This window comes from Nocardia transvalensis NBRC 15921 (assembly GCF_000308875.1).
Taxonomy (GTDB): domain Bacteria; phylum Actinomycetota; class Actinomycetes; order Mycobacteriales; family Mycobacteriaceae; genus Nocardia; species Nocardia transvalensis.
The window spans coordinates 55,394-103,994 of sequence record NZ_BAGL01000085.1 but is presented as its reverse complement, the minus strand read 5'-3'; the positions used below and the strand labels follow the sequence as shown (position 1 = coordinate 103,994).

At 68.7% G+C, this 48,601-nt stretch carries 48 protein-coding genes and 1 riboswitch (1 of these 49 only partly in view); of the genes, 27 read left to right on the top strand and 21 right to left on the bottom strand.

What is annotated here, in order from left to right:
• Window positions 1–874: 874 nt before the first annotated feature.
• Both ON41_RS29900 and ON41_RS29895 read left to right on the top strand, forming a co-directional pair.
• Window positions 875–1,336 (top strand): DUF3151 domain-containing protein, encoded by a 462-nt coding sequence (locus ON41_RS29900; protein WP_040751386.1) that lies wholly within the window; start codon window positions 875–877, stop codon window positions 1,334–1,336.
• Window positions 1,337–1,379: 43 nt separating this feature from the next.
• Entirely contained in the window at window positions 1,380–2,507 is a 1,128-nt protein-coding gene (locus ON41_RS29895; protein WP_051162776.1) for an FUSC family protein, read from the top strand.
• 512 nt (window positions 2,508–3,019) lie between these two features.
• Here the strand turns inward: ON41_RS29895 and ON41_RS29890 are convergent.
• Window positions 3,020–3,805, bottom strand: coding sequence for a site-2 protease family protein (locus ON41_RS29890; protein WP_051162767.1), 786 nt, complete (start codon window positions 3,803–3,805; stop codon window positions 3,020–3,022).
• 30 nt (window positions 3,806–3,835) lie between these two features.
• Window positions 3,836–4,459: a hypothetical protein gene (locus tag ON41_RS29885; RefSeq protein WP_040751384.1), complete on the bottom strand. Its 624-nt coding sequence runs from the start codon at window positions 4,457–4,459 to the stop codon at window positions 3,836–3,838.
• 561 nt (window positions 4,460–5,020) lie between these two features.
• Here ON41_RS29885 and ON41_RS29880 point away from each other — a divergent pair.
• The 3 genes from ON41_RS29880 (at window position 5,021) to ON41_RS29870 (ending at window position 8,522) form a co-directional block, all read left to right on the top strand.
• Window positions 5,021–6,310 carry an adenylosuccinate synthase gene (locus ON41_RS29880; RefSeq protein WP_040751383.1) on the top strand — a complete coding sequence of 430 codons (1,290 nt, stop codon included), beginning with the start codon at window positions 5,021–5,023 and terminating at the stop codon, window positions 6,308–6,310.
• A 104-nt stretch (window positions 6,311–6,414) separates the two neighbouring features.
• Window positions 6,415–7,002 carry a TetR/AcrR family transcriptional regulator gene (locus ON41_RS29875; protein ID WP_040751382.1) on the top strand — a complete coding sequence of 196 codons (588 nt, stop codon included), beginning with the start codon at window positions 6,415–6,417 and terminating at the stop codon, window positions 7,000–7,002.
• Window positions 6,999–8,522, top strand: a complete 1,524-nt coding sequence (locus ON41_RS29870) for an FAD-dependent monooxygenase (protein ID WP_040751381.1) — start codon at window positions 6,999–7,001, stop codon at window positions 8,520–8,522. Before ON41_RS29875 ends, ON41_RS29870 begins: the two co-directional genes overlap by 4 nt.
• On the opposite strand, the gene yczR is transcribed toward ON41_RS29870, so the two are convergent.
• Window positions 8,516–10,015, bottom strand: coding sequence for a MocR-like transcription factor YczR (yczR, locus tag ON41_RS29865; RefSeq protein WP_040751379.1), 1,500 nt, complete (start codon window positions 10,013–10,015; stop codon window positions 8,516–8,518). The two genes, ON41_RS29870 and yczR, sit on opposite strands and share 7 nt — an antisense overlap.
• A gap of 62 nt (window positions 10,016–10,077) precedes the next feature.
• On the opposite strand from yczR, the gene ON41_RS29860 reads away from it, so the two are divergent.
• From ON41_RS29860 to ON41_RS29850, 3 genes are read left to right on the top strand one after another with little or no spacing between them, the layout of a single operon-like run.
• Window positions 10,078–10,311, top strand: coding sequence for a porin family protein (locus ON41_RS29860; protein ID WP_040751377.1), 234 nt, complete (start codon window positions 10,078–10,080; stop codon window positions 10,309–10,311).
• 30 nt (window positions 10,312–10,341) lie between these two features.
• Window positions 10,342–10,569, top strand: coding sequence for a hypothetical protein (locus tag ON41_RS29855; protein WP_040751376.1), 228 nt, complete (start codon window positions 10,342–10,344; stop codon window positions 10,567–10,569).
• A gap of 53 nt (window positions 10,570–10,622) precedes the next feature.
• The gene (locus ON41_RS29850) at window positions 10,623–11,168 is read left to right on the top strand and encodes a methylated-DNA--[protein]-cysteine S-methyltransferase (RefSeq protein ID WP_040751375.1); all 546 of its coding nucleotides are present in this window, start codon (window positions 10,623–10,625) and stop codon (window positions 11,166–11,168) included.
• A gap of 14 nt (window positions 11,169–11,182) precedes the next feature.
• Here ON41_RS29850 and ON41_RS29845 read toward each other — a convergent pair whose 3' ends face one another.
• The 3 genes from ON41_RS29845 to ON41_RS29835 all read right to left on the bottom strand — a co-directional run bounded on the left by ON41_RS29845 (window position 11,183) and on the right by ON41_RS29835 (window position 15,710).
• Entirely contained in the window at window positions 11,183–11,515 is a 333-nt protein-coding gene (locus ON41_RS29845; RefSeq protein ID WP_157185660.1) for a hypothetical protein, read from the bottom strand.
• A gap of 331 nt (window positions 11,516–11,846) precedes the next feature.
• Window positions 11,847–14,462, bottom strand: a complete 2,616-nt coding sequence (locus ON41_RS29840) for a helix-turn-helix transcriptional regulator (protein WP_040751405.1) — start codon at window positions 14,460–14,462, stop codon at window positions 11,847–11,849.
• A gap of 147 nt (window positions 14,463–14,609) precedes the next feature.
• Window positions 14,610–15,710, bottom strand: coding sequence for a CaiB/BaiF CoA transferase family protein (locus ON41_RS29835; protein ID WP_040751373.1), 1,101 nt, complete (start codon window positions 15,708–15,710; stop codon window positions 14,610–14,612).
• A gap of 167 nt (window positions 15,711–15,877) precedes the next feature.
• Here ON41_RS29835 and ON41_RS29830 point away from each other — a divergent pair, with 167 nt between their 5' ends.
• Window positions 15,878–16,846 carry a purine-nucleoside phosphorylase gene (locus ON41_RS29830; RefSeq protein WP_040751372.1) on the top strand — a complete coding sequence of 323 codons (969 nt, stop codon included), beginning with the start codon at window positions 15,878–15,880 and terminating at the stop codon, window positions 16,844–16,846.
• Window positions 16,847–16,954: 108 nt separating this feature from the next.
• On the top strand, window positions 16,955–18,388 hold the full coding sequence (locus tag ON41_RS29825; protein WP_051162761.1) for a wax ester/triacylglycerol synthase family O-acyltransferase: 1,434 nt from the start codon (window positions 16,955–16,957) through the stop codon (window positions 18,386–18,388).
• Here ON41_RS29825 and ON41_RS29820 read toward each other — a convergent pair whose 3' ends face one another.
• The 3 genes from ON41_RS29820 to ON41_RS29810 all read right to left on the bottom strand — a co-directional run bounded on the left by ON41_RS29820 (window position 18,389) and on the right by ON41_RS29810 (window position 22,353).
• Window positions 18,389–19,399 (bottom strand): alpha/beta hydrolase, encoded by a 1,011-nt coding sequence (locus ON41_RS29820; protein ID WP_040751369.1) that lies wholly within the window; start codon window positions 19,397–19,399, stop codon window positions 18,389–18,391. It lies immediately after the preceding gene.
• Window positions 19,400–20,032: 633 nt separating this feature from the next.
• Entirely contained in the window at window positions 20,033–20,905 is an 873-nt protein-coding gene (locus tag ON41_RS29815) for an amidohydrolase family protein (protein WP_040751368.1), read from the bottom strand.
• A 62-nt stretch (window positions 20,906–20,967) separates the two neighbouring features.
• Window positions 20,968–22,353, bottom strand: coding sequence for an FAD-dependent oxidoreductase (locus tag ON41_RS29810; protein ID WP_040751366.1), 1,386 nt, complete (start codon window positions 22,351–22,353; stop codon window positions 20,968–20,970).
• A gap of 286 nt (window positions 22,354–22,639) precedes the next feature.
• On the opposite strand from ON41_RS29810, the gene ON41_RS29805 reads away from it, so the two are divergent.
• The 3 genes from ON41_RS29805 (at window position 22,640) to ON41_RS29795 (ending at window position 24,899) form a co-directional block, all read left to right on the top strand.
• Entirely contained in the window at window positions 22,640–23,077 is a 438-nt protein-coding gene (locus ON41_RS29805) for an Rv0361 family membrane protein (protein WP_040751365.1), read from the top strand.
• A 45-nt stretch (window positions 23,078–23,122) separates the two neighbouring features.
• A riboswitch (SAM riboswitch) is annotated at window positions 23,123–23,242 on the top strand.
• Window positions 23,243–23,259: 17 nt separating this feature from the next.
• Entirely contained in the window at window positions 23,260–23,682 is a 423-nt protein-coding gene (locus ON41_RS29800) for a rhodanese-like domain-containing protein (protein ID WP_040751364.1), read from the top strand.
• The gene (locus ON41_RS29795) at window positions 23,679–24,899 is read left to right on the top strand and encodes an O-succinylhomoserine sulfhydrylase (RefSeq protein ID WP_040751363.1); all 1,221 of its coding nucleotides are present in this window, start codon (window positions 23,679–23,681) and stop codon (window positions 24,897–24,899) included. The genes ON41_RS29800 and ON41_RS29795 overlap by 4 nt, the downstream gene beginning before the upstream one ends.
• Before the next feature lie 4 nt (window positions 24,900–24,903).
• Here the strand turns inward: ON41_RS29795 and nrdF are convergent, their stop codons facing one another.
• Window positions 24,904–25,869 (bottom strand): class 1b ribonucleoside-diphosphate reductase subunit beta, encoded by a 966-nt coding sequence (gene nrdF / locus ON41_RS29790; RefSeq protein ID WP_040751362.1) that lies wholly within the window; start codon window positions 25,867–25,869, stop codon window positions 24,904–24,906.
• Window positions 25,870–26,042: 173 nt separating this feature from the next.
• Between nrdF and ON41_RS29785 the strand changes: the two genes are divergently transcribed.
• Window positions 26,043–26,687, top strand: coding sequence for a type 1 glutamine amidotransferase family protein (locus tag ON41_RS29785; protein ID WP_218003577.1), 645 nt, complete (start codon window positions 26,043–26,045; stop codon window positions 26,685–26,687).
• 11 nt (window positions 26,688–26,698) lie between these two features.
• A complete protein-coding gene (locus ON41_RS29780) occupies window positions 26,699–27,142 on the top strand; it encodes a MarR family winged helix-turn-helix transcriptional regulator (protein WP_040751360.1) in 444 nt (147 codons plus the stop codon).
• 118 nt (window positions 27,143–27,260) lie between these two features.
• On the opposite strand, the gene ON41_RS29775 is transcribed toward ON41_RS29780, so the two are convergent.
• Window positions 27,261–28,019, bottom strand: coding sequence for an HAD-IIA family hydrolase (locus tag ON41_RS29775; RefSeq protein ID WP_051162773.1), 759 nt, complete (start codon window positions 28,017–28,019; stop codon window positions 27,261–27,263).
• 190 nt (window positions 28,020–28,209) lie between these two features.
• On the opposite strand from ON41_RS29775, the gene fgd reads away from it, so the two are divergent.
• Complete coding sequence (gene fgd, locus ON41_RS29770; RefSeq protein WP_040751358.1) at window positions 28,210–29,217, top strand: glucose-6-phosphate dehydrogenase (coenzyme-F420); 1,008 nt, start codon at window positions 28,210–28,212, stop codon at window positions 29,215–29,217.
• Window positions 29,218–29,452: 235 nt separating this feature from the next.
• Here the strand turns inward: fgd and ON41_RS29765 are convergent, their stop codons facing one another.
• Complete coding sequence (locus tag ON41_RS29765; RefSeq protein ID WP_040751356.1) at window positions 29,453–29,962, bottom strand: nitroreductase/quinone reductase family protein; 510 nt, start codon at window positions 29,960–29,962, stop codon at window positions 29,453–29,455.
• 132 nt (window positions 29,963–30,094) lie between these two features.
• Here ON41_RS29765 and ON41_RS29760 point away from each other — a divergent pair, with 132 nt between their 5' ends.
• Window positions 30,095–30,691 (top strand): DUF2867 domain-containing protein, encoded by a 597-nt coding sequence (locus tag ON41_RS29760; RefSeq protein WP_040751354.1) that lies wholly within the window; start codon window positions 30,095–30,097, stop codon window positions 30,689–30,691.
• Here the strand turns inward: ON41_RS29760 and ON41_RS29755 are convergent, their stop codons facing one another.
• The 3 genes from ON41_RS29755 to ON41_RS29745 are packed head-to-tail and all read right to left on the bottom strand — an operon-like array spanning window position 30,692 to window position 32,127.
• Complete coding sequence (locus ON41_RS29755; RefSeq protein WP_040751353.1) at window positions 30,692–31,027, bottom strand: YnfA family protein; 336 nt, start codon at window positions 31,025–31,027, stop codon at window positions 30,692–30,694.
• A 25-nt stretch (window positions 31,028–31,052) separates the two neighbouring features.
• On the bottom strand, window positions 31,053–31,661 hold the full coding sequence (locus tag ON41_RS29750; protein WP_040751352.1) for a hypothetical protein: 609 nt from the start codon (window positions 31,659–31,661) through the stop codon (window positions 31,053–31,055).
• Window positions 31,636–32,127 (bottom strand): DUF4254 domain-containing protein, encoded by a 492-nt coding sequence (locus ON41_RS29745; protein ID WP_051162759.1) that lies wholly within the window; start codon window positions 32,125–32,127, stop codon window positions 31,636–31,638. Before ON41_RS29745 ends, ON41_RS29750 begins: the two co-directional genes overlap by 26 nt.
• A 178-nt stretch (window positions 32,128–32,305) precedes the next feature.
• Here ON41_RS29745 and ON41_RS29740 point away from each other — a divergent pair, with 178 nt between their 5' ends.
• The 3 genes from ON41_RS29740 to ON41_RS40690 all read left to right on the top strand — a co-directional run bounded on the left by ON41_RS29740 (window position 32,306) and on the right by ON41_RS40690 (window position 34,335).
• Complete coding sequence (locus ON41_RS29740) at window positions 32,306–33,184, top strand: helix-turn-helix domain-containing protein (protein ID WP_040751351.1); 879 nt, start codon at window positions 32,306–32,308, stop codon at window positions 33,182–33,184.
• Between the two features lie 5 nt (window positions 33,185–33,189).
• Window positions 33,190–33,525 carry a DUF397 domain-containing protein gene (locus ON41_RS29735; protein ID WP_040751349.1) on the top strand — a complete coding sequence of 112 codons (336 nt, stop codon included), beginning with the start codon at window positions 33,190–33,192 and terminating at the stop codon, window positions 33,523–33,525.
• 144 nt (window positions 33,526–33,669) lie between these two features.
• Window positions 33,670–34,335 carry a hypothetical protein gene (locus ON41_RS40690; protein ID WP_174411376.1) on the top strand — a complete coding sequence of 222 codons (666 nt, stop codon included), beginning with the start codon at window positions 33,670–33,672 and terminating at the stop codon, window positions 34,333–34,335.
• Here ON41_RS40690 and ON41_RS29720 read toward each other — a convergent pair.
• Window positions 34,316–34,681: a hypothetical protein gene (locus ON41_RS29720; protein ID WP_246460968.1), complete on the bottom strand. Its 366-nt coding sequence runs from the start codon at window positions 34,679–34,681 to the stop codon at window positions 34,316–34,318. The genes ON41_RS40690 and ON41_RS29720 overlap by 20 nt on opposite strands.
• Before the next feature lie 334 nt (window positions 34,682–35,015).
• On the opposite strand from ON41_RS29720, the gene ON41_RS29715 reads away from it, so the two are divergent.
• Window positions 35,016–36,209 carry a Cmx/CmrA family chloramphenicol efflux MFS transporter gene (locus ON41_RS29715; RefSeq protein ID WP_040751344.1) on the top strand — a complete coding sequence of 398 codons (1,194 nt, stop codon included), beginning with the start codon at window positions 35,016–35,018 and terminating at the stop codon, window positions 36,207–36,209.
• Here ON41_RS29715 and ON41_RS29710 read toward each other — a convergent pair.
• Together ON41_RS29710 and ON41_RS29705 are read right to left on the bottom strand one after the other, a co-directional pair.
• Window positions 36,173–36,976 carry an LLM class flavin-dependent oxidoreductase gene (locus ON41_RS29710; protein ID WP_040751343.1) on the bottom strand — a complete coding sequence of 268 codons (804 nt, stop codon included), beginning with the start codon at window positions 36,974–36,976 and terminating at the stop codon, window positions 36,173–36,175. The genes ON41_RS29715 and ON41_RS29710 overlap by 37 nt on opposite strands.
• Window positions 36,977–37,126: 150 nt before the next feature.
• Window positions 37,127–37,480 carry a YybH family protein gene (locus tag ON41_RS29705; protein WP_218003575.1) on the bottom strand — a complete coding sequence of 118 codons (354 nt, stop codon included), beginning with the start codon at window positions 37,478–37,480 and terminating at the stop codon, window positions 37,127–37,129.
• Between the two features lie 61 nt (window positions 37,481–37,541).
• On the opposite strand from ON41_RS29705, the gene ON41_RS29700 reads away from it, so the two are divergent.
• The 4 genes from ON41_RS29700 to ON41_RS29685 all read left to right on the top strand — a co-directional run bounded on the left by ON41_RS29700 (window position 37,542) and on the right by ON41_RS29685 (window position 42,599).
• Window positions 37,542–38,516, top strand: a complete 975-nt coding sequence (locus ON41_RS29700) for a helix-turn-helix transcriptional regulator (RefSeq protein WP_040751342.1) — start codon at window positions 37,542–37,544, stop codon at window positions 38,514–38,516.
• A 245-nt stretch (window positions 38,517–38,761) separates the two neighbouring features.
• Complete coding sequence (locus ON41_RS29695) at window positions 38,762–39,148, top strand: hypothetical protein (RefSeq protein ID WP_040751341.1); 387 nt, start codon at window positions 38,762–38,764, stop codon at window positions 39,146–39,148.
• 152 nt (window positions 39,149–39,300) lie between these two features.
• A complete protein-coding gene (pta, locus tag ON41_RS29690) occupies window positions 39,301–41,379 on the top strand; it encodes a phosphate acetyltransferase (RefSeq protein ID WP_040751340.1) in 2,079 nt (692 codons plus the stop codon).
• Between the two features lie 23 nt (window positions 41,380–41,402).
• A complete protein-coding gene (locus ON41_RS29685; RefSeq protein WP_040751338.1) occupies window positions 41,403–42,599 on the top strand; it encodes an acetate kinase in 1,197 nt (398 codons plus the stop codon).
• 2 nt (window positions 42,600–42,601) lie between these two features.
• Here ON41_RS29685 and ON41_RS29680 read toward each other — a convergent pair whose 3' ends face one another.
• From ON41_RS29680 to ON41_RS29670, 3 genes are read right to left on the bottom strand one after another with little or no spacing between them, the layout of a single operon-like run.
• Window positions 42,602–45,040, bottom strand: a complete 2,439-nt coding sequence (locus tag ON41_RS29680; RefSeq protein ID WP_083905727.1) for a serine/threonine-protein kinase — start codon at window positions 45,038–45,040, stop codon at window positions 42,602–42,604.
• Window positions 45,041–45,045: 5 nt separating this feature from the next.
• The gene (locus ON41_RS29675; RefSeq protein ID WP_040751336.1) at window positions 45,046–46,008 is read right to left on the bottom strand and encodes a glutamate ABC transporter substrate-binding protein; all 963 of its coding nucleotides are present in this window, start codon (window positions 46,006–46,008) and stop codon (window positions 45,046–45,048) included.
• Window positions 46,005–47,345, bottom strand: a complete 1,341-nt coding sequence (locus ON41_RS29670) for a GlnX family signal transduction membrane protein (protein WP_040751400.1) — start codon at window positions 47,343–47,345, stop codon at window positions 46,005–46,007. The genes ON41_RS29675 and ON41_RS29670 overlap by 4 nt, the downstream gene beginning before the upstream one ends.
• Before the next feature lie 134 nt (window positions 47,346–47,479).
• Here ON41_RS29670 and ON41_RS29665 point away from each other — a divergent pair, with 134 nt between their 5' ends.
• Together ON41_RS29665 and ON41_RS29660 are read left to right on the top strand one after the other, a co-directional pair.
• Window positions 47,480–48,133: an NUDIX hydrolase gene (locus tag ON41_RS29665; RefSeq protein WP_040751335.1), complete on the top strand. Its 654-nt coding sequence runs from the start codon at window positions 47,480–47,482 to the stop codon at window positions 48,131–48,133.
• Window positions 48,134–48,136: 3 nt separating this feature from the next.
• Window positions 48,137–48,601, top strand: the 5' portion of a protein-coding gene (locus ON41_RS29660; protein WP_040751333.1) for a molybdopterin-dependent oxidoreductase. The gene runs 1,710 nt beyond the window's last position; the window shows 465 of its 2,175 coding nt (coding positions 1–465); the start codon lies at window positions 48,137–48,139; its stop codon lies off the right edge, out of view.

Genomic DNA, 48,601 nt, shown 5'->3' with positions numbered 1-48,601 from the left:
GGTGTTACCGGGCCTGGTCGCGCCTGTTCCGGTCGTGCCTGCCCCGGCTGCACCCGGCCTGGTGTTATCTGGCCTGGTCGCACCTGCTCCCGCCGCGCCTGTTCCGGCGTTACCCGGTTTGTTCCCACCTGCCCCGGCGGCACCTGGTCCTGTCGCCGGGGACTTCTGCTGTCCCTGTGCACGGTCGGCATCGGATGCCGCACCGGACTTCCCCGCGCTCGCGGGTGTTCCCGGGCGCTCGGTCGCACCGCCCGCCTGACGCTGTTGTGGGGAGGCTGGTCCCGAACCCGGCTCGGCCGTACCGGTGTCCGGCTTCTCTCCCGCCCGGGCGGGGGCGGGGCGGGCCGCGCCGGCCGGACGGAAAATCCCGTCGCCTGCCGGGCGTTGCTGGGCGGGCACGGGGGTGGTCGGTGCCGAACTCGATTGCGGTGCGCCGCTTTCGGGCTTCTTGTCGGCCGCACCCGGCGTGCTGCCCGGCCGGCCCGCGGGGCCACTGCTCGGTGGGCGTGGCGGCGCGGGGGAGGGGGCGACGCCGGGGGACTTGGCGCGGTCGGTCCGGATGACCTGGGTCTCCGCCGAGGGGGAGGGCATCGGTTCGGTGTGGTCGGGCGTGTCGCGTTCGTCCCGGCGCCCGGCGTCCGAACCGCCCTTGCCCGGCGCAGGCGCGGCAGGCGACGGCGGCCGGCCGCCGGGGGACCCCGGCTTCGGCTGCCGATCGGGCTTCTGGTCGTCGTTCGGGTCGGACACGCGCTACCCCTCGCTCAACGTCAACAGTGAACTCAGACGGTCAGCCTAACGAGCATTTCGGGCCGTGGTGCACATTGCGGGTGACGACCCCCGGACCCGATCGGGGTGGCGTGTGAATAATGTCCCCATGACCTCCTTCGGCGATCTGCTCGGACCGCAGCCTGTCTTGCTCCCCGAACTCTCCGATGCGGAGGAAGCTCTGCTGGAGAACCAGGACCCGGTCCAGGTGGCGGCCGCGCATCCCACCGCGTCGATCGCCTGGGCCCAGCTGGCCGAGGACGCGCTGTCCCGCGCCGCCGCCGACGGCGCCGAGATCGACGGCGCGAGCCCGGTGAGCGCGGACGTCATCGCCGCGTACGCCTTCGCCCGCACGGGCTACCACCGCGGCCTGGACCTGTTGCGCCGCAACGGCTGGAAGGGCTTCGGCCCGGTGCCGTGGAGCCACGAGCCCAACCGCGGCTTCCTGCGCAGCGTCGGTGCGCTGGCCCGCGCCGCCCGCGCCATCGGCGAGGCCGACGAATACGCCCGCTGCCTGGACCTGCTCGAGGACTGCGACCCCCGCGCCGCGGCCGAGCTGGGCCTGGAGTGAACAGGACCCGCACATCTCTTTGACCACACCGCCGACTGTCCGGATCGAGGCCGTCCGCGACAGCGGAAGACAAGGCCTGCGCAACGCCGCCCAGCGATTGCGCAAATCGGCGCTGCCGATCGTGCAGTGCGCGGTCGGCGCCGCGCTGGCCTGGTTCCTGGCCCACCGGGTCGTCGGGCACCCGCAGCCGTTCTTCGCGCCGATGGCCGCGATCATCTCGATCGGCGTGTCCTTCGGCGCGCGGTTGCGCCGCTCGGTGGAGCTGGTGGCCGGCGTCGCGGTCGGCATCGGCATCGGCGACTTCTTCATCTCCCGGGTCGGCACCGGACCCTGGCAGATCGCCCTGGTCGTGGCGTTCGCGATGGCGATGGCCGTCTTCCTCAACGGCGGCGCGATCATCCCGATGCAGGCGGCCAGCTCCGCGGTCCTGGTGGCGACGCTGATGCCGCCGAGCGCCGGCGGCGGCACCGCCCGCATGGTCGACGCCCTGGTCGGCGGCCTGGTCGGCATCGTCGTGGTGGCGATCATCCCGCTGCATCCGGTGCGGCGCGCGCGCCAGCAGGCCGCGGACATCCTCGCGGTGGTGGGCAAGGCGCTCGTCGACTGCGCCGACGGCCTGCACGAGCAGGACCCCGAACGAATCAAGGCCGCACTGGAATCCGCGCGCGGCACCCAGCCCCAGATCGACGGCCTGCGCAGCGCGCTGGAGGGCGGCCGCGAGGTCAGCCGCATCTCGCCGCTCTACTGGAATTCCCGGCAGCGCCTGGAGACCATCCGCGCCACCGCCGATCCCCTCGACAACGTGGTCCGCAACACCCGCGTCCTGTTGCGCCGCGCGCTGACGCTGGTGCGCGACGACGAGATCCTCGACCCGCGCCTCATCGACGAGGTGGAGGAGCTCGGCAAGGCGACGGATGTGGTCCGCCGCTACATGCTGGCCGATCCGGACGAACAGCCCGACGCCGCGGAAGCGACGCGGGTGCTGCGCCGGGTCGCCAAGGGCGCCACCAAGGATCTCGTGGCCGGCGCCGGGCTGTCGGCGCACGTGGTCTTCGCTCAGCTGCGCTCGATCGTCGTCGACCTGATGCAGGTCTGCGGCGTGCGGCGGTTGTCGGCGATCGCGCTGCTGCCGACGACCGTCGACAATCCGTATGTGCCACCGGAGGATTGAGCCGGTTTGCCACCGGATCGCCCGCCCGCCACGGCGATCCGGACTACGCAGTAGTGCACGTGCATCCCGGCTGACCTGCGGGACCCCCGCTTCCACCCGTGCGACAAGGTCGTTGATCTTCGGGTAGTGCACTACTCGTGTTCCCGGCCCTACTCGCTCGTAACGTTCTCCTTGACCGCGTCGACGAGGGGTGGCGCGGTCGGGAACTTCGCAAAGGCGGCGGGGGTATCGGCCATATGGTGTGGTGGCCGATCCGCCCTGGAGCGAAGCGGGCCGCTCGATTCCAGAGGTCGGGTCGGGCGGCCCATCCCCGGAGGGAAAAACGGGGGAACCAAGTAGGGGGAACCGAAACGGGGAACCGACGGGGAACCGAAACGGGGAACCGAAACGGGGGGAACAAAGTAGGGGGGAGCTGGGGGAACCCGAACCGGGGGAACCCAGTGGGGGAAAGTTGGGGGGGAAGTAAGGGGGCCTAGCGGTGGTGCGCGGTCCGGTGTCCGAGCCTGGTGCGGTTACATCCAGAACCAGGTGAGGCTGCTGCCGTACCGCCACCACCGCCAAGGCACGCCGGACAGATCGAAGAGGGTGTCGACGAGCTGGTAGAAGGCGTCGCGCAGCGGGGGAACGCCCCACAGCAGCGCGAACAGCAGCAGGAAGCCCCACGGTTTCACCTGATCCAGCGACCGCCGGGTCTGATAGCTCAGCGACGGCTCCAGAATCCCGTACCCGTCCGTGCCCGGCACCGGAATCAGATTCAACACGGTGGCGATGATCTGGAGATAGGCGAGAAAGCTCAGGCCGAACCAGAACGCCGGATGCGAACTGGACGAGCCGAACAGCCGCACGATCACCAGCAGAACCACCGCGCAGGCCGCGTTCACCGCCGGCCCGGCGCCGCTGATCATTCGCTGCGTGCGCGTGGAGTAATTACCCGGTTGCAGATAGACGGCGCCACCGGGCAGCGCGATACCGCCGATCGCGATGAAGATGATCGGCAGCACGATCGACAGCACCGGATGGCTGTACTTCAGCGGATTCAGCGTCAGATACCCGCGCAGCTCCACCTCGCGATCGCCCGCCCGCCACGCGGTGAAGGCATGTCCGAACTCGTGCAGGCACAGGCTGACGATCCAGCCGAACACCACCATGACGAAGACGCCGAGCTTGGCCCGCGTCGAAGACAGGTCGGCGTCCCAGGCAACCGCCCCGCCCGCCACCGCGACCACGACGATCAGCAGGAATACCGGGCTGGGGCGGACCGCGCCGGTCATGCGCCGGGCGCCGAATGATCGGCTCATCGCTCCATCATCCCTTGCGTCGCCGACAGTTCACCGGACCAGCAGCCAGGGCTGGTGATGACGATAGAAGCTCGACCGCGGGACCGTCCGATCGCTGCTGACGCCGTCGCGGGTCACCACCGCGCCCGGCGAACCCAGCTGCACCGCCCGCCCGGCGACCCAGCGGTGCTTGCGCAGCCCCCGCACCACCGTGGCGCGCACGCCGGGCATCTCCAAGGTCGGCGAGACGTGCAGCGCCCCAACCTTTCCGGTGAACAGGCGGGTGTCGTCCACATACGCCTCGCCCTCCAGCTTGCCGCCGTTAGGGCCGCCGACGGTCGCACGTCCGACCAGCACCTTGCCGGTGTCGTCGCGGATCAGCGGGGTCGGGAGCGGCCTGCCCTCCAGCGCGCGCTTCGCGGCCGCCGAACCGGTGCCGGTCTGATAGGCGCGCGAACCGTAGGTGCGATCGACCGGGACGTACCCGATCTCCACATTCAGGCGCTCGGTGCGCAGCAGATGCGTGAGCACGGCCGCCAGCCCCGCGTCCTCGCCCAGCACGATCAGCCGGGGCAGGCTGTCCGCCGCGAGGACCGGCAGCAGATCGTCGAGTTCGGCGCCGAGCGGAAGCGCCGCGGTCTGAGTCGTCGGCAGCGACGCGAGCGCGATCGGCATCGGGGCGCCGTTGCAGCGGAGAACGTGGGTACTCAACTGCCGTACACCCTCCTCGGACCTGACAACTGCATCGTCCTCGCTGCGCTCGGGTGAGCCCCCTTCCGACTCACCTCCCGAGCCACCATAGCTGTGTTTGATGGCCGCGGCTTCGCCACGGCGGGTTTGCGGCGCCCGTATGGCTCGGATTTCAGGTACCACTGCTTGCTCCTTCGTCGCTTGCGCAGTGGCACCTGAAATCCGAGCCGCGCCGCAAACCGGGCGGGGTTGCGAGAGTGCGATGGGTTTCCGTTACCGCTCGTTACTGCGACTCGATGGGCGGCTGGCGGGGTTCTTTCGTGTGAGATCCGTCATCAAGTGAGGAAGGGGCGTGTTGCGCGCTGGCGAAATATGTTGTAGCGGTTCACATCCGAGGGGATGGTGTGGCGCGGGTCACAGATGGGCGCGTCGGCTCGGGAACGGCCTGGTGGGCATCTATTAGACTGTGCCCCCGGCCACCGCCTCGGAAACGGCAGGTAGCTGCAGCATCGCGAGTGCTGCGCGTCGAACCGTAGGAGACTCCACATGCCGGCAATCGTCCTGATCGGCGCCCAATGGGGCGACGAGGGTAAGGGCAAAGCTACCGATCTGCTCGGCGGTCGTGTCCAGTGGGTCGTCCGTTATCAGGGCGGCAACAACGCCGGCCACACCGTGGTGCTGCCCAACGGCGACAACTTCGCGCTACATCTCATCCCCTCGGGCATCCTCACGCCGGGCGTGACCAACGTGATCGGCAACGGCGTGGTCGTCGACCCGGGCGTGCTGCTGGAGGAGCTGGCGGGGCTCGAGGAGCGCGGCGTGGACACCTCGCGGCTGCTGCTCTCGGCCGACGCGCACCTGATCATGCCGTACCACGTGGCCATCGATAAGGTCACCGAGCGCTTCCTCGGCAACAAGAAGATCGGCACCACCGGCCGCGGCATCGGGCCCTGCTACCAGGACAAGGTGGCGCGGGTCGGGGTGCGCGTCGCCGATCTGCTGGACGAGAAGATCCTCACCCAGAAGGTCGAGGCCGCACTGGAATTCAAGAACCAGGTGCTGGTCAAGATCTACAACCGCCGCGCGCTCGACGCGCAGCAGGTGGTCGACGAGGTGCTCACCCAGGCGGAGGGTTTCCGGCACCGCATCAGCGACACCCGGCTGCTGCTGAACCAGGCGCTCGAGGGCGGCGAGACCGTCCTGCTGGAGGGCTCGCAGGGCACGCTGCTCGACGTCGACCACGGCACCTACCCGTACGTGACCTCCTCGAACCCGACCTCCGGCGGTGCGGCGGTCGGCTCGGGCATCGGCCCCAACAAGATCGGCGCGGTGCTCGGCATTCTCAAGGCATACACCACCCGCGTCGGCTCCGGCCCGTTCCCGACCGAGCTGTTCGACCAGGCCGGCGAGTACCTGGCCAAGACCGGCGGCGAGGTGGGCGTGACCACCGGCCGCTCCCGGCGCACCGGCTGGTTCGACGCGGTCATCGCCCGCTACGCCACCCGCGTCAACGGCATCACCGACTACTTCCTCACCAAGCTGGACGTGCTGTCCAGCCTGGACTGGGTGCCGATCTGCGTCGCCTACGAGATCGACGGCGAGCGCGTCGAGCAGATGCCCACCACCCAGACCGAATTCCACCACGCCCGGCCCATCTACGAGGAGATGCCCGGCTGGTGGGAGGACATCTCCGGCGCCCGCACCTTCGAGGACCTCCCCGCCAACGCCCAGGCCTACGTCCTGCGCCTGGAGGAACTCTCCGGCAGCCGCATCTCCTGCATCGGCGTCGGCCCCGGCCGCGACGAGACCATCGTCCGCCACGACATCCTGGGCTAGTCACCGCCGCACGGGCCGCTCGCCGAACCGGCGCGTATTGACCGTGTGGCGGTGCGCCGCTACCTTGAAGTGTACGAAACAGTTTCGTTCACTTGGAGGGTGGTATGGCGCGCGGCGCCGATCGCGAGCGGGCAATCCTGTCCGCGGCCTACGACCTGCTCGGCGAGATCGGGTACGGGGCGCTGACCATGGACGCCGTCGCGGCGCGGGCGCAGGCCAGTAAGGCCACCATCTACCGGCGGTGGCAGGGCAAGCCCGCGCTGGTGAAGGCGGCGCTGGACGCGCACGATGCCGAATACGTCGCCGAGATCGCGGATACCGGCACGCTGCGCGGCGATCTGATCGCCTCGCTCACCGCGCTGTGCGCGCAGGTCGACGAGCGTTACGTCACCATGATCACCGGTCTCATGCACGCCATGCGGGTCGATCCGGAATTGGCGCTCGCGTTGAAATCCCATGTGGCCGACGAGGACCTGGGCCCGTTCCGCATCGTCGTCAGGCGCGCCGTCGCGCGCGGCGAACTGGCCGAGGACGCCGATTCCGTACTCGCCCATCAGGTTTCGGAGGGGCAGATCATGCGCCGGATGTTTCTCGGCGAGCCGGTGGACGCCGCATTCCTCGCCGGCCTGGTGGACGGCCTGCTGATACCGCTGCTCACCCGCAGCTTTCCCGAGGAGGACCGAGGCAGATGAGTTCCGAGCCGCCGGTATTGATCGCCGGAGCCGGCCCGACCGGCCTGACGCTGGCCTGCGATCTGGCCCGCCGCGGCATCACCTGCCGAATCGTGGACAAGGCGCCGGGGCTGTTCCCCGGCTCGCGGGGAAAGGGTGTGCAGCCCAGGACTCTCGAGGTCTTCGATGATCTGGGCGTGATCGATGCGGTGCTGGAAGCGGGCGCACCGTTCCCCGATTTCCGGATGTACCTGGGGACGGATGTGCACTGGACTCGCACGGTCCATCAGATGCTGGGTGTGCCCCGCCCCGACCCCGGGTCGGGCGTGCCGTATCCCGACGTGTGGTTGCTACCGCAGTGGCGGACCGACGAGATCCTGCGTGACCGCCTGGCCGAACTCGGCGGCCGGGTCGAATTCGACACGGAGCTGGTCGATTTCGAGCAGGACCCCGACGGCGTCACGGCGACGCTCGCCCGCGACGGGATCATCGAGCGAGTCCGCGCCCGATACCTCGTCGGCGCCGACGGCGGGCGCAGCACGGTGCGCAAGCGGCTCGGTGTCGGCTTCGAGGGCGAGACGTTCGAGACCGAGCGCACCCTGATCGGCGATGTGCGCGCCACCGGACTCACCGGCGCCTACTGTCACATCCTGACCACCGGCGATGTGACGGAACGCTTTTCGCTGTGGTCGCTGCCGGGCACCGACTACTACCAGTTCGTCGCCACGGTCGCCGCCGACCGGACCCCGGACGTGAGCCTGGAATCGATGCAGGCATTGCTCGACAAGCGTTCCGGCCGTACCGATATCGTGCTGTCCGACCTGCGATGGGCCTCGCTGTACCGGGTCAACGCCCGCATGGTCGACCGGTTCCGCGTCGGCCGCGTCCTGCTCGCGGGCGACGCCGCCCACACGCACTCCTCGGCCAGCGGCCAGGGGCTCAACACCAGCGTGCAGGATGCGTACAACCTGGGCTGGAAGCTCGCCGCCACGCTCGGCGGCGCGGACGACGAACTCCTCGACACCTACGACGCCGAACGGCACCCGGTGGCGGCCGAGGTGCTCGGCGTCTCGACCCGCCTGCACCACAGGAACTTTCGCGACGCCGCGCCGGACGAACGGACCCAGGCCCCCGACATCTTCCAGCTGCGCCTCGACTACCGAGACGGCCCACTGGCGGTGGACGACCGCACCGCCCCCGGATCGGTACGCGCGGGCGACCGAGCCCCGGACGCCCACTGCGGCGGCACCCGGCTGCACGACCTGCTCCGCGGCCCGCACTTCACCCTGCTGGCCTTCGGCACCGACATCCCCGCCGACCTCGCCCACGCCGACCCATCGTGGCTGCGAACGTTCCGAATCGACACCACCCCAACGGAATCCGGCCCGCTCGGCGAGGCCCACCGCAACTTCGACCTCCCCCCACAAGCACCGGGCCCCCTGATCCTCATCCGCCCCGACGGCTACATCGGGGCCGTATCCACCACCCCCACCACGATCCACACCTACCTCCGCCGAACCACCCCCGCGGGAGGTCAGTAGCAGGTGAGGGGGGCGAGGGGGTCGGAGGCGTGGGGAGTGAGGGCGGTGTAGGCGGTGGCTATGGCCTTGACTGCCAGGCGGAGGTCGGATTCCTCGTGGGTGAAGGGGAGGCGGAGGAAACGCTCGAAGGCGCCCTGGACGCCGAAACGTGGTCCGGCGGCGAGTAATACGCCGTGGTTGGGGGCGGTGGCGGCGAGGGCGGAGGAGACCGGGGTGGGCAGCTGGACCCACAGGGACATACCGCCGGCGCCGGAGACCGCGCGCCAGTCGGGCAGTTCCTCGGCCAGCGCGTCCAGCAGTGCGGCGCGGCGGTCGCGCAGCTGGTCGCGGCGGCGGGCCAGGATGGTGTCGGCGTGCTCCAGCAGGTGGGTGGTGGCCAGCTGATCCATGACGGGCGTGCCGAGGTCGACCGTCGAGCGGGTGCCCAGCAGTTTGGCGATCAGCGTCTGGTTGGCCCGCACCCAGCCCACCCGCAGGCCGCCCCAGAACGACTTCGAGGCCGAGCCGATCGTCACGATCTCCGGCCCGCGCGCGAAAGCGGCCACCGGAGGCGGGGTTTCGCCGTCGAGCTGCTGGTCGACCATGGATTCATCGATGATCACCGTCATCCGGGTCTCGCGGGCGATGGCGGCCAGTTCGGCGCGGCCACCGGCATCCATCAGCATCCCGGTCGGGTTGTGGAAATCGGGGACGAGATACGCGGTGCTGGCCGCGGTCTGCCGTGCGGCGCTGCGGATTCCGTCGAGATCCCAGGCGGCCTCGGGCCGTTCCGGGCGCAGCGGCACCGGGACCGGCCGAGCGCCGACGTCGCGAATGGCCTCGATCGCGTTGGGGTAGCTGGGATGGTCGATCAGCACGCGCTCGGCCGGTGCGGTGAGCACGTTCAGCAGCAGCCGCAAACCGTGCTGGGCGCCGAGGGTGACCAGGATCTGATCCGGATCGGTGGGCAGGCCGCGTTCGGCATAGCGGCGCGCGATCGCCTCGCGCAGGGGCAGGACGCCGACCGGATCCATGCCGTGCGTGCCCAGGTAGATCGGAAGTCCTTGCAGCGCCACTGAATACGCCTCGTTCATCTCCGGCGGTGCGGACATGGCGGCATAGGTCAGGTCGATGGTGGGCACCTCGCCCGGCGACATCATCGCCAGGATGCTGCGCGCGGGCTTGCTGCCGTCGTGCGTCACGCCCGGGGGCAGCGCCACGGTGCTGCGCGAACCCTGCCGGCTGATCAGGTAGCCGTTCTCCCGCAGCAGCGAATACGCGGATGTCACGGTGGTGCGGCTGACGCCGAGGGTGGTGGACAGATCGCGCTCGCTGGGCAGCGCGACGCCGAGCGGTGCGCGGCCGTCGTGGATCAGCAGCCGGATGCTCTCGGCCAGGGCGAGATATGCCGGGCGCGATGTGCGCCGCCGATCGCCGTCCTCACCGGGTTCGTCGTGCCGCCATCGCCCGAGGTCCCGGGTCAGGGTGGCCGCGCTGATCACACGTGTCGCCATGCAGGCCAGTATTACGGCGGTGGATATGTATTTCAAGTCCAGATGGGAGGATACTGGACACTATGCTCGGCCTGCTCTTGTTCGGGATCGTCCTCGTGGTACTACTCGCGGCGGTGCTCGACTATGCGCCCAGGCCCGGTGAGCGCGGGGACTTCCAGCGGGCCACCCTCCAGCTCCGGCATTCGCTGACGGACTGGGACGCGTCCTACGATGCTGGACGGCCGGAAGGGCCAGTGAAAGAAACTGGTCTGGATGAGGGCCAATCTGAAGCCAGAATCCGCGAAGTGGATATTTAATCGACATCCAGTTGGCCGCACAGTGGTCATATGATGTCCTTCCTCGCCGCCCTTCTGGTCATCGTGATCTTCGCGGTGATCGTGTATCGCTACGCGCCGCGACGCGACGAACGCGCCGCCGACCTGTTCGAACGGTATCGACCGCACGCGCCGATGGCGGACTGGTCGATGTCGTACTACGAGGACCGCCGCCAGTATTCGGAGCTGGACGCGATCCGGACGCATCGCGAGACGGAACGCGGATCGGTCCAGTCCTGAACGACTGGATCGAGCCGACCGGACATGTCGGTGCCGCGGTGCACACTGGGCGCATGCCCGAATCGGATCGGCCCGTCGCGGGGGCGCTCTTCGACACCGTCATCGGCACGTGCGCGGTCGCGTGGACCGATATCGGCATCGTGCGGTTCCTCCTGCCCGAGCGGACCCCGGCGGCCACCCGGACCATCCTGCTGCGCTCCGGCGCCCGCGAATCCGAACCGCCGGAGCCGATCGCGCGGGCGATCGCCGCCGTCCAGGAACATCTGCGCGGCGCCCTCGACGATCTGCGCTGGATTCCGCTGGACCAGAACCGGAGTCCGGAATTCCATCGCGCGGTCTACGACGTCACCCGGGCCATCGACCCGGGCCGCACGCTCAGCTACGGCCAAGTGGCCGAGCGGATCGGGGCGCCCGGCGCCGCACAGGCCGTGGGCCAGGCGTTGGGGCACAACCCGATTCCGCTCATCGTGCCGTGCCATCGGGTGCTGGCCGCCGACCACGCCCTGCACGGATTCTCGGCTCCCGGCGGCCTCACCACCAAGGAGCGCCTGCTCGAGATCGAGCGCACGCCGGGCTTCGGCGAACCGATGCTGTTCTGACGAATGCCGCGGCGCTACTTGGCGGGCTGCTGCTGAGGCTGCGGCGCGCCCGGGGTGAGGGCGTTCTGAATGCCCTCGGTGGTGCGGTTGACGCCGTCGACCAGCTCGTTCGGGACGGCATCCGGCACCGGGGCGCTGAACTCGCCGATCTTCACGCTGCGGGGCGCGGGCGGTTCCGCCGGCTCGGCGGGCTGCTCCGGCTTCGGCTGCGGCTTCGGGACGGCCCGGGGCGCCGGGGCGGTGTTCTGCGGTGCGGCGGAACGGAAGTCGGCGGGCTGGTCGGCGCTCTGCTCGGCCGGATCCTTCGGCGCGGTGACTCCCGGCTGCACGGTTCCCGGTGCGGCCATCGCGATTCCCGCGCAGGCCAAGGCGATTGCCGCCGGCAGTGCGACCAGTGCGATCCGAATCCCAGTCTTCACATTCCGCTTACGACGAACCACGTCGGAGCACCATCCTCATCGATCCGATAGCCACCCGGTGGACCTCCGCCACCCGACCAGATCGTAGCGGGCGGACGGCTTTATTCCCACCGCCCAACCGTTCTAAACCCCAATTCCCCTCCGGTTCCGCATGTCCCGAGCCGGACAGGGGATCAGTTGCGCTGTTTTCCGCATGTCCTGAGCCGGGCAGGGGGATCAGTTGCGCTGCTTTTCGCATCTCCCGAGCCGGGCAGGAGGGTCAGTTGCGCTGCTTTCCGCTGGGCGGCTCTCCGCGCATGAGTTCGGCGAGCGCCTCGCGGTCGGTGACATCCAGCTTGATGCAGGCCCGGTACAGATGGCCCTCGACCGTCCGCACCGACACGGTGAGCCGGTCGGCGATCTGCCGGTTGGACAGCCCCGCCGCCACCAGATTGGCGATCTCGCGCTCGCGCGCGGTCAACGGCAGCGGCTGCGCGGACTGCCGCAGCGCCGGGGTGCTCGCCCCGCCGCACACCGCGGCCAGCCGGTTGGCGGTCGCCGCCGACTCCAGCAGGCGGCGGCGGTCGCCGGAACGCTCGTGTGCCGTCGCGGCCTGCGCCGCCGCGTCCGCCGCCGACAGCAGCGATCCGAACGACTCGAATTCCGCTGCGGCGGCGTCCAATCCGGGTCCGTCGTTGGAGGCCACCGCGACCGCGTGCCGGGCCTGCGTCTGCACCAGCCGGCCGTCGATGCGGGCCGCGAGATCGGCGAGCCGTCCGGCCACGCTGTGATCGCCGAACCGGGCGGCGGTGTGCAGGGCGTTCGCCTCGATGGCGTGCTGGTTGGCGCGCGCGGCGGCGTCGGCGGCCGCGATGGCCAGCCGGACGGCCGGGGTCACCGTGCCCTCGGCGGCGGCCTGCCAGGCCCGGGCGATATCGAGTTGCGGTTCGTAGACCGCGGAGTGCCGGCCGCCGCGGCGGCCCGCCTCCTCGATGACCTCCTTGGCCTCGGCGGCGCGGCCGAGCGCCGAATACGCCTCGGCCAGGCGGACTCTCGCGGGGAACATCCACGCGGCCGCACCCTCGGCGGTCAGCGCCGCGAGCGCCTGCTCGAGATTCTCCACGCCGTCCGGGAAGTGGCCCTGGGCGACATCCACGGTGCCCTGCAGGATCTTCGACAGGCCCCACGCCAGATACTGTCCGGGCGCGGAATAGCCGAAATAGGCCGAGGCGCCGTGGCGCGCGGATTCCAGATCGCCGGTGAACGTCAGCGCCAGCACCTCGGCGTGCGCGGACATGAACCGGTTCAGGCCGTCGATATGCGATTCGACCTCGTGCCCGCGGGAGGCGTACTTGCGAGCGGCCTCGCCGCGACCCATCAGGGCCAGGGCGAGGCCGCCGCCGAACGCCGCCCACCAGACCGCCCACGGCGGCGATTCCGGATCCGTCATGACCGCGTCGGCCTCGACGAACGCGTCCTCGATACGGTTCTCGTTGACCGCGCACGCCGACGCGAGGCCCCGCAGCGTCAGGGTCAGCTTGGGGTGGCTGACCTTCTCGCGGACCAGCTCCAGCACCTCGTCGGCCCGGTCCGCGTCGCCCATGGACCACAGCAGATTCGACACCCGCGTACTGCCCCAGCGCACCAGTTGCAGCTCGTTCAGCTGATCCGGGTCGAAGCTGGCGAGCGTGCGCTCGGCCTCGATGCGATGGCCCTGGTAGAGCAGGGCGCGGGCGAGCAGGTCGGCGGATTCGACGCCGCCGCGCCGCTCCACGGCCGCGCGGGCGAAGCGCTCGCCGAGCGGGATGTTGGCCAGCCCGATGGCATCGGCCGCGGCGGCCTCGAACAGTTCGAGATCGGCGGATTTATCGCTGTCCAGGGCCAATTCGGCCAGCCGGATGCGATCGGAGGCCGACTTGATCGGCCGCTCCCGCAGCGAGGAGTACAACCGGCCGCGCAGCCGGCGCGCCGAGGCGATGCCCAGCCGCCGCCGGATCACCTCGCCGAACAGCGGGTGGTTGTAGCGCACCAGCAACTGGTGGGTGTTCTCGACGATCCGGATGACGCCGCGCGATTCGGCCGATTCGACCGCCTCCTCGCCCGCCAGCTCGGCCAGGACGTCCAGATCGATCGGCTCGCAGAAGGTCAGCAGTTCGAGGACCCGCAGTACGTCCTCGGGCAGCTGTTCGACCCGATCCTCCAGCAGCGCCGCCAGTTCCGAGGTGACCGCGGCCCGCCCGCGCAGCTGCCACACGCCGTTGACCTGCCGCAGCGTGCCCGCCTCCAGCGCACCCTCGACCAGATGCCGCAGGAACAGGGCGTTGCCGCCCGACGACTCCCACATCAGGTTGGCGGTGAAACCCTCCAGCTGCCCGCCGAGCATGGACTCCACGAGTTCGACGCTCTGGCGTTTGGTGAAGGGGGACAGGTCGATTCGCAGCAGGTGACCGTCCTTCCACAGCGAGGTCACCGCGTCCGGAACCTGAACCCCGCTGCGCACGGTGCACACGATGTGCGCCGCCTTGTCGATGGCCAACTGCAGCAACAGGGTTGCCGACAGCTGATCCAGCAGATGGGCGTCGTCGACGCCGATGATGGTGTGCCCGTCGGCCAGCAGCGCCTCGCGCGCCGCGGCCATGAAGGTCACCGGATCGTGCGCGGTGTAGACGCCCACCATATGGGCGAAGACCCCCAGCGGAATACTGCGCGCCGATTCGGTTCCGGCCACCCACCGGATGTTTCCGCCCACCGCGGCGGTCGCCTGCCGCGCCAGTGTCGTCTTCCCGACACCGGCGTCACCGGTCAACACGGCACCGACGAATTCGGTACCGATGAGTGCCGCCCGGATCGACTCGAGTTCGTTCCCGCGTTCGATCATCGGCCAGTTCCCTGCCATGCGCATTACTTTAGTGCCTCAGGAATGTACGCGGAGCGAACGAACGCCTAACGGACCCAGTCAGATCCAGGCCACATGCTCAGTTGCTATCGACGCGAACTCGATGCATGTCCTGTCAATTGTACGTACGACCAGCTTAATTCGTCCTCACTCCGTCCACACCTGATCGATGGGTGTGGCCTCCGACGGCGGCGGCGTGGGGACGGCGCCGGGAGTGCGGGAGAAGCGGGGGGCCGGGGCGTGCTGGACGACTCCGTCGATCTCGACCAGGGATTCGCGGGCGGCGATGTGCTCGTTCGCGGTGGCCTCGGTGAGGGTGAGGACGGGGGTGACGCAGGCGTCGGTGCCCTCGAAGACGGCCGCCCACTCGTCGCGGGTCTTCGTCTTGATCTTGTCCGCGAACAGCTTCTTCAGCTGGTCCTGGGCGTTCGGGTCGAGCTGGTTGGGCAGGCCCTCCGGATCGATCTCGAGGCCCTTCAGGAATTCGGCGTAGAACTGCGGCTCGATGCAGCCCACGGCCAGGTACTTGCCGTCGGAGGTCTCGTAGGTGTCGTAGAACGACATGCCCGTGTCGAGCAGATTGCTGCCGCGCTCGTCCGACCACAGGCCCACGCCGCGCATGCCCCAGATCATGTGCGACAGCGCCAGCGCGCCGTCGATCATCGCGGCGTCGACGACCTGGCCCTTGCCCGAGCCCTGCCGCTCGATCAGCGCGGCCAGGATGCCGAACACCAGGAACATCGAGCCGCCGCCGAAGTCGCCGACCATGTTCAGCGGCGGCACCGGCCGCTCGCCCTTGTGGCCGATGGCGTGCAGCACGCCGGTCAGCGAGATGTAGTTGATGTCGTGGCCGGCGCGGTCGGCGAGCGGACCGTGCTGGCCCCAGCCGGTCATCCGGCCGTAGACCAGGCGCGGATTGCGCTCGAGCGCCGCGTCCGGGCCGAGGCCCATGCGCTCGGTCACGCCGGGCCGGAAGCCCTCGAGGAGGACGTCGGCCTTCTCGACGAGCCCGAGCACCTTCTCGATATCGGCCGGATCCTTCAGGTTGGCCTCGACGATCGTGCGGCCCCGCCACTGCGGCCGCTCCATGAACCCGGGCAGCATGCCGGGCCGCTGCACCCGGATCACATCCGCGCCCAGGTCCGCAAGCAGCAGTGCCGCGTGCGGGCCGGGGCCGATGCCGGCCAGTTCGACAACACGCACGCCCGCGAGCGGGCCCTGCCTGGTGACGGTGGATGGAGTGCTCACGCCCTACCTCTTCGTCGTCGATGCTGCGCGCCTGCGCGCAGTACGGTATTGACACTACGACAATAACGCGGGCCTCGGCGACATCCATCGGCAAACCCCGGTTACCTCTCCGCAACGCGCTGCTTCTACCGTCTGAGCGGGTACGTCGGCGATGGCAGGAGGACGGGGTGTTCAGCAGGGCTTTCGGCCTCGCGGCAGCGGGGCTCGCGGTGGCACTGGCGGCCGCCGGATGCGGCGGCGACTCCGCCGACGATCGGGTGGCGGTCAAGGCCATGGTCGTGACGATGTTCGACCCCGAGGCGAAGCCCTGGGTGGAGAAGCAGCGCTGGACGCACGAAATCGCGGTGCCGGGTGTGCGAACGCCGGTGCGCTGCAACGATTCCGGTTTGTGCCTGATGGTGACGGATATGGGCAAGGTGAACGCCTCGCTGTCCACCGAGGCCGTCCTGGCCGGCTCGCGCCTGAACTTCGACGACGCGTACTTCGTCACCGCGGGCATCGCGGGCACCCCGCCCGATGCCGGAACGCTCGGCTTCGCCGCGTGGGCGCGCTGGGTCGTCGACGTCGATCTCGGCCACCACGTGCTGCCGCAGGACGATCCCGGTGTTCCCCACGGCTATGTCCCGCATTCGAATCCGAGCACCCAGATGTACGAGCTGGACGGCCGGCTCGTCGACGCGGTCTACCGCAACACCAAGGATGTCGCCCTCGCCGACAGCGACGACGCCGCCCGCGCCCGCGCGGAGTATCCGCAGCAGCAGGGAAATCCGAAACCCGCTGTCACCCAGTGTGATACGGCCACGGGGGACAATTTCTTCAACGGCCCGGAGGCGTCGGCCAAGGCGGCCTACATCGTCGGCCTGTACACCGGCGGCCGTGGCCGCTACTGCACCACCCAGATGGAGGACAACGGCACCGCGGCCGCGCTCGCCCGCGCCGGGAAGCTCGACCGGTACGTGAACCTGCGCACCGCCAGCAACTTCGATCAGCCGCACCCCGGCCAGACGGTCGGGCAGGTGCTGGACGCGGTGGAGCACGGCGGATATTCGCCGGGTTTCCCGCTGTCCATAGAGAACGCCTATCGCGTGGGCCTGGCCGCCGCCGAATACCTGATACAGCATCCCGGGCTCGATTGAGCGAAGGGAATTCGCGGTCCCCGGTGCGCCGGTATACTCCGATTCGGGCGTGAATTCCGGGCATCGATAGTGCGCTGCCGCCGCCCGACGGGTAGGAGCCGGTGCATTATGAGAACGACAGCGGCCGGCGATTCCGTGACCGCTCGGTCCCGCCTTACCGCCGAGCAGCTGATGCCGCGTGATGCCGTGTTCGTCTACGACGAATTCGAGCGGCATCCGTCGAACATCGTCGCGGCCTACGTTTTCGATGCGACGGATACCGCGTCGCCGGATTACGAGAGCGCGGTCGGATGGATGCGCGACCGCCTCGGATTCTCGCCGCTTTTCCGTCGGCGGCTGGCGCGGGTACCGGGCGATATCGATATGCCTTACTGGGTGCCCGACGCCGCCTTCGATATCCGTGAGCATGTGACCGCATACGGGCCCGAGTATTCGGAATGGGCCGATGTCCGTCGGCGAATCTCCGAGATCACCGGTACACGGATGGATCTTTCGCGTCCGCCGTGGGAGTTGCACCTCTTCGGAAAGGTCACGGACTTTCCGGGCCGGCCCGCGGTGACGATCGTCGTCCTCAAATTCCATCACAGCGTCGGTGACGGAGTTGCCACGCGGCAACTGGAGCTGACGTTGTTCGGCGGCAACGAGGTACTGCCCGCCGATCCGGCCGGCGATATCGGGTCCTGGTCGGCCCCGGCCGCGGCGGTTCGCGGACTGGGTCTGCTGCCCTTCCGGTGCGTGCGTTTCGTCAGGGGACTGGCGCGCACTCGCGCCGCCGCCGCGGAGGTGGCGGCGAGCGCCGTTCGTGAGCCGGTCGCCCACCGGCCCGCCACCCGATTCAATCGCGGCGTGGGCCCGGACCTCGCCTTCGACCTGGTGACCTTTCCGCTGCACGACATCCTCGAGGTGAAATCCGTGTTCGCCGAACGGGTTACCGTCAACGACCTCCTGCTCGCCGTGGTCTCCGGCGCGCTCGCCGACTATCTCGCCGAGCGAGGGGAGACGCCGCCGGAATCCCTGGCCGCCATGGTCCCGATCTCGATGCGCGGTATCGCACCGTGGAATTCGGCGAATCGGCTGTGCCAGATGTCGGTGGATCTGCACACCGGAATCGCCGATCCGCTGGAACGACTGCGGGCGATCCGGTCCTCCGCGCGGGACGAGAAACTGCGCTACCGCGACGCCGCGGTGATCCGCCGCGAATCCCGCGTGGAAACCTCCCCGGCCTGGTTGTTACGGCTGGCCGGATGGGCCAGGGCGCGACGGGTTTTCGACGGCGTCGCCACGGTTCCGCTGACCAACACCACGATCAGCAATGTGCCGCCGGTGAGCGAGCGGCTCGAATTCCTGGGGATGCCGGTGGCCGGTGTCTTCGGGGTGCTGCCGGTCATGGACGGTGACGGCCTGCGGCACCTGATCACCTCGCAGGGCGCGGATCTGGTGATCTCGGTGAGTGCCGATCCCGCAATGCTGCCCGACCCGGAGCGCTACCGGGAACTGCTGTTCAGGTCCTTCCGGCAGCTGCGCGCGGCGATCGGTGCGTAATCAGAGGCCCATCGACGCGGCCATCATCGGCCAGGACCGGTGCAGGTCCTCCTGCCAATAACCCCACGAATGGGTGCCGGTCGGATGAAAGGCATAGGTGATGTCGGTGCGGCCGAGTTCACGGGTGCGCTCGGCGAGTTTGGTGGTGCAGTAGTTCGCCGCGGATTCGATTCCGCCGCCGAGCAATACCTGATTCGCCAGCATCCGGGTGCTGTAGTCGACCGTCGGATCGGCCAGGCTGTCGTGCCGGCCCGGTAATCCGGTGCCGCTGGAGATGTACATCGGAATGGGCGGAAGCCGGTCCGCGTGCAGGTACGGGTCGTGCTCGCGCCAGCCCTCGCCGCCGTTCGGGCCCCACATATTCTTCGCGTCGCCGCCACCCAGTCCGACGACCAGTGTCACGGCCGCCGCCCCGAGCGGGTCGCTGGTCATGGCGCAGCCGCTGTACGCGGCGACGCTGCTGTACAGATCGGGCGATTCCATCGCGAGGTCGAGGACGGAGGTCCCGGCCATGGATATCCCCGCGACCGCGTTCCGGCCGGTCGTCCCGAAGGCGGCATCGATCAGCGGCGGCAGTTCCCGGGTGAGGAAGGTCGACCACATGTTCCGGCCGTTGTTCCCCAATTTCTTGGCCAGGCCGGCGTCCGGGCGCTGCCAGTCGGTGTAGTAGCTGAATGCGCCTTCCGTGGGAATCACGACATTGACGTGTTTGTCGGCGAAGAAGTCGGCCGCATCGGTGCGTTCCAGCCAGGTTGCCGCGTCTTCGCCTCCGCCCGCGCCGTTCAGCAGATACAGCGTCGGGGCAGGGGTATTCGTATCGTCCGGGCGCAATACCTGTAGTCGCACATCGCGATCCATGGCGGGTGAATGGACGGTGAGGTCGACAAGCCTTCCGGGGCCCGCATTCTCGCTGACGAGTCGTGCCTCGGCGGCCGGCGTCGCCGGTGCGGCGATAATCCACGACAGGGCGAATGCCGCGACGGCGGCGACCAGAGAGGCGAAGCGGCGCAACGGATATTCCTCGGGATACGCGAATAGGTCACAAGCCCGACGGCGAGGCGCACTCGCAGGCATCGAGTGCGCCCCGCCCGCCGGTCGTCGAATTACTTGCCGGCGGCCGGTGTTCCGCCGCTGAGGCTGATCAGCGCATTCACGATATTCGTGCCGATCGAGCCCGCACTGGCGGTTCCCAGGCCGAGAATGTCGATGAGCGATCCCATGTGTAACTCCTGTTTTTTCTGTTGTGGGGCTTTTGTTGGTTCTGGAGGCGCGTCTACTTGACGATGTTTCCGAGTGAGCCGAGGAAGACATCCCACAGTCCGTCACCCGCCGCCGCGGAACCCAGGGCCGGAATCAGCGCGCCGATAAGGTCGCTCAGCGAACCCATAGTGAAACTCCTTTGTGAGCGTGCGAACTTCCTCGACCGGCGATCTCCACGGTCGAGAGGAAGGTCACAATCGTGTATAGATGGTGACCCAGGCAACATAGCAGCAAGTCGTTATTTAGAGCAAGAGAATCCTCTAAATATCTTGGACGGGCGACCAGTGCGCTTGAGGCAACAGTGGGGCAACGGGGTGTCGGCACGTGCCGAAAAAAGGAGGGTGTGAATCAGGCGCGAGACCTGTTGCCCCGCACGGACTTCGCCTACTCGACGATGCGCAGCGGGATGGTCGTATCCGCCCGCCCCGGCAACTCCGACCGGTTGAGCCGAAGCGTCGGCGGCTCGGCCGCCCGGAGGATGGGCAGGGTGGGCGCGGGCTCCTCGTGCACCGCCCGCACCTTCGCCGGCAGCCGGTAGAAGGCCCGCGCGTTGTCCTCGAGGACCTTGTACATATCGGTGCCGATGGCATCGGCGATCAGCTCGATATCGGAGGCCCGGAAGGGCCGGCCCGCCCGGGTGCCCGGCAGATCGGAGCCGAACATGAGCGCCTCGGGATTGACCGCGTGGATCCGGCGCAGCGCCGAGACGATATTCATCGAGACACGGCCGAAGCCGGACGCCTTCACCCGGGCGCCCCGGTCGACCAGGTTCAGCAGGTACGGCAGGCAGTCGTCGGACATGCCCAGGTGGTCGATCGAGAGCACCGGCAGCTTGGAGATCACCGGCTCCAGCGAGCCCAGCATGGACCCGTCGATATACAGCTCCACGTGCCAGCCGGCGATATCGTGCGCGCGCAGCGCCTCCATGGTCAGCGTGACGATATCCCCGGCGGCCCGCTTGAGGTTGAATCGCAGCGCGCGCACGCCCGCGCGGTCCAGATCGGCGATCTCCTCGTCGGAGGCGTCCGGATTCGGGTTCACCACCCCGGCCCAATTCGGGCCCAGCTCGGCCAGCGCGGCGCGCATGAACCCCGTATCGGTGCGCTGGAACGACGCGCTGACCACCGCACCACCGTCGACATCGAAGCGCGACATGCGCTTTCGGTAGTCGGCGATGGTGAAGGGCTCCGGCAGGTAGCCCTCGTTCTCGGTCAGCGGATACCGCGGATCGATCAGGTGGACATGGGCATCGAACACGTGATCAGCATGCCTCACGACGGTGACATTTGCGTAAGCCGTGGTGACGGCCCGAGGTATTTTCAGATTTTGTGCGGTTCGCTCGCCGCGAGCATCTCGTGACGCTCGACGACCTTGACGCGCTCGCGGCCCTGGGGTTCACCGAGGGACCGCTCGTGCGCGTCGAGCCGGTACCAGCCGGCCCAGGTGGTGAACGGGATGCCCTTCTCTTCCAGCCACTTCGTGACCGCGTCGGCATCGCGCTCGGTGGCGGGCTCGAAGTTCGCCGCATCGTCCAGCAGGCAGGCGATGGTCTCGTTGGCGTCGCCCTTGGTGTGGCCGATGAGGCCGACCGGGCCGCGCTTGATCCAGCCGGTGACGTAGGTGCCGGGCATGAACCGGTCGGCGCCGTCGGCGTCCTCGTCGACCAGGACGCGCCCGGCCTCGTTGGGCACGGTGCCGGCCTGCTCGTCGAACGGCAGCTGGGGGATGTTCTGCGACAGGTAGCCGACCGCGCGGTAGACCGCCGACACGTCCCAGTCGCGGTAGACGCCGGTGCCCTTCACATTGCCGGTGCCGTCGAGCTGGGTGCGCTCGGTGCGCAGCCCGACGACCGTGCCGTCCTCGCCGACGATCTCGTGCGGGGACTCGAAGAAGTGCAGGAACAGTTTGTGCGGGCGGTCGCCGACATCGCGGATCGCCCACTGCTCGAGGGTGTTGCAGACCATGTCGACCTGCTTGGAGTGGCGGCGCGCGGCCTCGGAGCCCTCGTCGTAGTCGATGTCCTCGGGGTCGACGATGACCTCGATATTCGGCGAGTGGTCCAGCTCGCGCAGCTCCAGCGGGGTGAACTTGGCCTGCGCGGGACCGCGGCGGCCGAAGACGTGCACCTCGACGGCCTTGTTGTTCTTGAGGCCCTCGTAGACGTTCGGCGGGATCTCGGTCGGCAGCAGCTCCTCGCCGGTCTTGGCGAGCACGCGCGCCACATCGAGCGCGACGTTGCCGACGCCGAGGACCGCGACCTTCTCGGCCTCCAGCGGCCAGCTCCGCGGTACGTCGGGGTGGCCGTCGTACCAGGACACGAAGTCGGCGGCGCCGTAGGAGCCGTCCAGGTCGATACCCGGGACGGGCAGCGCCCGGTCGGCGTTGGCGCCGGTGGAGAAGATCACCGCGTCGTAGAACTGGCGCATATCGGCCAGCGTGATGTCGGTGCCGTAGTCGATATTGCCGAGCAGGCGCACCTGCGGCTTGTCGAGCACCTTGTGCAGTGCGGTGATGATGCCCTTGATGCGCGGGTGGTCCGGAGCGACGCCGTAGCGAATCAGCCCGAACGGTGCGGGCATCCGCTCGTACAGGTCGATGGCCACCTCGGCATCGGACTTCATCAGGGCATCGGCGGCGTAGATTCCGGCCGGTCCGGCGCCCACGATCGCAATGCGGAGTGGGTTGGTCGCACTGTATTCCGTCATTCTTACGCGCACCCTCTGGTCGAGAACTCTGTCGTCTTGTACTCAGCCGTAGTATTCAGCCGTCCTTCTTAGCTTAGGCTAAGTTGACGTATGGGCCGGGCTGCACCCTGCCGATCCGCTATCCGCTCGTAGCTGCTTCTTTGCCGCGCGAGACGTGGTTCGTACCTGGCCTGGGCCGGGGCATCTGTCGATTCTATCGGTGACAGCCGCGGGCGTTATTCCCGGGATCCGCCGGGAAATGCGGGTGTGATCTGCGACACCAGCATCGACCAGGGATGATCGACCCATGACCGACGCGGACGACCCGACCCCGATCGACCAGCGCGACACCAGCCGATCACCCGTTCCGTTCCTCGCGGCCGCGGTGGTGGCGGTACTGGTTGTCGGCGGCATCGTGGCCCTCGCGGTGGCCCGGCCGGTTGAGAACAATGTCACAGATTCCGATCGGATCGCGATCGCCGCGCGCAATTTCGCGACCGCCCAGGAGGATTCGGACGCGGCGCGGCGCGCGACCACCGCGTGCGCCGGATTCGATGCGGGCCGTTCGCCGTTGGGCCCGGACGCGGTCGGCAAGAAGGTCGAGATCGTGCGGGTCACCGACGCCGTCCCCGAGGGCGACCATGCACGAGCCACGGTGACGAGCCGGATCGACGGCCACGAGACGACCTCGACCTGGAATCTGGCCCGCGGCGACGAGGGCTGGCTGGTCTGCGATCGGCCGTGAATTGGTGTTTGACATGCGACCTTGTGTCCAGGCACTCTCAATCCAGGTCATGAGCGCCAGCGCCAAGCCCCGGCTCGCTGGTCGGCAACCCTCCTCCGCGGTGGGGTGCTCCGGGTGACGACCTGGCCTCGCGCCGAAGTCTCCTCGGCGCGGCAAGTGCGGATTCTCAGGAGGTGTGAGTAGTGACGTATGCAGGCGACATCACCCCACAGCAGGCGTGGGATCTGTTGCGCGACAACCCCGATGCCGTCCTCGTGGACGTGCGGACCGAGGCCGAGTGGCGGTTCGTGGGCGTGCCGGACACCAGCTCGATCGATCGGCCGACCGCGCTGATCGAATGGGTCGACGGGACGGGCGCGCCGAACGCGGCGTTCGTGGATCAGTTGAAGCAGGCGCTGGCCGGGCGCGCGCCGGATACCGACGCCCCGGTGATCTTCCTGTGCCGCTCCGGGCAGCGGTCCATCGGCGCGGCGACCGCGGCGACGGGCGCCGGTTTCGCGCCGTCGTTCAACGTGCTCGAGGGTTTCGAGGGCCCGCTGGACGCGCACGGTCACCGCGGCGGCGCCGGCTGGCGCGCGCTGGGCCTGCCGTGGAGGCAGTCGTGATCACCGGCGGCGCATTCGACAAGCCGCTGCCCGAGGGCGTCGGCCCGGCCACGCTGGGCGTGCGCGGCGGGCTGCGGCGATCCGGATTCGAGGAGACCTCCGAGGCGCTGTACCTGTCCTCCGGATTCGTCTACGAGAGCGCCGAGGCGGCCGAGGCCGCGTTCACCGGCGATGTCGAGCATTTCGTGTACTCGCGCTACGGCAACCCGACGGTCGCCATGTTCGAGGAGCGGATGCGCCTGCTCGAGGGCGCGGAGGCGTGTTTCGCGACCGCCAGCGGCATGTCGGCCGTGTTCACCGCGCTGGGCGCGCTGCTGGGCAACGGCGACCGGCTGGTCGCGGCGCGCAGCCTGTTCGGTTCCTGTTTCGTGGTCTGCAACGAGATCCTGCCGCGCTGGGGCGTGGAGACCGTCTTCGTCGACGGCGAGGATCTCGCGCAGTGGGAGGAGGCGCTGTCGAAGCCCACCCAGGCCGTCTTCTTCGAGACCCCGTCCAACCCGATGCAGACCCTGGTGGATGTGCGGCGGGTCTCCGAGCTGGCGCATGCCGCCGGGGCGAAAGTGGTGCTGGACAACGTCTTCGCCACCCCGCTACTGCAACGCAGCCTGGATCTCGGGGCCGATGTCGTGGTGTATTCGGGCACCAAGCACATCGATGGTCAGGGCCGGGTGCTCGGCGGCGCGATCCTCGGCACGCAGGACTACGTCGACGGCCCGGTGAAGCATCTGATGCGGCACACCGGCCCGGCGCTGAGCCCGTTCAACGCGTGGACCCTGCTCAAGGGCCTGGAGACCATGCCGCTGCGGGTGCACCGGTCCGCGGAATCCGCCCTGCGGATCGCCGAATTCCTCGAGGGGCATCCCGGCGTCTCCTGGACGAAATACCCGTTCCTGGAGTCGCATCCGCAGTACCTGCTGGCGCAGGATCAGATGTCGGGCGGCGGCACGGTCGTCACCTTCGAACTCGCCGCGACCGGTGGCGGCGACGCGGCGAAGAAGCGCGCGTTCGAGGTGCTCAACCGCCTGCGCATCATCGACATCTCCAACAATCTCGGCGATTCCAAGACCCTGATCACCCATCCGGCGACCACCACACACCGGGCCATGGGCCCGGAAGGCCGTGCGGCCGTGGGGATCACCGACGGCGTGGTCCGTGTCTCGGTCGGCCTCGAGGATGTCGAGGACCTGCTCGGGGATCTGGACCACGCGCTGAGCTGACGGCTCAGAAGTCCCAGTCGGCGTCCTCGGTCTGCTGCTGCTTGCCGATGACGTAGGAACTGCCGGAACCGGAGAAGAAGTCGTGGTTCTCGCCCGCGCCCGGATCGAGCGCGGCGAGAATCGCGGGGTCCACCCGGCAGTCCTCCGGGTCGAACATGGGCTCGTAGCCCAGGTTGCCCAGCGCGCGATTGGCGTTGAAGCGCATGAACGGCAGCACCTCCTCCGTCCAGCCGACCTCGTCGTACAGATCGTGGGCGTAGCCGATCTCGTTGGCGTACAACGCGTTCAGTAGCTCGTAGGTGTAGTTCCGGTGGTCGGTGCGCTCGGCCTCGGACAGTTCCTCGACCCCGAGGCGGCACTTGTACCCGATGTAATAGCCGTGCACCGCCTCGTCCCTGATGATGAGGCGGATGAGATCGGCTGTGTTGGTGAGCTTTCCGCGCGCCGACCACCGCATCGGCAGGAAGAAGCCGGAATAGAAGAGGAACGATTCCAGCATCACCGACGCGGCCTTGCGCTTCAGCGCGTCGTCACCGCGGTAGTAGTCGACGATGATGCGCGCCTTGTTCTGCAAGTGCGGATTGTCCTCGGACCAGTCGAACGCCGCATCGATCTGCCGGGTCGAGCACAGTGTGGAGAAGATCGAGCTGTAGCTCTTGGCGTGCACCGACTCCATGAAGGCGATATTGGTCAGCACGGCCTCCTCGTGTGGCGTGCGGGCATCGGCCAGCATCGCCACCGCGCCCACGGTGGCCTGGGCGGTGTCCAGCAGGGTGAGGCCGGTGAAGACCCGGGTGGTCAGCTGTTGTTCGGCCGGGGCCAGCTGCTCCCAGGTGTGCAGGTCGTTGGACAGCGGGACGCGCTCGGGCAACCAGAAGTTGCCGGTCAGCCGGTCCCAGACCGCGGCGTCGGTGGGGTCGGGCAGGCGGTTCCAATTGATCGCGTGCACGCGGTCGACGAGTGTGCTCATGCGGCTCTCCGATCGGCGGAAACGGGTAGTTCGGTAAGGCTAACACTATATTTCGGTAGCCCGAATTACGGACGGTGGCCGTGTTGTGCCTCTATCTCGAGTCTGCTCCTCGGGACGGGAGTTCGCTTCGATTATTGACAGCATACTGTCAAATATGACAGCATGCTGTCATGATGAAAACAGTGCACATGGCCGTCTACGACACCTTCGCCGATTGGGAGGTCGGGCATGTCACCGCGCACGTCAATCGGGCGCTGTGGCAGCGCGAGCCGGGGACCTGGCGGGTGCTGACCGTGGGTGCGTCGTCGGAGCCGGTCACCTCGGCCGGCGGGATGCGCGTCGTTCCGGACGTCGTGCTCGGCGAGCTGTCACCGGCCGACAGCGCGATGCTGATCCTGCCGGGCTCCGACACCTGGGAGGCGGGCGCCTTGGCGGCGTTCGGGCACAAGGCGCGCGAATTCCTCGCGGCGGGCGTGCCGGTGGCGGGCATCTGCGGCGCGACCTTCGGACTCGCAACCGAGGGCCTGCTCGACGCGCGGCCGCACACCAGCAACGACCCGAATTACCTTGGCATGAGCGGCTATTCCGGTTCCGAGTACTACCTGCGGGAACCCGCCGTCGCGGACAGTGACCTGATCACGGCCACCGGAACGCGCCCGGTGGAGTTCGCCAGGGCCGTCCTGGCCCGGCTGGGCGTCTACGAGCCGCACGTCCTCGATGCCTGGTACGCGCTGTACGGTCACAACGATCCACAGGGCTTCTACACACTCGCCGAGTACGAGCAGCGGCGGGCGGTGCCGGAAGCCGCCGCGCGCTGACCGGAGGGGACATGACCCGCACCGACCAGGACCTGTTCGCCACCGCCGCGGTGACGACCTTCAAGCTGAACGGCCAATTCCTCGCCGTCGCCGAGGAATTGGCGCGCCCGGCCGGTATCACCGTGGCCTGGTGGCAGGTGCTCGGCGCGATCCTGCGCGCCCCGCTCCCGGTCGCCGGCATCGCCCGCGAGATGGGCATCACCCGCCAGAGCGTCCAGCGCGTCGCAGACCTCCTGGTGGACAAGGGCTTCGCCGAATACCGCACCAACCCCGCCCACCGCCGCGCCAAACTCGTCGCCATCACCGAGGTCGGCCACGAGGCCGTCCGCCGAATCGACCCCCAGCACGCCGAAATGGCGAAACGCCTTGCGGCCGAACTGGGTACGCAGCGGCTAGCCGAGATCGCCGACGCACTCACAAGTCTCTCCGCGGCCCTGGAACGAATCGGGCACTAGCGGGAACTCACCGATGGTTTCCGGCCAAAAGCACGCCGGAAACAAGGGCCTCGCGTGGACAAGGTCTCTTATCTTCCCCGGCATGCTTTTGGCCGGGGCCACAGGCGACCGACAGCCCTCAGGACGCGAACGGGTCGCCCGTGCGCCCCACCAGGTCGGCGACGGACTCTATGACGGTGGTCGGGCGGTACGGGTAGTGCTCGACCGAGGCGCGGGTGGAGATGCCCGAGGTGACCAGGATGGTGCGCATACCGGCCTCGAGGCCCGCGATCACATCCGTGTCCATGCGGTCGCCGATCATCACCGAAGACTGCGAATGCGCGCCGATGCGGCGCAGCGCGGACCGCATCATCAGGGGATTCGGCTTGCCGACGTAGTACGGGTCGCGGCCGGTGGCCCGGGTGATCAAGGCGGCGACCGAACCCGTGGCGGGCAGGACGCCCTCGCGGGACGGGCCCGTCGCGTCCGGATTCGTGGCGATGAAGCGGGCCCCGCGCTCGACCAGGCGGATGGCCGTGGTGATCGCCTCGAACGAGTACGTGCGGGTCTCGCCCAGCACCACGTAGTCCGGATCGCTGTCGGTGAGGACGTAGCCGATCTCGTGCAGCGCGGTGGTGAGACCGGACTCGCCGACCACGTACGCGGTGCCGCCGGGGCGCTGCTCGTCCAGGAAGGTCGCGGTGGCCAGAGCGGAGGTCCAGATCGCCTCGGCCGGGATGTCCAGGCCGGAGTGCCGCAGCCGGGCCTGGAGATCCCGCGGCGTGCGGATGGAGTTGTTGGTGAGCACCAGGAACGGGGTGCCGCTCTCCTGCAGCTCCGCGAGGAACTTGTCCGCGCCGGGCACCAGGTGGTCCTCGTGCACCAGGACCCCGTCCATATCGGTGAGGTAGGACAGAATGGGCTCGTCGTCGGCAGTCACCAGCCAATTGTGGGCTATTCACTGATCGGATGTGGACAACTCGGGAAGTTGCGACCATTCACACACCGTTGAACACCGCTGACTATGTTCGAAGTAGGGCCCGGGGCGCACGCCCCGCGGCACGAGCGACAGCGACAGGAGTGACGCAGTGAGTGGACTCAAGCTCGGGTACAAGGCGTCGGCGGAACAGTTCGGTCCCCGTGAGCTGGTGGAACTCGGGGTGCTCGTCGAGGAGCACGGGCTCGACAGTGCCACGGTCAGCGATCACTTCCAGCCGTGGCGGCACGAGGGCGGGCATGCCCCGTTCTCGCTGGCGTGGATGACCGCGGTCGGCGAGCGCACGAAGCGCATCCAGCTCGGCACCTCGGTGCTGACCCCCACCTTCCGGTACAACCCGGCCGTGATCGCGCAGGCGTTCGCGACCATGGGCTGCCTGTATCCCGACCGCATCATGCTGGGTGTCGGGACGGGCGAGGCGCTCAACGAGATCGCCACCGGCTACAAGGGCGAATGGCCGGAGTTCAAGGAGCGGTTCGCGCGGCTACGCGAATCCGTGGACCTGATGCGGGCCCTGTGGACCGGCGACCGGGTCACCTTCGAGGGCGAGTACTACACCACCGTCGGCGCCTCCATCTACGACGTGCCGAAGGGCGGCATCCCGATCTACGTCGCCGCGGGCGGTCCGCTGGTGGCCCGGTACGCCGGTCGCGCCGGAGACGGTTTCATCTGCACCTCCGGCAAGGGCATGGATCTCTACACCGAGAAGCTCATGCCGGCGGTCGGCGAGGGCGCCGCGAAGGCCGGGCGCACGGTCGACGATATCGACCGGATGATCGAGATCAAGATCTCCTACGATACGGATCCCGAACTGGCGCTGGAGAATACGCGCTTCTGGGCCCCGTTGTCGCTGACCGCGGAGCAGAAGCACAGCATCACCGACCCCATCGAGATGGAGGCCGCCGCCGACGCGCTGCCGATCGAGCAGATCGCCAAGCGCTGGATCGTCGCCAGCGACCCCGACGAGGCCGTCGCCCAGGTCAAGCCCTACGTCGACGCGGGCCTCAACCACCTGGTCTTCCACGCCCCCGGCCACGACCAGCGCCGCTTCCTGGACCTCTTCCAGCGCGACCTGGCCCCCAGGCTGCGGGCCCTGTAACGCCCGACAATCTTGTGGTGCCTTCCTGGCCGCCAGGACCTACAACCTCTCCTGGTGGCCAGGGGCAACACCCTCCTGGTCGTGAGGTCCTACTACCCTCCTGGTCGTGAGGTCCTACTACCCTCCTGGTCGTGAGGTCCTACTACCCTCCTGGTCGTGAGGTCCTACCACCTTCCTGGTCGTGAGGTCCTACCACCTTCCTGGTCGCCGAGCGCTTTTCTCGGCGACCAGGACCTCACACCCGAGTAAGCGCGAACAACCGTAGATCCCGCGTGGTGCGGGTGCGGTAGGCGGCATACGCCTCGCTCGTCTCGACGAAGCGCTCGAAGATCTCCCGCTTCTTCTCCTCGTCCTCGATCAGCTTCGCCTGCACCGGAATTCGCTCCCCGGCGATGGTCACGGTGCCGGTCGCGTCGGCCAGTAGATTGCCTGTCCAGGCCGGATGTCGCGCCTGTCCGAAGTTGCTGCCGATCACATACAGCACATCGCCGTCGTGGACGTAGAGCAGCGGACTCGTCCGTGGCTCCCCGGACTTGCGCCCGGTGGTGGTCAACAGGATGACCGGCGCACCCACCGGACCGAGCACGGTGTAGCGACCCGCGGTGCGCTCCAGCACTTTTCGATCCAGCGGCGTCAGCGTGCGGATCACGAACGATCCGGCCTTCGTCGCCGCGAACGGGCTCACCATCCGCGAGAGCAGACCCGTGCGCGATCCCCATTGCCGGTCCGGAAACTGTGCTGCCATGGGGGAGATCGTAGAGGCCGTGGCACTGATCACGCGCTGGATATGTAGAGCGGTTGTTCCATATGAATTAGAGTGTGTGTTCTATATAGATCCCACCGCACTCAGCGCGATCGAACGAAGAAGGGAGCCGGAATGCGTATCGAGAGTTCCGCGCACACCACCCAGCCGTGGCGGATTCACGAGATCACCCACGACTTCACCCTCGAGGATGTCTGGGCCCTGCCGACCCCCGGCGGCCCCGACGACTTCCCCCGCCTGGTCGATCTGGTCAGCACCGACGAAGACCCCGGTCAGCAGTCCCCGATCTTCCGCCTGCTCTTCGCGATCCGATGGAAACTCGGCGCCCTGCTCGGCTGGGACGCCCCCGGCCACGGCCTCGAAGCCCGCGTGCCCTCACTGCGCGACCGCCTGCCCGACGACCTCCGCGACGGCCCGCGCGGCCCCGAGATCCCCGGCAAACCCTTCCGCCCGCTCTATCTGACCGACTCCGAATACGCCGCCGAAATCGCCAACAGCACCATGCACGGCATCATGCACATCGCCTGGGTCCCAGACGAATCCGGCGGCTACCGCGGCCAGATGGCGGTCCTGGTGAAACCGAACGGCCTCCTCGGCCACCTCTACATGGCCGCCATCAAACCCTTCCGTTACACCCTGGTCTACCCGCGCCTGATGTCGGGCATCGAGCGCCAGTGGCGACGGCGGGACACCGGTTCGCACATCTCGTGACTACGCGGTGCGCGGGGCGTACATGATGACCGCGACGCCGATCAGGCAGATCGCCGCGCCGGTGATGTCCCACCGGTCGGGCCGGAATCCGTCCAAGGCCATGGCCCAGGCCAGCGATCCGGCGACGAACACCCCGCCGTAGGCGGCGAGGATGCGCCCGAAGTTGGCGTCGGGCTGCAAGGTGGCGACGAATCCGTAGAGGCCCAGCGCGATGATCCCCGCGCCGACCCAGGCCAACCCGCGGTGCTCGCGCACGCCTTGCCAGATCAGCCACGCCCCGCCGATCTCGGCGACGGCGGCCATGACGAACAGCAGGATCGAACGAACGACGGTCATGGGCGGGACCCTACGCACCGCCGCGCTACGCCCAGCGCGTCGACACCTCGGGGCGGCCGAGTTCTGCCCACAGCACCGTGCGCCCGCCCGCGCTGTGCCGTCCGCACCGCACACTGATCCGCTCGACGCATTCGGTTATCAAGCGACCGGAATCGATGATGACCTGCGCATTCTCCGGGGAATCGTGCAACTCGACGACGAGTCGCGCCGCCGAGAGAACCCGCAGCCGCAGCGTCATCCGCGTCGGATACCCGAGCGGACACGCCTCGACGGCGGCGACGAACGCGGTGATCAACTCCTGGACTGCGCACTCACCGTCGATCAGAACATCGCCCCACTGCCATCGAATCAACGTGTTGTGCACGAAGATTCGAGCGACGGGCAGGGCGGTCCACTGCGCCGAGAGGTCGATGCGGTCGATACCCGCACCGGGCGTCGTGCCCGGCGGCGGCAGGCCGACGCTACTGCCGGCGCGCGTCGCGAGGTGGGTGGCCACCTTGCTGAGTTGCGCTGCCAGGATTGCCTTTTCGCGCTCGCTCAGCGCGTTGGTGGCCGCGCCGACGGCGGCGCATTCGCAGGCTCCGAGGCGGCGGATGTGGTCGAGCAGGTCATTCTCGAATGCCGGGGTGTTCAAGATCGTGCTCCTGCTCGGTCGAATCCCGCTGTGAGTGGTTGTGGATGAGGAACGGAACCTTCCGCAGACCGGCCCCGATCTCGAACGCGAGATCGGTGTACGCCAGCGCAAGCTCGGCTAATCGCTCCCACACGTAGTGGCGTTGCAGGACGGATACATCGCTCCGGAGCGCGACCTCGGCGTCGACGGAGTATCGACCGATCCGGTCCACAACCATCCCCACGGTCTCCGTATGCATGTACGCCGCCCCGCGCGGCAGCGGCATATTGGCCGAGACCCAGCAATCGATGCAGTGCACCAACTTCGCTCTTGCACAGTCGATCCCGGGGAGATCTTCGTCCGACGCCGTCATGCGCGCGGCGTGCAGTGCGGCGAGTTCGCAAGCGGCCGATAGGACCGGATGTCCGAATAGCACTGTGCCGCTACAGGCTTCGAGAAGCATCTCCTTGGACGGAAGCTTGTTCATCGTCCGTTCCTCGATCCTCTCGGCAAGTGTTCGAAGATGACGCACCGACTGGTGGATTAGCGCAGACGCTACGCCAGTTGTTACAACCAATCAAGGACATGTTTGTACGTCGGATGGTGTGCCTGTGCAAGGGAGAGCTGTATCGTAAACGCGGCCTCATCCGGATGAGAGGATTGAGATGGCAAGTACGTCCCCCACCGTGGCGAGCTGGGAACTTATGCTTCGCATCGTCAATCGGGCCGACGAACGTGGTTTGAAGGCCGGCGCGATCCCCAAGGCGTTGGATGTCAGTCAGCAGTACTGGTCGAAGCTCACCCGCGGACGGGGTGTTCGAGGCACCCTGAGTGAGGACAAGCTGACGACGCTCCTGAACCTGCTCGAGTTCGATGCCGATGAACAGGCGGAGCTGCTGGCGCTGCGGGACGTTGCCAAGGGGCGCAATCCCTATGCCGAATACTCGGCTCTCTTCAGCGAGCAACTCATGCGGTTCTACGGGTTGGAGGCCGGGGCGCAGAGCATTCGCAGCTTTGAGAACAGTGTGGTCAGCGGCTTGCTTCAGACCGAGGACTACATCCGCGCTCTGATGAAGGCCATCGTCACAACCGGTCGGCCGACCGAAGTGGAACAGCGCGTCAGTGCACGCCTCCAGCGGCAGAGGCTCCTCGACGGCCCGGAGCCGTTGCAGTTGTCGATCGTCATGGGTGAGGCCGCGTTGATGCACCAGGTCGGTGGTCCCCAGGTGCATCGAGGACAGTTGCGGCATCTAGTCGAACTGATAGAACGGCATCCCGGAACGCTGGATGTCCGGGTGATCCCGTACGAGGCGGGCGCAGCGATCGCCGGCCTGAACTCCGCGACGTTCCACCTGCTGGACTTCGAGAGCGGACGTCTACCAACGGTGGGTTGGGTCGAATCCGCCGCATACGGTGAGATCATCGATACACCCAAGCGGGTGAACGACATGGACTACCTGTACAAACAGGTGCGGTCGATTGCGCTGGACCAGAAAGAGTCGGCCGACTTGATCGGTCGACTCGGAAGGCAGAAGCTAAGGTAAGCGATGTGAGCACCAGCTTTTTCAAGTCCACGTTCAGCGGGAGCGACCAGACCTGCGTCGAGGTCGCCCACCGAACCGACACCGTGCTCATCCGCGACAGCAAGTACACGGGCCCCGTGCACGAGCAGCCGACCGTGTCCGTCCCGGCATCGGACTGGCCCGCGTTCCTGGATCTCGTGCTGAGTCTTCGATCCGGAAAGCCCGGCGGCGCTGTGGAAATCGCGCTTCATCCGGACGGCGGGGCGACGATCGTGGGTGAAGGTGCGGCCTTGGTCTACAACGCCGACGAGTGGGATGCCTTCGCCAAGGGTGTGGCCGACGGCGAATTCGATCGCCACTGAACCTCCTCGATCGGCGGCGGGGCAGATGTCTTGTACCGCAGTCGATCATGGCCTGATGTTTCGATGCTCGTCAGGCATGGTGGGCCTGCGCGGCGCAGATACTCGTCTCTTTTGTGAGCGGCTGTTTGCGGTCATTATTTGATGGTGTCGACAGAACAGGATCACCGCGCCCCTGAGTCGGCAGAACTCGACGAGCGTGAATCCGCGCTAGCCGACCTGGAGGCCAGGGTCGCGCGACGGGAAGCTCGGGTGCGGGCCCGGGAGGACGCGGTCGCTCTCCGCGAGCAGGCCGCCGACGAGCGGGAACAAGCGGCCGATGACGCGGCGGCTGCCGCCGCGGAACGCGAGGCCCTCGCAGACGAACGCGAGGCCCTCGCAGACGAACGCGAGGCCCTCGCAGACGAACGCGAGGCCCTCGCAGACGAACGCGACCGCGCGGCCGATACTCGCGACGCCAAAGCCGATCAGCGCGAACGGGAAGCCGACCAGCGGGAGGAACTCCTCAACGCCCTGGAACGACGGTTGGACGATCACGCCCGCAACGTCGGCCAGGTGACGGAAACAGCTAGCCAGCGCCTCCGGGAGGCGATCATTCGCAGCCGGGCCTTGCTGGCGTCGAGTGCGACACACCTCGATCGCACCGAGGCCGCGCTGGACCGCGCCGACGCCAGCGGCCGACGCGAGCAGGCGGAGATCGACCGCGTGTCCGCCGACAGCAAGCGTGAGTTCGCCGGGAGGGACGAACCGAAGATCGAAGCAGCGCGCCCGGCGCCGGACGACGAGGGCGCGATCAGTCGCGGTAGATCTTGACGTAGGCGTTGGTAGCCGTGCCGATGCTCAGGCCGTTCACGCACGACGCCGAGCCGCCACCGGACGGGCTGAAGGATCCGCTCCACGAACCCCGGTACGGGCCGATGGTCATCAACGGGAAGGCGAAGGGCACGGGTGCCAGACCGAAGCACTCGACGACCAGGCTGTACTCCCGGCCCGGGGGAGCATCGACATCGTGGCAGGTCGCGGTCGCGCCCACGAGGTCGCGGGTGACGGTGCAATCCTCGGGCGCGGCGTTCGCGGTGCCGGCGCCGAACACGGCGGCGCACCCCAGGACCGACGCGGCGGCAACCGCCGTCCGCGTGACAGCGACTGTTCTGCTCATTACTGGTCCTTCCGAAGGGTTGATACTCAGCAATCGAACCTGGCCATCGAATTGTTAGCTATCGCACCGGCCGGGGCCTCTCGACGGCGGTGGTTGTTAGGGTGTGGGGGTGAGTTCCCCGGAGGCTTCCAGACGGTAGCCGCCTGGTCTGCGGGCCGGGCGGCGTTGTGAACGTGATCCCCCTCGGTCGTTGAGCGGCCGTGCGGGTCGGGCGTGTCGCAGCGCTGGATGAAGCCGGTTTCTGCGGTCGGGTGCGGGATTGCCCGGCTTCGCAACTCATCTCGGGTGCCGTGAATATCTTTTGTGGCGCCCTGTATCCGGGGAGTTTCCTCCTATGCCCATTGTGGTATTCGTGCTGGCTGTCGCTGTTTTCGCGCAGGGCACATCCGAGTTCATGGTGTCGGGGTTGTTGGAGCGGATAGCGGGTGACGTCGGGGTGTCGCTCGGCGCTGCCGGATTGCTGACCTCGCTGTTCGCGGCGGGGATGGTGCTGGGCGCGCCGGTGATGGCGATGGCCGCGGGGCGGCTGCCCGTCAGATATTCGGTGACCGCGTTTCTAGGAGTGTTCTGTATCGCGCATGTGATCGGTGCCGCGACAACAGGTTTCGCGGTGCTGCTGGTGACGCGCGTTGTCGCGGCGGTCGCCAATGCCGGGTTTCTGGCGATCGTGCTGGCCGTGTTGCCGAGGCTGGTCGGGCCGGCGCTGGTCGGGCGGGCGACCTCGGTGGTGGTGTCCGGTGTGACGGTGGCGTGTATCGCCGGTGTTCCCGCGGGCACGCTGCTGGGGCAGGTCTGGGGGTGGCGTTCGGCGTTCTGGGCTGTCGCGGTCGTCAGCGCGGCACTCCTCGTGCCGGTGTGGTTGATGCTCGATCATGATGTGCGCGAAGGGGGTACGTCGGACGGCCAAGCACCCCCGGTGCGGCGCGAATGGTCGGTGCTACGGCAACGGCCGATCCTGATCGCCGTCCTCGCCGGGATCCTGGTCAACGCCGCGACCTTCGCGGGGTTCACCTATCTCGGCAGCATCACGACCGCCATCGCCGGGGGCGGTCGGTGGGTTCCGTTGGCGCTGGCGCTGTTCGGCGTCGGCTCGTTTCTCGGAGTGACGATCACCGGCCGCTACAGCGACCGCCATCAGCGGCGGATCGTTGTCGCCGGAACGGTCCTACTCGTCGGAGTCTGGCTGCTGGCCGCCGCGACCGCGTACGCGCTGATCGGCGTGATGATCATGTCGACGGTGGCGGGCGCCGTCGCGTTCGGCGTCGGTTCCACGCTGATCGCGACGATAGTGCGCACCGCCACCCCCGACGCGCCGCGTATCGCCGGCGCCCTGGCGACCACCGCGTTCAACGTCGGCGCGGTCCTCGGCCCGGTCGCCGCCGGTCTGGCCGTCGACCGGACCGAGCAACCCACCACGGCGTTCTGGTGCGGTGCGGCCTTCACCGCTGCCGCCGTGGTCGTGGCTGTGATCGGCGAGATTCGAGCGTCAATTCACAAGGCGGACTTGACCTTTGCGGCGAATTCGTAGGTGGCGCGCCAGTCGTCGGAGTGCGGGGCGATGATCACGCGCTCCGCACCGGCGGCGACGTAGGCCGCGGTGCGGTCCGTGGCCTCGGAGAGGTCGGAGGGCAGGGCGGCTACGACGGTGACGGCGGGGGTGGGACGGTTACGCTCGGCGGCCAGGTCGGCCAAACGTGTTGTGGTGGAGGGCAGTTCGTCGGGCGAGGGGTTCATGGCGATCCAGCCGTCGGCGTAGGTCGCGGCGCGGCGGAGGGCGGCGGGGGCGTCGCCGGCCACCAGGATCGGGGGGACGGTGGCGCCGGGGGAGAGGGTCGCCTCGGTGCCGTCGGGGAGGGTCGCGGGGCGTCCGGCGATGAGGTCCGGGAGGATCGCGAGGGCCTCGTCGGTGCGGCGGCCGCGGTCGGCGAAGGACTGGCCCGCCGCGCGCCAGCCGATATCGCCGTGGGCCGGGTTGCCGGTGCCGATGCCGAGCAGGATGCGGTCGCCGGAGAGGTATTGCAGCGTCGCGACCTGCTTGGCCGCCCAGGCGGTGGGGCGCAGGGCCAGGAGCAGCACGCCGTATCCGACGCGAATGCGGTCGGTGACCGCGGCGGCGGTGGCGACCACGCCCGTGCTCTCCAGGATCGGCGCGCTGGCCAGGAGGTGGTCGGTGGACCACACGGAATCCAGCCCCACCTCCTCGGCGAGCCGCGCCGCGGCCCGCACGTCACCGAGGATCGGCCGGGCGGGGTCCGGCGTGGAGGTGGGGAGGATGGTGCCGATGTCGAGAGTCATACCGGAATCCAACCTCGCGGGGCGAGATTGGATTCCGGCAAGGGAGACTTGCCACGAGATTGGATTCCGGCAAGGGGAACTTGCCACGAGATTGGATTCCGGCAACGGAACTTCCCACGAGATTGGATTCCGGCGAAGCTCCCCGCTCTTCTACGGCGTGAATACGGGCTGGTCCACGGCCCACAGCCAGGAGCCGTCGGGCTGGCGGCGGGCGATCTCGACGGTGACCTCGCCGGTGGTGAGGGTGGAGGCTGTGAGGGCCAGGTCGCTGCTCATCAGGACCGGGTGTTGCCTGCCTGCTGTCAGCACCGGCTTGGCCGCGACGAACTGCTCGTACACCTTTCGGATTTCCGCGTGTCCGGTCGCGAGGTTGCCCGGCGGGAAGGCCAGGACGGCGTCCGGTTCGTACAGCGCCACCAGCCCGTCGACATCGCCCGCGTTGGCGCGCTCGATGAAGTATTTGCCCAGGTCGTTGGGGTCGGTGGCCACGTTCTCGTTTGTCATGGCGGCAAGCCTGCCAAGGAATCACGACATCTTGCGTCAGGTATTCCCGTAGAGTTTTCCTGTGCGCGCCGACCGCCTGGTTTCGCTGGTGCTGCTGTTGCGCCGGCACGGCCGGCTGTCCGCGGCCGCGCTCGCCCGCGAGCTGGAAGTGTCCGTTCGTACGGTGCTGCGCGATATCGAGGCGCTGTCCGCCGCGGGCGTCCCGGTCTACGCGGAGCGCGGCAGGCACGGTGGTTTCGCCCTGCTACCCGGTTTCCAGACCGAACTCACCGGACTGAACCACGACGAGGCGCTCGCGCTGCTGGTCGCCGGATCACATAGCGGCGCACAGGCTTTCGGTCTCGGCTCAGCCCTCACCTCGGCCATGCGCAAGGTGGTCGACGCGCTCCCCGAGAACAATCGGGCCACCGCCGGTGACGCGTCGCAGCGACTACTCGTGGAACCGGAGACCGACCTCCTCGCGCGCCGTGTCGTGGCCGAGGAGGTCCCCGACGCCGTGGTGGCCGAGGTCCGGCGCGCGGTGTTCGGCGGGCACAAGCTGCGCATCCACTACGCGGCCGTGGACCAGGCCCCGACATGGCGCACGGTGGACCCGATCGGCCTGGTCACCGTGCGCGGCCAGGGCTATCTGCTGGCCACGAGGTCGGGTGCGGACCGCACCTACCGGCTCTCCCGTGTGCTGGCGGCCGAGGAACTCCCCGAGCCCGCGCAGCGTCCGGAGCGGGCCGATCTCGATCGGATCTGGCAAGAACGCAGCACGCGGTTCCGCACCGGCGGTGACCAGGTGACGGTGCTCGTACGCATCGCCCCGGCGCGGCGAGAAGAACTGGTGACCACCGCGCTTGCCGTCCGCGCCGAAACGCCCGACGCGGACGGATGGCAGCGGCTGGAAGTCACCTTCCAAGACCCGAGACATGCCGAATGGGCGCTGTGGAAACTCGCTACGGACGCGGAAGCGCTTGCCCCGCAATGGTTACGCACGACCCTGCGCGACCGCGCCGCCGCGATCGCCGCCCGCTACCAAGGATCGTCCTGAGAGCTGGCCTGCGTTGCGGTACGAGCCGGGCTGTGGCGTGCCGGGACTCTCTCGCGACCGTGTGCCGGCCTTGATCAACGCCCGCCCGATATCGCCCGGCCCGGCGGTGAATGTGGTGTCAGTGACCGCGTCAGGACAGCGTCAGCATGCTGTCAGCCGACCCGGACAGAGTGTGTACATCGAACAAACCGGCCAGGACCGACACGGATCCGGGCCGGCGCCAACAGATTTCGAAGGAGCACACCATGTCCGTCACCCTCACCGCCCAGGATCAGGCCACCGTCCGCACCGCCGCCTATGGCGCGATCTCGCTGCTCGCCGCCGCGGGTCCCAAGCCTCACAAGGCCGCCACCGCGGGCTCCCTGGCGCTGATGTCGGCGACCGGCCCGATCGGGCACGTCCTCGCCGCGAAGTCCAAGGACATCACCCTGACCGGCAAAACCGTCGCCGACCTCGCCGACCAGGTCCTGCCCGCCCTCACCGCCGCGGTCACCCTGCTCGAGCAGCAGGACCCGGCCGAGGTCGACAACTTCCGCACCACCGTCCTGGTCGCGGTCGAGGCGGCGGCCCAGCCGGGCCCTGTCACCGTCGAGATGACCCGCAAGATCACCGCGGCCCTGCACGCCGCGTGACAGCCGAGCGCGACCGCTCGCCACGAAGTGTGGCGAGCGGTGTGCGCGGGCCTTGGTGATATGTCGCGACCGGTGGCCTGCGGAATGTGATTTCCGAAGATTTGCTACTTACCGGTCATGTCCGAGGGGCTTCCTTCACTAGGCTCTCGAACATGGCCGATACCGCTCCGTCCACCGTGTACATCGCCTCGCTCGAGGGCGACACCGGAAAATCGACGGTGGCGCTGGGGACGTTGCAGATGTTGTCCGCTACCTCGCCGCGGGTGGGGGTGTTCCGGCCGATCATGCGTTCGGCGACCGAACCGGACTACATTCTGGAGCTGCTGCTCGAGCACTGCACCGCCGATATCGACTACGAGCAGGCGTGCGGCGTCACCTACGAGCAGGTGCACGAGGATCCGGACGCGGCCATCGGCGAGATCGTGATGCGGTTCCACGATGTGGCCAAGCTGTGCGACGCGGTGGTCATCGTCGGCAGCGACTACACCGATGTCGCCAGCCCGAGCGAACTGCGCTACAACGCGCGGATCGCGGTGAACCTCGGCGCTCCGGTGCTGCTGGTGCTGCGCGGCTCGGGGCGCACTCCCGAGCAGATCGTGCAGGTCGCCGAGTTGTGCCAGGGCGAACTCACCGCCGAGCACGCGCAGCTGACGGCGATCATGGTCAACCGCTCCGATCCGGACCGGCTGGACGAGATCGCGAAGGCGGTCGAGGCCCTCGGCGCGCCGACCTGGTCGATGCCGGAGGTGCCGCTGCTCACCGCACCCACCATGACCGAACTGTGCGCGGCCATCGGCGGCACGATGTACTCCGGCGATCCGGAGCTGATGCAGCGGGAGGCGCTGACGGTGATGGTCGGCGGCATGACCGCCGAGCACATCCTCGAGCGGCTGACCGACGGTGTGGCCGTCATCGTGCCCGGCGACCGCTCCGACGCGCTGCTGGCGCTCGTGAACGCCCATGAGGCGGAAGGGTTTCCGTCGCTCGCGGGCATCATCATGAACGGCGATATGCTGCCCGATCCGGCGATCGCGCGGCTGATCGAGGGCCTGCGCCCGAAACTGCCGATCCTCACCACCTCCCTGGGCACCTTCGACACCACGAACGCCGCCGCGCGCACCCGTGGCCGGGTGTCGCTGTCGAGCATCCGCAAGGTCGACACCGCGCTGGCGCTGATGGAGCAGCGGGTCGACGGGCGCAAGCTCATGGAGCGCATCGCCGTTCCGGCCCCGTCGGTGGTGACCCCGCAGATGTTCGAATACCAGCTGGTGGAGCGGGCGCGGACGGACCGCCGCCGGATCGTGCTGCCGGAGGGCACCGACGACCGCATCCTGCGCGCGGCCGGCCGGGTGCTGCAACGCAAGATCGCCGACCTGACCATCCTCGGCGACGAGGCCGCGGTGCGGGGCCGCGCGGCCGAACTCGGCGTCGACATCGATGCGGCGGAGGTGTTGAATCCGCAGACCAGCGACCTGTGCGAGCGGTTCGCCGAGGAGTACGCGCAGCTGCGCGCCCACAAGGGCATGACCGTCGACCGGGCGCGCGAACTGGTCTCCGACATCTCGTATTTCGGCACGATGATGGTGCACGACGGCATCGCGGCCGGCATGGTGTCCGGCGCGGCGCACACGACCGCGCACACCATCCGGCCGTCGTTCGAGATCATCAAGACCGAGCCGGGGGTGTCCACCGTCTCCAGCGTGTTCCTCATGTGCCTGGCCGACCGGGTGCTCGCCTACGGCGACTGCGCGGTCGTGCCGGATCCGACCGCCGAGCAGCTGGCCGATATCGCGATCTCCTCCGCGCGCACCGCCGAGCAGTTCGGCATCGATCCGCGCGTCGCGATGCTGTCCTATTCGACCGGCGAATCCGGGACCGGCGCCGATGTCGACAAGGTGCGCACCGCCACCAAACTCGTGCACGAGCGCGCGCCGCAGCTGCTGGTGGAGGGGCCGATCCAGTACGACGCGGCGATCGAGCCGACGGTGGCCAGCGCCAAACTGCCGAATTCCGAGGTGGCCGGGCGCGCGACGGTGTTCATCTTCCCGGACCTCAATACCGGCAACAACACCTACAAGGCCGTGCAGCGCAGTGCGGGCGCGGTGGCGATCGGCCCGGTGTTGCAGGGGCTGCGCAAACCCGTGAACGACCTGTCCCGGGGCGCGCTGGTCGCCGATATCGTGAATACCGTCGCGATCACCGCCATCCAGGCGCAGTCGCGGCCGGAATGATCGTGGCAGACAGGAGGCGTGCGATGCAGGTCCTGGTGATCAACTCCGGGTCGTCGTCGATCAAATACCAGCTGCTGGAACCGGATTCGGGTGAGGTCGTGGCCTCGGGCCAGGTGTCGCGCATCGGCGAACCGGTCGCGGCGGACGCGCCCACCGTCGAACATCACAGTGACGGGCAGACCCTCGAACACCACGGCTCGGTTCCGGATCATGCCGCCGGTCTGCGCATCGTCTTCGACCTGTTCGCCCGGGGCGGGCGCGATCTGACCACCGCCGGGCTCACCGCGGTCGGGCACCGGGTCGTGCACGGCGGCGAGGTGTTCTACCGGCCCACTCTGATAGACGACGACGTACTGCGTTCGATCGACGAGCTGTCTTCGCTTGCGCCGCTGCACAATCCGGCCAATGTGACCGGGATCGAATCCGCGCGTGCGCTACTGCCCGACGTGCCGCAGGTCGCGGTGTTCGACACCGCGTTCTTCCACGGCCTGCCCGACGCCGCCAAGACCTACGCCATCGATGCGAAAGTGGCTGCGGCGCACGGCATTCGACGCTACGGGTTCCACGGCACCTCGCACGAGTACGTGTCCGAGCAGGCGGCGCGGCTGCTGGGTCGCGATCCGGCGGAACTGAACCAGATCGTCTTCCACCTCGGCAACGGCGCGTCGGCATCGGCGATCCGGGGCGGGCGCGCGGTGGATACGAGTATGGGGCTCACTCCGCTCGAGGGGCTGGTCATGGGCACTCGCTCCGGTGACATCGATCCGGGAATCCTGCTGCATCTCGCTCGCACCGCCGGGATGGGGATCGGCGAGATCGACGATCTGCTCAACCGTGATTCGGGGATCAAGGGACTGTCCGGCGTCAACGACTTCCGGGAACTGTTCCGCCTCATCGAGTCCGGGGACACGGCGGCCCGGCTGGCCTACGACGTCTACGTGCATCGGCTGCGCCGTTACCTCGGTGCCTACCTGGTCGAGCTGGGCCGGGTGGACGCGATCACGTTCACCGCCGGCGTCGGGGAGAACAGCCCGCCCGTGCGGGCCGACGCGCTGGCCGGGCTGGAGGGCTTCGGCATCGCCGTCGACACCGAGCGCAATACCGCGAAAGACCGTGCGGCGCGCTATATCTCGCCCGCCGGATCCGAGGTCGCCGTGCTGGTGGTGCCCACCGACGAGGAGCTGGCCATCGCGCGCGCGGCGGCGCGGCTGGTCGGCTGAGGTCAGAACCAGGTCTTGGCGCGGATCGCGTTCGCGAGATCGACCAGCGCGTAGCGGTGCGCCCGCCCGGGGGCCGAACGCGCGAGCCCGCGCAGGCCCGTCTCCGCGCCGTGGCGCAGCCCGCGCTCGGTGAACGGCTCGCCGAACAGGGTGGCGTCGGCTTGTTTCGGGGTGTGGCCGGACTGCAACCAGGCCAGTGCCGAACCGAGGACCAGGACCCGCATCTGATTGGCACGGTGCTCGCTCGGCGGCAGCGCCTGCACGCGGGCCGCGGTGATGTGCAGCGTGGCCTCGTTCAGATCCTCGACCGGAACCGCGGTGAGCAGCATCAGCACCGCGGTCATCCGCGCCTCGGTGTAGTGCCGGGAGGCCGCGGGGACGGCGTCCAACGCCCGGACCGCCTCGACGACGCGGTCGTCCGCGGCCAGCTGCCGCGCCAGGCCGAAGGCGGCGCTCACCACGCTGCGGTCGGTGCGCCAGACGGTGGCGTAGAACTTCTCGGCGTACTCGCGCCACTGCTCGGGATCCGGCGAATCCCAGTGTTGCAGAATGAGTTCCGCGGTCGCGGCGAGGGCCAGTTTGGGTGCGATCTCGCCGGGTAGCGCGCACAGCACCGCGTCGAAGCGGTCGAACGCGCTCTGGTAGTCCAGTTCCATCAGCGCGGCCAGGCCGAGATACCAGTCGACGCGCCAATCGCGGGGATCCATCCCGGACAGCAGCTCGCGGGCGGCCGGGACGTGCCGCAGATCGAGCTGGATGCGGGCCTCGATGAAGGTGCATTCCGTCTCGAAGGTCTCCGGCGCTCCGCCCGGTTCGGCGGCCGCGCGTTCGCGGGCGGTGCGCACCGCGTCCAGCGCGTGGCGGGGCTCCGGGTGCACGGTTCCGGCCAGCAGCGCGGCCGACGGGTCGGCCGGATCGATCAGCGGCACCGGGAGGGCGGCGGCGACCTCGCGGGCGCACAGGTTCTTGCTGCGTGCCACGCCGTCGGCGTAGGAGTCGGTCTGCGCGATCAGTTCCGCTGTGCCGAAACTGGTTCGTGGCGGGCTGAACAGGGTCGACAGCTGCGGGTGCGCGGTCCCGGTCTCGGCGGACAGGATTTCGCGCAGCACGCCCGCCAGCTGGGTGGTCATCACGCGTGCCGAGGGGAAGCGTTGCGCCGGATCGGGATCGGTGGCCCGCAGCAGCAGGCGATGGAAGAACTCGTGCTTGGCCAGCACGGGTTCGTCGGCGGGATCGGGTATCCCGTCGAGGTAGCGGCCCTGCTCCGTGGGCAGATTGAGGGTCAGCGCCGCTAGCGTGCGGCCCACCGTATAGATGTCCGAGGCCGCGGTCGGGCCCGTCTTGGCGATCTCCGGGGCCTGAAAACCCCTGGTGCCGTACAGGTTTCCGTACGATTCGAAACCGGCCACCGCGCCCAGATCGATCAGCTTGACCTGGTCCTCGGTGACCATGATGTTGTCCGGCTTGAGGTCGTTGTAGGCCAGCTCCAGCGAGTGCAGGTATTCCAGCGCCGGCAGGATCTCCAGGACATAGGCGATGGCCTCCGGGAGCGGCATGCGCTCGGGACGCGTGTAGGTGTCGAGCATGGTGCGCAGCGAGCGTCCGCCGACGTACTCCATCACGATGTAGCCCACGGGAACGTCCTCGGGGCTGTCGTATTCGACGAAGTTGTAGATCTTGACGATGCTGGGGTGCGCCAGCTCGGCCAGGTAGCGGCGCTCGGCGACGGCCACCGCCTGCGCCTCGGCGTCGCCGCTGTGCAGCAGGCCCTTCAGCACCACCCAGCGGTCGCTGACATTGCGGTCCACGGCCAGGAAGATCCAGCCCAGCCCGCCGTGCGCGATACAGCCCTGGATCTCGTACTGGCCGGCGATCCGATCCCCGGCCTCCAGATACGGGCGGAAATCGAAAGGCGCGCCGCATGTTTCGCATGTGCCGACGGTCGTCGACGGCTTGACCGGCGTCGCGCGGCCGACCGGTTTCCCGCACCGCCAGCAGAACCGCCGCCCCTCGGACACCACCGGATCGGTCAGCACCGCCGACCGCGGATCCATCGGCGGGACAGGGGATATCGGCACCAGCCCCGCCCCGAGCCGACGCACCGCGGGCCGCGTCCGAGTCGTCCGCCCACTACGCCCCGTGGGCTGACTCCACGTACTCGGTTCGCCCCGTGTGGGTTCGGGGCCCGCGACAGTCCCGGGTCCATCCACCGCAGCCGTCCGGGCCGGGCCTTCCGTGGCGCGGGCAGTTCCCTCGGGTTCCTCTGCGGTGCGGGCGGTTCCCTCGGGTTCTTCCGTGGTGCGGGTGGTTTCGGCAGGCACTGCTTGGGTCGGCGGTTGCTCGGTGCGCTGGGTTCCCTCCGGCTCCGGCTCCGGGGTAGGGCGTGGTGGCCCGGGGGCGGATTCGGTTGCGTTGGAGGGGGTTTCGTCAGGATCGGGCATTGCTGTCAATCCTGGTATTTCGGCTGGGGTGGGCCGGGGGAAGGGCCGAGGACGTTCAGCCAGTTGTGGTAGAGACGCTCCCAGGTGCCGTCGGTGCGGACGCGTTCCAGGGTGCGGTTCACGAAGCGCACCATGTCGTCGTTGCCCTTGGGGATGCCGATGCCGTAGGGCTCGTCGCTGAGATTGGCGCCGACCACCTCCGTGTACCACGGATCCTGGGACACCAGTCCGGCCAGCAGGGCGTCGTCGGTGCTGATCGCGTCGACCTGGCGCTGTTGCAGCACCACCAGGCAGTCGGCCCAGGCGGGCACGGTCATGATGGTGGCGGTCGGCTGCGCGCGGCGGATCAGATCCAGCGATGTCGTGCCGGTGACCACGCACACCCGCTTGCCGCCCAGGTCCGCGAGTCCGTTGATACCGGAGTTGCGCACGGCCAGAACCCGTTGGTGCGACATGAGATACGTGCTGGAGAACGTCACCTGCTGACGCCGGGCGCAGGTGATCGTCATGGTCTTCACCACCACGTCGACGGTGTGCTCCTGCAACGCCTTCTCGCGGTCGGCCGAGCCGAGGATGCGGTACTCCACCCGCTCCGGATCGCCGAACAGGTCGCGGGCGATCTCCTTGGCGATATCGACGTCGAATCCGGCCAGCGTGCCGCTGATCGGATCGCGGAAGCTGAACAGATTGCTGCCCGGGTCGAGACCGACCAGCAGCCGCCCGCGCGCACGAATGGCATCCACGGTCGGTCCGCCCGCGTCGCTGGGCCGCAGGCTGGCGGTCGGGTCGCAGCTCTGGTTGTCCGTCGCCGGAGGGGGTGACTGTGTTTGCAGCGGAACGGCTTTCGCGGGTAGCGGCGGTTCCGAGTAGCTGACGGTGTCGTCGTCGGTCGGCGGCGCCTGCCCGCCACACCCCGCCGCCACGAGGGCGATCGCCGTCAGCAGCGGCGCCAGGACCCGGGCCCTCATCGGTACTCCCGCAGCCGGGGCCACAGGCCCGCCACCACCGCGGCGGCGGCCACCACGGCCAGGAACAGCGCACCCGGCGACAACAGGTCCAGCGACCGCGCGGCGTCGGATATCTCGCCCCGCAACGTATTTCGCGTATCGGAGATGCCGTCGCCCAGCGCGTTGTCGAGCGCGTCCACGCTGGCGGTGGCGCCGTCGGCGTCGGGGCCGATCGCGACCGCGCTGGCGCCGAGGAAGTCACCGCGGCCCAGCGCGTCGTTCATGCGCTGATGGGCCTTGTTCCAGCGGTCCAGTGCCCCACGCGCGGTGGTGACGTCGCCGGAACCCGGTACTTCCCGGGGGTATTGGGTGAGGAGCATGGTGAGTTTCGAGATGGACAAGTCGAAGGTGTGGTCGTAGTCGCCGCTGGCGTCGCGGCGCACCAGTTTCAGCGTCTCCGCCGCGCGGGCCTGCTGGGTGAGGATACGGCTCTCGGTCAGCTCCGAGGTCGGGATCGCGCCGTCGTCGCGGCCCGTCGTCGTGGACACCGCCGAGAGCGATCCGGCGACCACGGTCCAGGCCAGCAGGATCACCAGCGTGCCCGAGGCCAGCAGCAGCCCGGGGTTGAACAGCCGCTGCCAGCGCCGCGCCAGGAACAGCTGCGCGGCGATCAGCGCGCCCAGGGTCAGGATCGGCAGCACGATCGCCGCCCACGGCGGTTGCACGTGATGGCGCTGGGTGGCGGTGATCGCGTCGGACCGGTGCTCCTGCAACTCGCGCGCCATCGGCAGCATGACCGTCTGCATCAGGTTGGACGCCTCGCTGAGGTAGGCGGCGCCGACGGGGTGGCCCTCGCGGTTGTTGGCGCGCGCGGTCTCGATCAGGCCCGTGTAGACGGGCAGTTCGGTCGCGATGCCGGTGCGGAACTGCGCGTCGGGATCGTCGCTGCGGGTGCCGCCGCTGTTGGACTGGGCCACCAGCTCGGCCGACGCCTGGCCGATGGCCTGGCTGTACTGATCGCGCACCGGCTCGGGTTCCAGGCCGCCGGAGATGAACGCGGTGCCCGCCGCCGCGTCCGCCACCGACAGCGACGCGTACAGGCGCTGCGCGGAGTTCGCGTCCGGCTCGGACTCGTCGAGCAGATGGTCGAGCGCGTGCTGGCGGCCGCTCACCTCCGACGAGGTGACCACGCCCGCGACCAGGCACATGATCAACAGCAGCAATCCGACGGCGATCAATTTCGCGGGGGAGGAGTTCGCGAAAGAGCGCAGTTCGGTGGTGTCGAGGCGGCGTCGCATCGCGGCCGCGGCGGCCCGCGGGGACAGCTCGTCCAGCCGGGGCTGCGTGCTGCGAGTCATGTCCACCTCCGATCGCCGTGCGGCCCGTGCCGTGTCGGACTGAGCTTATTGTGGTCGTACCGGCGCCGTCGCGGGTGTGTCGCCCCGCGGCGGTGGTAGGGCTGCCGTGCGGGCGAGGATGGGACGAGGCGAATATGCGTGGTGACGGAGACGGGTTCCTGGAGTCCCCGGACGGGACGCGGCAGTGGGGACGATACGGGGCCGCCGGTCTGTTGCTGCGCGCACCGAAAGCCGGCGGCGGCGCGATGGTCCTGTTGCAGCACCGGGCTCCGTGGAGTCACCAGGGCGGCACCTGGGCGCTGCCCGGCGGCGCCCGCGACAGTCACGAAACCACCGTGCACGCCGCGGTCCGGGAGGCGCAGGAGGAGACCGGAATCGTGCCGTCGGCGGTCCGGGTGCGCGGCGAGCGGCTGACGGCGACCGCGCCGAGCGGATGGACCTACACCACGGTCGTCGCCGACGCTCCCGAACTCCTGGAGACCACCGCGAATCGCGAGAGCGCCGAATTGGCCTGGGTGCCCGAGGAAGAGGTGGATGCCCGCCCGCTGCATCCGGGGTTCGCGGCGGCGTGGCCGTCGCTGCGCGCGGAATCGGCGCGCGTCGATCTGGAGGGCGTGGCCGACGCCGCGGAGGTGGCTGCGGTGTTGCCCCGCACCCTCGATCTGGCCGAGCACGGGTTCGTCTGGCTGCATTCGAACGGCCGGGGCGGGCGGTCGGCGCGGATCGGCGCCTCGGCGGATATGGCCGGAAATGTGTTGTTCCTCACGCTGGAGCAGGTGTTGTCTTGAGATATGACAGCACGCGAGGTGCCGACGTACTGCCGAATCTGTGAACCGCTCTGCGGGTTGATCGCGACGGTCGAGGACGGCCGGCTGGTGCAACTGCGCCCGGATCGCGACCATCCGCTGTCGCGGGGGTTCGCCTGTCCCAAGGGCATTGCCTTCACCGAGGTGCAGAACGATCCCGACCGGGTGCTGCACCCGCTGCGGCGTACCGCCGACGGCTCCTTCGAGCGGGTGTCGTGGGAGACGGCGTTCGAGGAGATCGGGGCGCGGCTGCGGGGGATCATCGAGGCGCACGGGCGCGAGAGTCTGGGCTGGTATTTCGGTAATCCGTCGTCGTTCTCGTACTCGCATACGCTCTGGATCGTCGGGTTTCAGCTGGCGGCCGGGCTGCGGCATGTCTATTCGGCGGGCTCGCAGGACGTCAACAATCGGTTCGTGGCCAGCCATCTGCTGTACGGATCGCTCACCACT

Excerpts from the sequence above, each read along its gene's own strand:
- ON41_RS29875 (WP_040751382.1), top strand. The coding sequence starts at position 6,415 with ATGGCGCGCGGCGCCGATCGCGAGCGGGCAATCCTGTCCGCGGCCTAC.
- ON41_RS29715 (WP_040751344.1), top strand. The coding sequence starts at position 35,016 with ATGCCCATTGTGGTATTCGTGCTGGCTGTCGCTGTTTTCGCGCAGGGC.
- ON41_RS29840 (WP_040751405.1), bottom strand. The coding sequence starts at position 14,462 with ATGGCAGGGAACTGGCCGATGATCGAACGCGGGAACGAACTCGAGTCG.
- ON41_RS29855 (WP_040751376.1), top strand. The coding sequence starts at position 10,342 with ATGATGTCCTTCCTCGCCGCCCTTCTGGTCATCGTGATCTTCGCGGTG.
- ON41_RS29705 (WP_218003575.1), bottom strand. The coding sequence starts at position 37,480 with ATGACAAACGAGAACGTGGCCACCGACCCCAACGACCTGGGCAAATAC.
- ON41_RS29685 (WP_040751338.1), top strand. The coding sequence starts at position 41,403 with ATGCAGGTCCTGGTGATCAACTCCGGGTCGTCGTCGATCAAATACCAG.
- ON41_RS29665 (WP_040751335.1), top strand. The coding sequence starts at position 47,480 with ATGCGTGGTGACGGAGACGGGTTCCTGGAGTCCCCGGACGGGACGCGG.
- ON41_RS29680 (WP_083905727.1), bottom strand. The coding sequence starts at position 45,040 with ATGCCCGATCCTGACGAAACCCCCTCCAACGCAACCGAATCCGCCCCC.
- ON41_RS29670 (WP_040751400.1), bottom strand. The coding sequence starts at position 47,345 with ATGACTCGCAGCACGCAGCCCCGGCTGGACGAGCTGTCCCCGCGGGCC.
- ON41_RS29695 (WP_040751341.1), top strand. The coding sequence starts at position 38,762 with ATGTCCGTCACCCTCACCGCCCAGGATCAGGCCACCGTCCGCACCGCC.
- ON41_RS29745 (WP_051162759.1), bottom strand. The coding sequence starts at position 32,127 with ATGAACAAGCTTCCGTCCAAGGAGATGCTTCTCGAAGCCTGTAGCGGC.
- ON41_RS29825 (WP_051162761.1), top strand. The coding sequence starts at position 16,955 with ATGAGAACGACAGCGGCCGGCGATTCCGTGACCGCTCGGTCCCGCCTT.
- ON41_RS29780 (WP_040751360.1), top strand. The coding sequence starts at position 26,699 with ATGACCCGCACCGACCAGGACCTGTTCGCCACCGCCGCGGTGACGACC.
- pta (WP_040751340.1), top strand. The coding sequence starts at position 39,301 with ATGGCCGATACCGCTCCGTCCACCGTGTACATCGCCTCGCTCGAGGGC.
- ON41_RS29810 (WP_040751366.1), bottom strand. The coding sequence starts at position 22,353 with ATGACGGAATACAGTGCGACCAACCCACTCCGCATTGCGATCGTGGGC.
- ON41_RS29760 (WP_040751354.1), top strand. The coding sequence starts at position 30,095 with ATGCGTATCGAGAGTTCCGCGCACACCACCCAGCCGTGGCGGATTCAC.
- ON41_RS29805 (WP_040751365.1), top strand. The coding sequence starts at position 22,640 with ATGACCGACGCGGACGACCCGACCCCGATCGACCAGCGCGACACCAGC.
- ON41_RS29850 (WP_040751375.1), top strand. The coding sequence starts at position 10,623 with ATGCCCGAATCGGATCGGCCCGTCGCGGGGGCGCTCTTCGACACCGTC.
- ON41_RS29775 (WP_051162773.1), bottom strand. The coding sequence starts at position 28,019 with ATGGACGGGGTCCTGGTGCACGAGGACCACCTGGTGCCCGGCGCGGAC.
- ON41_RS29885 (WP_040751384.1), bottom strand. The coding sequence starts at position 4,459 with ATGCCGATCGCGCTCGCGTCGCTGCCGACGACTCAGACCGCGGCGCTT.
- ON41_RS29765 (WP_040751356.1), bottom strand. The coding sequence starts at position 29,962 with ATGGCAGCACAGTTTCCGGACCGGCAATGGGGATCGCGCACGGGTCTG.
- ON41_RS29860 (WP_040751377.1), top strand. The coding sequence starts at position 10,078 with ATGCTCGGCCTGCTCTTGTTCGGGATCGTCCTCGTGGTACTACTCGCG.
- nrdF (WP_040751362.1), bottom strand. The coding sequence starts at position 25,869 with ATGAGCACACTCGTCGACCGCGTGCACGCGATCAATTGGAACCGCCTG.
- ON41_RS29900 (WP_040751386.1), top strand. The coding sequence starts at position 875 with ATGACCTCCTTCGGCGATCTGCTCGGACCGCAGCCTGTCTTGCTCCCC.
- ON41_RS29845 (WP_157185660.1), bottom strand. The coding sequence starts at position 11,515 with ATGGCCGCACCGGGAACCGTGCAGCCGGGAGTCACCGCGCCGAAGGAT.
- ON41_RS29785 (WP_218003577.1), top strand. The coding sequence starts at position 26,043 with ATGAAAACAGTGCACATGGCCGTCTACGACACCTTCGCCGATTGGGAG.
- ON41_RS29880 (WP_040751383.1), top strand. The coding sequence starts at position 5,021 with ATGCCGGCAATCGTCCTGATCGGCGCCCAATGGGGCGACGAGGGTAAG.
- ON41_RS29710 (WP_040751343.1), bottom strand. The coding sequence starts at position 36,976 with ATGACTCTCGACATCGGCACCATCCTCCCCACCTCCACGCCGGACCCC.
- ON41_RS29870 (WP_040751381.1), top strand. The coding sequence starts at position 6,999 with ATGAGTTCCGAGCCGCCGGTATTGATCGCCGGAGCCGGCCCGACCGGC.
- ON41_RS29675 (WP_040751336.1), bottom strand. The coding sequence starts at position 46,008 with ATGAGGGCCCGGGTCCTGGCGCCGCTGCTGACGGCGATCGCCCTCGTG.
- ON41_RS29890 (WP_051162767.1), bottom strand. The coding sequence starts at position 3,805 with ATGAGCCGATCATTCGGCGCCCGGCGCATGACCGGCGCGGTCCGCCCC.
- ON41_RS29720 (WP_246460968.1), bottom strand. The coding sequence starts at position 34,681 with ATGAGCAGAACAGTCGCTGTCACGCGGACGGCGGTTGCCGCCGCGTCG.
- ON41_RS29755 (WP_040751353.1), bottom strand. The coding sequence starts at position 31,027 with ATGACCGTCGTTCGTTCGATCCTGCTGTTCGTCATGGCCGCCGTCGCC.
- ON41_RS29740 (WP_040751351.1), top strand. The coding sequence starts at position 32,306 with ATGGCAAGTACGTCCCCCACCGTGGCGAGCTGGGAACTTATGCTTCGC.
- yczR (WP_040751379.1), bottom strand. The coding sequence starts at position 10,015 with ATGGCGACACGTGTGATCAGCGCGGCCACCCTGACCCGGGACCTCGGG.